Consider the following 57,671-nt stretch of genomic DNA (forward strand, 5'->3'; position numbering starts at 1 on the left):
CAGTCCTCCGACGTGACACCGGATGGCCGTGAACATACATGAAATTCCCGCACCGGCGCACCGAAACACTGCTCACCCGACCGCAACCAGACGCCTACGGTCTACTCGTCGCCGCGGCAACCGTCTTCGACGACCACGCCGCCCGCGCCACACGAAGCCTGTTGCACGCCCACGACGTACGAACCACCACCGCGACCGATCCCACCCATCGGCCTCTTCGATGGCGCCACCATCGACTGCACCGCCTACACATCCTGGTGTTCCCCGAGGACGTCCTGCGTGCCTACGAAGTCCTCAGCCGCCACACCAACTGACCACGAGCCGACAAGAACTGCTCTCGGTTGAGCCGGAACCGCTGTGCGATTGCCGGACCGGTGCAACAAGGTTCGGTCGGTGGGTGCCCGCCGGCGTTCGACGCCGAGCGGTACCAGCAGCGTCAGGCAGTCGAGTGCAGGATCGGTCGGTTGAAGGAAAACCGTGCCGTGGCAATACGATTCGACTCGCCGTCCGCTGCCAGGCCACCATCCATGTCGCCGCCGTCAACCGATGGCTCCGACCGTTGCGACAAAAAGTCTATCTAGATAGAGTTAGTACATGGTTGTTCGCCGCCCCTCAGCGCAAACGAGACTTGTTTTGGACGCCTTGATGGTTCCCGGTGATGAGTGGCGGCACGGGTACGACCTGGCGCGGGCGAGCGGGCTCGCGGCAGGCACGTTGTACCCGATCCTCGGTCGGCTCACCGATCGCGGAATCCTCGAAAGCCGATGGGAAGAGGATCCGCCGGTCGGCAGGCCGCGGCGGCATCTGTACCGGCTCACGCCGGATGGTCGGGCATTCGCCGAGCAGGTGGCCGTTGCCGCGCAGTCGACGCGACCGCGCCCTACGACCAGCTCGCCGCGACTCGCGGGCGGTCTGGCATGAATTACCCCGACCGGCTGACTCGCGCACTGTCGTTCGGCGTGCGGCTACTGCCGTCCGGGCGTCGCGACCTGGGAGCGGCCATGCTCGCAGAGGCCGCATCGATCACTGCAGGTCCCCTCCGCCGCCGCTGGTTGCTCGGCGTGGGTTGGTTCATCGCGAAGGAAGGCATCATGACCTGGCTCAAACTCATCTCCATCGCGGGCAGCGCCCTGTTCATCCTGTGGATCCTGTACAACGGCATGGATTCCGGATGGACCGGTACCGGACCCGAGATTGTCTCCTATGTCACCATCATGGCGCTGTTGGCTTTGAACATCGTGCTGATGAGCCGCGGCCTGCTGGCCCAACGAGTCGGCACCGGAGGTGGCGGCGGTGCCAACCGACGCGTGATCGATCAGTAGTGAGGAACCGGTCCGCTCCCGAGACTCCTTCTTCGGCTTGCGCGGTAGTGCAGAAATGATTGTGACGCATGGTGGACGGAGCTTTGTTGCGCTGAAAAACACGGCCCGGGTTCGGAGTTCGTCTACTTCCCGCGCACTACAGCATCCTGTCGGATTTGCTCTGACTCTGCTGTAATCCGCCGTCGCAGGCCGAATGTTTGGGCTCGGACATTGGTCGCGAGGCCGTTCTATCATGTTGTGATAAAACGGTATTCAGCCGATCTCGAGCGCATGCTGATGTGGAATTCCTTGGACCTTGACATGATCGGGTCGTTTGCGACCTCGCTCTGAATTCCCGCCTTACCTGCTGGCCTACCATCTTTGGGTACGAGACGGGCGATTGCCCAAAGAGGCCGCAAGTCTGGGACGGTTCAGTCCGTTCTGGCCTACCTAGCTCGAGCGGTGGTCGTCGACTCGGGCCTATCGCTGAAAGCGTTGCTGCCCTCGGTATCTCACGTACGATGGCGGCGAAGGGCCGACACGTGAGAAAAGGCTGGAGGTGGCCGCGATCAGCTGCCGACACATGGAGTCCGATGCCTCATGAATCGCCGCAAGTTGCGTCGAACTCTGATCGCGGTGCAGCGGCAGACAGCCCAGCTGCAGCCGTTCACGCTGACCGAATTCGGCGAGATCCTGTCGGAGGCCAGTGGTGTCCCGGTCGAGATCGCGGCCAGCGCCGCCCTGCCCAGATCGGTCATGGGCCGGTGGCTGCGCGTGGGTGGGAGTGATCTGATCGAGTACGACGCGGGCCTGCCGCTGATCGCGCGCATCAACACCGTGCTGCACGAGGCGGGTCATATTCTCCACGCGCACACCGGCATCGAGCATCGATTCACCGGAGGCGAAGCGCTGTGCACCGTGGTCAGCCCCGATGCCGTCGCACATTTCGCTCAGGTTCGATACCGCTCGGCCTACGACTTGGGTAGTGAGCGAGAAGCCGAGACGTTCGCCAGGCAAACCTGCCGCTCTATCCTCTGGAGCGATATGTACAACGGCGATGCCGCGGATATTCGTGCCGCGCTGGGGTTTCCCCGCACCCGAATCGAGTAGCGCTATGACGGTTTTCCACCTTGCGGTGGCGGTCATCATGCTGACGGGCGCCGTCGCGCTGGTATGGCAGCTCGCCCCGCAGGGAGCGCGCGGCACGCGGCTGCCGATCATCATCCTGATGCTGATCTCGGTCAGCAACGTTCTGTTGACACCCAGCTGCGTAGTCTTTATCGACCATGTGTGTGTCAACTGCGCCTATCTGGTGAGTCACCTGCTCGCGCTCCTCGCGACCACGCTGGCCGCCCTGGGCTGGGGCGACTACCTGTCCAGGACCCGGCCGACCCGGCGACGGACACTGGTCGCGGTCGTAGCCTACGGATCGGCCGGCCTGCTGCTGGTCGTCCTGTTCCTCACTTCGCCACAGCAGCCCGATGGGATCGGCTTCTCCAGGGAGTTCGCGGGCAGCGCTCGCATCCAGTGCTATTGGATCGTTCAAGCGTTCCTGATGATGTACGCGATGTCGACGCTGGCCAAGGTGGCGGCCCGAGCCCGAGTGCGAGAACGGCATTGGCGACGGGGTCTGCTCAGTGTGCTGCTGGGCGTCGCTGCCTTGTTCGCCATGTACGAGATATGGGTGATCGTCGTCGTGGTGTGCTGGCCGGCCATGCCGCCGCCGTGGGCTCAGAATCTGACCAGTGCCTTCCAGGTCGTTGCGACCATACTATTGGTCATCGGCGCCACCGGATCTGCTCTGTCGGGAGCTTGTCGCAGTGCGCTGCTCGCGCGGGCCTACATCGAAGAACTTGCCCCCCTGCATGATTGGCTGACGCGGCGTTACCCCCATGTGCGTTTCCGGTTGCGGCGGGGCTGGCGTAGTGAGACCCGGGTGACCGACATGCTGATCGAGATCAGCGATGCGCTGCGCTTGCTGCAGCGCGATACGCCGACACTGGCCGCGGACTTCGGTCTGGACCACGAAAGTATCCGCGTCGGGGCGCACGATCGCGCGCAGTACGCCGCATACGAATTGACGGCGGCGCGCCGATTCCGCTCCTGCTACGGCACCGAGGGAACGCGCCGTTTCGGTGTCGGTCGTCGGAGGTCGGCGAGACGGGTCTTGGATGGCTCGGCTCCAACTATGCTGTAGCATGCCTGTAACACGTTGTCGAGCCAATGGAAGTCAGGGGTGTGGTAGTGAGCGGCGCCGCCTTCTCTGAACGGCTCGAGTATCTGTTCCGGACGATGCCGAACCCCAAGGGGCGCCGGTACACGGCTGACGAGATCGCCCGCCGTGCAACGGAGCTTGGTTATCCAATTTCGGCGGTCTATGTCGCACAACTGCGTTCGGGGCTGAAACAGAACCCTTCGCTCAAGCATGCGGCGGGGCTGGCCGCCGCGTTCGGGGTGGACATCCGGTTCTTCACCGACGACGAGGTGTGGCAGCGCGGCCGCCAGGAGATCGAATTCCTGAGGCTGAGCTCGTCGCCCGACCTGGAGTCCATTGCCTTTCGCGCAGTGGATCTTTCGCAGCAATCCCTGGCATCGCTGACCGACTACCTGCGGTTCCTGCGGGTGCAGGAAGGCTTGCCCGCGGACCCGCCCGACCTGCCCGAATCGCTCCCGTAGTCAATCGGTTTCGCAAATCGTTGCTTTACTGCAGCATACTCATTATGCTGCAGTATGCCGGGATCGGCCTTGCGGGTCGGCGACCACGGCATGAAATCTCGTCGCGCATGCGCGCGGTACGAGCCCAGTGCATCCAGTGGGGTGGTTCGACGTGTCCGAAATCGTCCGGGGGAGAGACTGCGTGTGATCGAATTTTCAATCCTGGGTCCGCTCGATATATCCAAGGATGGAGTATCGGTCCGGATCGGCGGATACTTACACCGCGCGGTGATCGGATATCTGCTGGTCAATGCCAATAGCGTGGTGTCCATCTCGCGACTGGTGAACTCGGTGTGGATGGGAAAGCCGCCCCGTACCGCACGCAAGATGATTCACAACGCGGTCTCGGACATTCGCCGCCATCTTGAAAACCTGGATCCGGACGGCACCGTTTCGCTGGTCACCCAGCAGCCCGGTTACGCCCTGCTGGTGCCGCTGGAAACCATTGATCTGCAAACCTTCTGCACGATGGAGCGGGCGGCTCGAACGGCCTTGAACGGCGGACAAGTCGAGTTCGCTCATGAACAGCTGCGTGCTGCGCTGGCTCTGTGGCGTGGCCGGGCACTCGCCGACCTGACCGAGAACGGCGCCAAGTGGCCGGAATTGATGGCAGTCGAGAACAGACGCCTCGCAGCGTGCGAGGAGTACTTCGACATAGAACTGGCGCGCGGCTGTCACCACGACGTAGCCGCCGAATTGGAGGTACTGCTGGCCGAGGCGCCCACCCGTGAGCGCTTGGGGCAGCAGTACATGCTCGCGCTGTATCGGTCGGGCCGCCAGATCGAGGCGCTCGAGTTCTATCGGCGGACGCGGGAGCGGCTGATCGATACGCTGGGCATCGTTCCGGGTGTGGAAATGGAAAGGCAGTACGAACTGATCCTGAACCATGACCCGTGTCTGCAAATTGGCGGCGGTACGGCAGTGGCGTGACAAGCGCCGTGCGAAGCGGGGTCTCGAGTCGAAACTTGAGGCCCCGCAGGCTGTTTCATGGATGGTCTGCACGGGTACGCCGGGCTATCCCACGCCGATGGCTTCTAGAATGTCGAGGCGAGCGACCCGAACCGCCGGAGGGATCGCACCCAGCATGCACAGCGCCAGCGCCAGCATACCGAATCCCATGATGGAGCCCCCGAGCTTGTAGTCCACGTCCACATTGAGCACGTTGGCCAGGGCGGTGACGATCAGATATTGGTTGACGCATCCGGCGAGCAGCCCGAGCGCGCCGCCCACCAGCCCGATCGCAACCGCCTCGGCCACGACAGTGCCCACCGCGAGACGGATGGTCGAACCGATCGCGCGCAGCACCCCGATCTCGCGGCGCCGCTCCAGCACCGACAGCATCATGGTATTGAGCAATGCCACGCCGGCGATGACCACCACGATCCAAGCGATGGACCCGAGCAGGGCGGTCAACTGCCGGGTGCTGGCCGCGATGCTGTCCACGCCGGTCCAGCCGGTGTAGGTGTGCACGCTCTGCGGAAGTCGTTGGCGCAGTATTGAATCAACCCGCGCCACGTTGGTATTCGCCTCCACATCCACTTCGAAGCTCGTGCTGCCGGGCCGATCGAACCACGACCGCAGATCGTTGAGGTTCATGCCGACGGCCCCGGTGAGCCCGGCGAAGAACGGCACCACCGCCAGCACCGTGACCTGGTGCACTCCGGTGGGGGTGGGTAGGTCGAGCCGCTCACCCGCCGACACCGCGATACTGCGGGCGACATCTTGCGAGACGATGATGCCCTTCCCCGCGTCGACCTGGGCACGCACCGCTGCGCCTGCCGCCTCGAACAGTCCGTTCCGCATTCCCGGATCGACCGCCTGGACGAGGACCTTGGTGTCCCCGAGAGAGGCGTAGGCGCCCTGTCCGGCAAGCACTTTCCGCACACCCGGCACCGACCGCACGGTCGACTCGGTGTCTGCGGGCAGCAGCACGGTGGGGAAGACACCCGCTTCGGCCGAGCTGATGACCAGGTCTGCGCCGCGCACCGTCGCATAGGAATCGACGATCGAGTCCGTGACATTGTCGTCGGCCCCGGTGATCGCGACCGTGGTCGCCACGGCGATGAATACGGTCATCACTGTGGCCCACATCCGCCGCGGGCTGCGTTCGATGGTCGCCGCGGCGACCGCGCCGGCCGGTCCCAGCGCCCGTGCCAGTCCCGCAGTCGCCCGGATCAGCTCGGTCGAGGCCGCGAAGCACACGCCGATACAGCCGAGCAACGCCAGCCCGATCGCGAACATGGCGTATCGGCCGACATCCGCGGTGGCCAGTAGGGCGGTGGCGGCGATGAGCACCAGCGAACCCGCACCGACCAGCACGCGGCGGGAGAGCTGCGGCGAATCACCCACGTCGGCAACGGAATCGGAAAGCGCCTCGATCGGGCTCACCCGATAGACCTGCCGGGCGGCCAGACCCGCGGCCAGTACGCTCGCGGCCGTGCACGCCAGCACCGCGGCCACCCAGGACCAGGGCGCCATCACGTACTCCAACCGCGATTCCAAGGTGTCGATCACCGCCGGCGGTAGCTGGCCCATCGCGATCTCACCCATGATCACGCCGGCGACCACTCCGATCACTCCGCCGAGCAGACCGAGTCCCAGGGCCTCCACCAACAGATCGGTCACGATTGCCCGGCGTGTCGCTCCTATCGCGCGCAGCATGGAGAACGTACGCCGGCGCTGGCTGATCGACATGCTCATCACGTTGTAGATCAGGAACGCGGCAACCACCAGCGACACCGCCGCGGCGGTGAGCGAGGTGTATTGCAGCACAACGAATCCGCCGCGGGCCTGGGCGGCCCGGAAGGTGGGGTCGCCGACGATGGCGTGCCCGTTGACCACCTTGGCGATGTTCGCGCGCACAGCGGCGAGATCGGAATCCGGCTGGGCCACGATGAGAATGGAGTCCAGACTCCCGGTGCGCCCGGTAGCCTGCTGCACAACCGGCAGCGCGGCGATAGCGAACTTGCCGCCGTTGAGTCGGGCTGCGACGGCACCGTCGACCACCGCGCTCACGCCGAGTTGCCGATCGCCGACCTGCAACCGGTCACCGGCGTGCACGCCGACGCCCGAACCCACGACGACGCCGCCGGCCAGCGCGGCCGCAGAGAGTCCGCTGTCCTGCAGTGCCCGTTGCAGATCGCTGTGCAGGGCCGTCACCGTCATATCGACACCCAGCAGCAGAAGCTGATCGCTGCCCTGCCGCTGCTTGATCCGCAGCATCGGCACCGCGGCCTCGACCCGGCGACACCCGCCACCGACGACTGCAATCGCTGGTCGAATCCGCTGTCGGTGACACCGGAAATCTCCAGTTGCGCTCGGCCGCCGATACCGGAGGCCAATCTGCTCGCCGACGCGGGCACCGACGCGGCGATTCCGATCACCGCAACCAACAGCGCCGAGGCGACCGAGACCACGGTGAGCGCGGCAACCTGCCGGCCCCAGCGAGCGGCGAGCTCGCGCAACGTGAACAGGCGCAATCTGTCGACTATCACCGAGATCATTTGCCCGCCTTCGCGATCGCCGAAGCCGTCGGCTCATCGGACCCGAGCATGCCGTCGGCGAGTCTGATGATCCGGTCGGTGCTCAGTGCGGCCTCGTAGTTGTGGGTCACCATGACGACGCTGCGAGAGGTGTGTTCGTCGTGCGCGACGTCGGTGAGCAATTCCATGATCGACGTGCCGGTCTTGGAATCCAGGTTCCCGGTGGGTTCGTCGGCGAGGATGAGCCGCGGCTCCATGAGTAGTGCGCGGGCGATCGCCACCCGCTGCATCTGGCCGCCCGACAGCTCGTTCGGCCGGTGCCGCGCACGGTGACCCAGACCCACCCGGTCCAGGAGCGCCAGCGCTCGCACCTTCGCCGTACGCAGGGGGACGCCGTCGAGCATCGTGGGGATCGCGACATTCTCCCATGCCGACAGGGTCGGCATCAGGTTGAAAAACTGGAATACGAAACCCACTTCCCGACGGCGGAATCGGGCTCGGGCGTTGTCGTCGAAGTCGCCGATCTCGCGGCCGACGTATCGGATCGATCCGGAATCGGGCGTGTCGAGAGCGCCGAGGATGTGCAGCAGGCTGCTCTTGCCGGCGCCGGAGGGGCCGACGATGGAGACGAACTGTCCGCCGGTGGGTTCGAGCGAGATCCCGTCGAGGGCACGGACCTGCTCACCGCCGATCCGATAACTCTTGACCACATCGGCCAGTTGCAGCAGTGGCGCGCTCTCGCGGTCCGCCCCCGAATCTTGTAATACGGTCACAGCTGATCCCTATATGATTGTAAATTATTGCGTATCAGTAGAATTCGTTCTGATGATGCGAAGCAGCCGACCGTGTGCCGAGGGGTCGGCCAGTCGCCCGACAGCCTCGACGGCGGCCTCGGACTGCTCCGGGGTCATACAGCCGGCCAGCGCCTGGAACTGTTGCCAGTTCTCACGTTCGACCGCAAGCCGGATGACACCGGGGATGCGGTCCAATGGCGATTGCCGTACCACGTGCCGACGGACCTCCGGATCCATCAGGAACGACGACTCCAGCAGCGCGACGTCGTCGAGATCGGAGATGATCTGCGGCAGCACCTCGACCGGCACCGCGACCACGGTATTGGCCAGCGTCACCCAATCCTCACAGCGCGCCAGTTCGGCCGCGACGCGCCGAATCACCGTGGGCTGCAACCCGCCGATGAGCGTGGCTCGCTGATCCGCCGACAGATAGGCGGCGCTGGCCGCGAGGAAGTAAGGCGGCAGCTCGGCCGCGACGCGCAGGGCTTTGCCAGTCCCGATGGCGCCGGCCACCCGTGCGGCGAACAACGGGCTGTCCGTCCAGGACACGGTCCGGGTCATGACGCCGGTCGGCGCCACCGCCGCGCCGAGGGCGAACTGCTCGACCCGGGCGTGATTGGCCACGACCAAGGTGCGCGCGATTCGGTCGCGCACCTCGCGCAGCTCCGTGTCGGGCACTGCATTCAGGTAGGCCAGCCGCTCCGGCGAGACATAGAGCAGATGGGCGAGTTTCCGGATCTCCGCTAGGGTTTCGAGCTGTTCGATCGCGGGACTCATTCCTCCACCAGCCGTTCGATCGCGACCCGGATCAGCATCGGCAGCTTCTGCAGCGCCGCCTGCCGGGCGTCACGCAGTAGCGCGGTCTCCCGTACGATCGCGGAATTGATGCATTCGGCGAGATCGGTGCTCCACTGCTCGGGGAGTGCCGCGACCGCCGGCGGCAATTCCCCCAGTAATTCCGCCAATGTTTCTGCGGGCCCCTGCCGCGTGGTGGTATCTGTCATGACAAGAATCCTTCCGTAATGAACTTATGCCCACAGTCGCACGATCGGCTGAATGGCGGTGTCCACCGATCGGTGGACACCGCCGAGTCGAGAAATCGAATTCGGATCAGTACTCGAGCGGTAGCAGCCCGAGGGAAATAGCGGTCGCGACCGCCGCGGCGCGATCAGATACATTCAGTTTGCCGTACGTGCGCAGCAGATGTGTTTTCACCGTCGACTCACCGATATGCAGGATTCGGCCGATCTGGGCGTTGGTCAGCCCTTTGGAAACCTGAGTGAGCACCTCGATCTCCCGGCTGGACAACGCGCTCGCCGCCGATCGGTGGATTCCTCGAACCAAGCGGTCGGCGACGGTCCGGCCGAGCACCGATTCTCCCCGATACGCTGCCCGAACAGCATCCACGAGAACGGCCCGGGATGCGTCCTTCAGGAGAAAGCCGACGGCCCCGGCCTCGACGGCCCGGAGAATATCGGCATCGGTATTATAGGTCGTGACGACGACAATTTTCACGGTGGGTTTACGGGTAGTTATTCGCTCGATAGCGACCACTCCGTCGCCCGGCATGCGCAGATCCATGAAAATGACATCGGGCTCCTGGGAATCGGCCGCGGCAACTGCTTCGTCGGCCGTCGCAGCTTCGCCGACGACCTCGATGTCGGGCTCACTCGCAAGAATTCCCCGCAGCCCCTCTCGGACGATCGGATGGTCGTCAACCAGCAGTATTCGAATCACACACCACCCCTATTCTGACGGTTGTTCCCGACCCCGGACTGCTCAAGACCGCGACCATGCCGCCGACGCTCTCGATGCGGTCGCGCATTCCGTGCAGCCCAAAGCCGGCCTCGACCAGGTCCGGGTCGAAACCGATACCGTCATCGGCGATTTCGGCCAGGATTCCCTCGTCCAGCTGCGTCAGTGTCACGGTGATGGTTGTGCAGCGCGCGTGCTTGCGAGCATTGGTGAGTGCCTCCTGCACCGCTCGGAAGAGTGCGACCTCGCGCAGCGGATCGAGCTCTGGCAGGGAATTACCGCCGAGGATCCGCAGCGCGAGACCGCTTTGTCGTTCCATCTGCTCGGCCAGGCGGGTGATGGCATCGAGCAGCGGGCGGCCGTTGAGGGCGGTGGGCGTCAGTTCGGCGACCATGGCCCGCGCTTCGGCGAGGTTTTCGCGGGCGGTGGCTCGGACCAGTTCCAGGTGCCGCAGTGCGAGCTCGGGACGGGTGGCGAATTCCGATTCGATGGCTCCGGCCAGGGTGATGACGCTGACGAATCCCTGTGCCAATGTGTCATGTATTTCCCGGGCCAGTCGTTCGCGTTCGGCGAAAATCCCGGCCTCATGCGACAGCCGTGCTGTTTCCGCACGACTGTCGGCCAGCTCTCGAAGCAGTTCGCGCTGTCGCTCCGCCAATACCGCGGCACGCACCATGGCGATGCCGACCAGCGGTCCTAGTAGAAGCGAAATCAAAGTAATGGATATCGCGAGAGACATATATCCGGTCGGCACTCCTCCAGCGGTCAGAATGACGGCCAGAGGCACGACTCCGAGTCCTACCGAGGCTGGTAATGACAAGGTCAAAGGCATCGACATGAACAGCAGTGGGTAAATAACCGGCTCGGCCGACACCGCACTGACAGAAAAAGAAACGGCGATTGTCAGTAATGCGAAAAGGCCCGCGACGAACAGGATTTCCCGACCATCGAACCGATTGAATCTTCGGAGATGTCCCTTGGATACTCGGCGACCGAGACCGACGGCCCATACCGGAATGATCGAAATGGTGGCGATGGCGGCGGTGGGATGGCCGGGGAAATTATCGTCCAGAAGGAATACGATCGAGTCGGCGACGCCGCAGCCGGACAAGACGTAGAGTACCCATAATTGCCATTGATCCACACGAGGGTCGTCCTGCATGGCCACTCCAAACCGGAACTTCATCCTTTTACATGCGAAAAACTGCAACATGTTCGGGACTGAGTTCGTCGAGGGAAGTGGCTCCCAGCAGCTTCATCGTCCGAATTATCTGCTCCCGTAGAATCTCGACCGCGCGCTCCACGCCGGCCGCGCCGCCGGCCATCAACCCGTACAGATAGGCCCGGCCGATGAGAGTCGACGTCGCTCCCAGCGCCACTGCGGCCACCACGTCCGCACCGTGTGTGATGCCGGTATCCAGGAGCAGCTCCACCGAATCCCCGACCGCCTCACGGACCCGCGTCAGCGAATGCAGGGGTGGTCGCGCCCGATCCAGCTGGCGCCCACCGTGACCGGAGATCACGATGCCGTCCGTGCGGCAGGCGACCAACCGCCGGGCGTCCTCCGCGCCCTGCACACCCTTGATGAGCAGGCTGCCCGGCCAATGTGGTCGCAGCGCCTCGATATCGTCGAAGCTGACCGTATCGTCGAACATCCGGTCGGCCAGCGTGGCTGCCGTCCCAGGCCAGCGGTCGAGGGACGCGAAGGTGAGCGGTTCCGCGCCGCGCCGCGCCCAGCGCCAGCGCGCGTACCGAGCCAGGTCCAGCGGCCGCGTCCAACTCGCAGTCGGTGGAATCGTCATGCGGTTGCGGACATCTCGCAGTCGGGCCCCGGCGACCGGAACATCGACGGTGATCACGAGGGTGTCGTAGCCGGCCGCGGCGGCGCGTTCCATGAGGGCCCGTGAGGCCGATCGGTCCTTCCATATGTACAACTGGAACCAGCGGCGTCCGTGCGGACCCGAGGCGGCGGCGACCTGTTCGATGGAACTGGTCCCCATGGTGGCCAGGGTGTACGGAATACCGTGGCGGGCGGCTACTTCGGCGGCGGCGCACTCGCCGGCGCTGTGCATCATGCGGGTGAAGCCGGTAGGCGCTAACACGATCGGAAGTGCCGTGGGTGCGCCGAGCACGCTGCCCGCCGTGTCGATCGTGCTCACATCGCGCAGCACCGATGGCTGGAACTCCAGATCCTCGAATGCTTTTCGAGCCCGCACGGCGCCGAGTTCGGTGTCCGCGGCGCCGTCGACATAGTCGAAGATCGCCTGCGGCACGCGGCGTCGCGCCAGCGAGCGCAGATCGGCGATCGTGTGCGCGCGTTCCAGCCCGGCGTTCATGACTCGGCGCTGAAGGTGACCAGTACTTGGGAGGGTCGCAGGTTGCGGACGCCCGGTACGGATCCGAAGATCGGATTGAGGTACCCGAAGACCGGCCCGCGGCCCGCCGGCAGCTTGATGTCGGCCACCTCGGCGATGTTCCGGTCTCGTTGCAGCCGGTCGCGCAGCTCGTCGAGCCCGATGCCCCACACCATAGGGGGCAGTCGGTAGTTGTCGGCGTCGCGCCCGCGCATGAGCAGTGTGCTCAGCCAGGTGCCCTCCGGTCCGTCGCTCGTCAGCCATTTCGGCATGGCGTCGAACATGAGCTTGGCACCGGGGAATCGGGCGGCGCAGCGCACGATGGTCTCGAGCACCTGTTCGCCGGGCAGGTACATGAACAGGCCCAGCGCGGTGATGAACAGGCCGTCGGAGGCGTCCACCTCGTCCATCCAGGCGGGGTCGAGGGCAGAGCAGGAGACGCTGCGCCGACGGTCCTCGTCGGGCAGCAGCCGTCGGCGCAGCTGCACCGTCTCCGGCAGGTCGACCGACAGCCACCGCAGTCTGCCGTTGTCGACCCGCCAGAACTGGGTTTCGAGGCCCTCGCCCAGCGCGACGATCGTGGCATTCGGGTGTGTGGCGACGTAGCGCCGGATCTCGGCGTCGAAACACAGTGCGCGCAAACCGAATACCGGATGTGGGCGGCCGAAGTTGCGGTCGAACGGATAGTCGAGCATGCGCCGCACCTGCTCGGCCTTCGGGTCGGACAACAGCGCGTCCGGGCGGCACGATTCCTCGGTCCGGCAGTACAGCGGCCACAGTAGCGTCTCGGGAACTCCGTCGAGATCTACCGATATCCGCGGTTCACTCACGATGTGCTCCTGAATTCTGGTCAGAGCCTGCGCATCCCGCGCAGGATTCGGGCGAAGGGAACGGTGGAGAGCATGCCCGTCGTCAGGCTGGGCTGGAACTGGCTCAGGTTGGTGAGTACGGCGTAGCGCAGGCCCTGGTCGCGCCATTCGGCCGCCTGGTCGATGATCTCCGATGGTGTTCCGGTCAAGCAGATCTCGCGCAGCAGGGATACCGGGACCTTCTCGGCATAGGAGCGCGCGGTCGCCTCGTCCAGAAGGTGTGGCATCAGGTCCTGAAGGCCGGAGAAGTCCGGGCCCAGCGGATGTTCCACGCCGTGCCGGTTCCAGAGCTCGGCGGGAGCGCAGAGCGCGAAGGCTCGCGCTCCGAGGGAGTCCACGGCCTCGGACACGCTGGCGCGGGTATTGCCGGTGATCACGAAAAGGTTTGCGGCGGGCAGGATTTCCTGCGGTGTGCGGCCTGCGTCGGAAGCCGCGGTGTGCACCTGTGCCAGACGCCGGCCGTAATCCTCGGGGCGCTGCGGAAATCCGGGATACCAGCCATCGGCGTAGCGGCCGGTCACGCGCAGCATGCGCGGCCCGTGCGCGCCGATCCAGATGGGCGGACGGGTGCCACGGTGTGCCGGCACATCGAAGACCGCCTTGCGCAGTGGAAAGAACTCGGAGTCTCGGCTGATGGGCGTGCCCTCGTAGGACCACAGCGCGCGTATGGTCGCGACCGCCTCCTCGAAACGGCCCACCGGCCGCTGCCAATCGACACCGTAGGGCTCGTTGTTCTCGCCCTCGCCGGGCCCAGGCCCAGAATGGCGCGGCCGCCACTGAGCAGGTGCAGGGTCGCGGCCGCCTGTGCGGTCACCGCTGGATTGCGGCGGCCGGCATCGGTCACGCCGATGCCGAGGCGCAGCCGCGCCAGGCGGTTCTGTGCCGCAAGGTATCCCAGCGTGGTCCAGGGTTCGAGGCAGCCGTCGATGCTCGGCGTGAAATGCGCTGCCCCGGCAGTGCGGGTCGTCCAGATCGAGGCGGGCAGGATGCCGGTCAGATGGTCCGGCACCCACAGCGAGTCGGCCCCGCCGGCCATACCGAGCGCGCGGGTGTTGCGCAGGACGAGATCGGGCAGGACGCGGGCGTAGAGGCCGGGGTCGGCGACACCGGTGCGAAAACGGTTCATGCCGTGGTCTTTTCCCGGCGCCGGGCGCGACGGGTTCGTGCGTACCCGAGCAGATGCGGTGTCAGCTTGTCGCCGATGCGGATGCAACTGACCAGCGGCCGGGTCATGAAGACCATCGCCGCGCCGTGCGCGCGGGAACGCCGGGACGCCACCTGCCGGCCGATGACCGCGGCGGCCCCGGAGACCGCGTCCAGCGGCCGGATGAACACAATGATCTCGCTGATGCGCCCCTCGGCATTCACCCGGATGAGGTCGGCGCCCGCGGCCGCGCGGCCGTCGATCGTTGCATCCCACACGATGACCAGACCGTCGTCGCTGGTGTACTCCTCGGTCACCCGCAGACCGAGGAAGTTCTGCTGGACCGCGGCGATGCGGAGTCGCAAGCCACCCGCGCCGCGAGGAATCGTGCGCTCGACGACTCGGCCCACCGGTTCCGGATCAGCACTCGCGGTCTTCGAACCGGCGGAATCGGCCGCAGCGGCACCGGTGCTGATCTATTTCTTCGGTGGTGGCTGGACGCTGGGCACGCTGGACACCTGTGATCCGATCTGCCGCGCGCTCACCAATCGCGTCGGCTGCGTGACGGTCGCGGTCGGCTACCGGCTCGCACCCGAACATCGCTTCCCAGCCGCTGTGCTGGACTGCCGGGCCGCGGTGCGCTGGATTGGCGAGCATGCCGCGGAACTCGGTGCCGACCGGCATCGGATGGCGGTGGGCGGAGACAGCGCGGGCGGCAATCTGGCGGCGGTGATGACGTTGATGGCGCGCGACGGCGGCGGTCCCGAATTCCGTTCGCAGATCCTCATCTACATAATGGCCGGAACCGGCCCTCTCCGTGAACTCGGTTCATAACTATGGTCACGACGGCCCGTCGATGCGGGAGAACACCGATCCCGCCTTCTTCAATCGCGATTCGGTGGCCTGGTATTGGCGGCACTATCTCGCCTGCCCCGAGGACGGCCGGAATCCACTGGCTTCCCCGCTGCTGGCCCAGGATCATTCCGGCTTGCCGCCCGCGCTGGTGCTGACGGCCGAATACGATCCGCTGCGAGACGAGGGCGAGCAGTACGCCCGGACGCTCTCGGCGGCCGGCGTTCCGGTAACCCTGCACCGCTATGCGGGCATGACGCACGGCTTCTTCACCATGACGAGCGAGCTCGACGCCACACGCGCCGCCGTGGCCGAGGTGGCCGCTCGGCTGCGCGCCGACTTCGCGCTCGACGGAACGAACGGCGCGCTGGCGTGAACGATGCCCTGTCGGTCGCCGAGCTGCACGCGTCGTTGTCCGATCCGGCGCTGAGCTCGATGAACTTCCTCAACGAAATCGTGCTTCGATACCCGGATGCGATCTCCTTCGCGCCGGGTCGTCCGCGCGAGGACGATTTCGAGATCGCCGCGCTCGGCCGGTACCTGGACACCTATGTCACGCACCTGTCCGAGGCCGCGGGCTATGCGCGGCGGCGGATCATCACCGAGCTCTTCCAATATGGGCGCACCAACGGATCCATACATCCGCTCATCGCCCAGACGGTTGCCAATGATGAAGGCATCGAGGTGGATCCGGAGGCCGTGGTCGTCACTGTCGGAGCCCAGGAGGGGATGCTGCTGGTGCTGCGGGCACTGTTCCGCGATTCGGACGATGTTCTACTGGTGCCCGATCCGTGTTACGTGGGCATCACGGGTGCCGCGCGCCTGCTCGATATCGAGCTCGCGCCGATCCCCGAGGACGAGCAGGGTGTCTCGCCCGAATCGGTCGCGCGGACCGTCGCCGCGCTGCGCGAGCGCGGCAAACGGGCGCGGGCGTTGTATCTGGTCCCGGATTTCTCGAATCCCTCCGGAACCACGATGCCGGAGGCCCGCCGACAGGAGCTGCTCGCGATGACCCCGGGCCTGGGTTTGTACCTCCTCGAGGACAATCCGTATGGATTCTTCCGTAGCTCTGGGATCCCGTGCCCGACCATCAAATCGCTCGACACCGAACGTCGGGTCATCTACCTCGGGTCCTTCGCCAAAACCTGTTTTCCGGGTGCTCGCGTGGGTTATGTGCTGGCGGATCAACCGGTGCGCGACGCGGCCGGCGGGTCCGGGATGTTGGCCGGTGAACTATCGAAGATCAAGAGCATGACCACGGTCAACACCCCGGCGGTGAGCCAGGCCGTGATCGGCGGCATGCTGCTGACCCACGACTGCTGGCTACACGAGGCCAACGCCGCCTCGATCGCCCACTACCAGAACAATCTTCGTGCTCTGATCGAGGAGTTGAACCAGCGCTTCCCGGTGCCCGAGCGAGCCCGCCTGGGCGTGTCGTGGAATTCGCCCGAGGGCGGCTTCTTCGTCGTGCTGCGCGTCGCGTTCGCCGCTGACGACGGCGCACTGGAATGTGCGGCGAGGGATTTCGGTGTCCTGTGGACGCCGACGCGGCATTTCCACCATTCCGATCGAGGTGCGAACCGGCTCCGGCTGTCGTGCAGTTCGCTACGGCCGGAGGAGGTCGCCGAGGGCGTCGGGCGATTGGCGAAGTTCGTGTGGTCGCGAACGTAGGATGAGGCGGGACAACGTCATCGAGCGGGCAGGGCGCGCGGGGTGCACGATACAGCCGCCGTCCGCGGCCACCGCCAGTACCGGGCGCGCGGACCTGCGGGCGACCTCCCCTGCGAAGCTGCCCCACCATCGCGGGTGGAGGCCGGAGCGCTCGTCGGGCACGACGGTGAGCACCGGGTCGGAATTCCGCACGGCATCTCGCAGCACCCGGATCGGCGTACCCGCGCGAATCATCGACAAGCCGAGTTGCGCGCCGGAATCGGCGACGCGCACGCCGAATTCGCGGACCAGAGATTCGGCCGGCGTCCCCCCGCGCAGCAGGTACGCGTCCGGGCCGAGTAGATCGCATTCGCGATCGGGCCGAGCGGGCAGGTATGCGTATACCAGCACAAGTCGCGATTTCGTCTCCCGCGCGATGCGGGCCGCCGTATCGACGGCCATCAACCCGGTGGCCGTGTCCTCGACATACACGAGGATCGAAGAGTTGCTTCCTGTCGTGTGCCGCATAGGGAGAAATCATCGGCTCCGTTTCGCCGGTACACACCAACCGATGAGATGAACTCGGGTGTCCTCCAATCGGTGGACAACGCATAGTCCGTGTGCGTGCTCATCGCCGCGCTCTTGCCCTGCGAATTACCGCACAATTACCGCAGGGGTGCCCGCCTGTTAGTGGATTTGGACCGTCCGGTTACCAGTTGTTGGTGAAACACGCTGGGATACAACATAATTCGGCAATATATTCGGGGAATGAGCACTACAGCCAGGGCTACTCGGGCGCAGCACGACCGCACGGTAGACGCGTTGCGGACCACCTTGCGGTCGGTTGGTTCCGGCCAGGTACGCCTACAGAAAACGACCTCGAACCTGTTCCGTCCCCGTTCCACACCCACCGGCCCCACCCTCGATGTCCGGGATTTGGATCATTTCATAGACATCGATACCGCCACCGGGGTACTCGAAACCGAGGGCATGATCACCTATGAGGATCTGGTCGATGTCACCCTGTGTCAGGGCTTCATGCCGCCGGTGGTCCTGGACTTCAAGACGATCACCCTGGGCGGTGCGGCCACCGGCCTCGGTGCGGAGTCCAGCTCGTTTCGAAATGGCCTGCCACACAGCCCGATCATCGAGATGGACATTCTTACCGGAGACGGTGGGCTGGTCACCGCGACTCGGGACAACGAGTACTCCGATCTTTTCTACGGCTTCCCGCACTCCTACGGTTCGCTGGGCTACTCCCTGCGCTTGAAGCTGCAGCTGGAGCGGGTCAAACCCTATGTGCAGCTGCATCATGTGCGCTTCGGCTCGGCCGACGACTGGACGGCGGCCATGCTGCGCGTGTTCCAGGACAAGGCATTCGACGGCTTCGCTGTCGACTTCATGGACGGCATCTACTTCAAGGCCGACGAGATCTATTTGGTGTTGGGCACTTTCGTCGACGAGGCCCCGTTCGTCTCCGATTACACCGGCCAGCAGATCTACTACCGCTCGGTTCGCAGCCGCAGCGTGGACTATCTGACGGTTCGCGACTATCTGTGGCGCTACGACACCGACATGTACTGGACCTCGAAGGTCTTCGGGCTCGAGAATCCGATCATCCGGGGGCTGTGGCCGCGGCGCGCACGCAACACCAGTGTGTACCGGAAGCTGCAGATGTTCGATCGTGAGTACCGATTCTCCGACCGACTGAACATGTTGCGCGGAAAGCGTTTCGAATGGGTGCTGCAGGATGCCGACGTGCCGGCCGAGGCGACCGGCGAGTTCACGGACTTCCTCGCCACCGAGGTCGGCATCACCCCCATGTGGCTGTGCCCGTTCCGCTGTGACGACGAACTGCCGCTCTACCCGCTGGATGCCGGCCGGGCCTATGTGAGCATCGGATTCTGGTGGACCGTCCCGCTCGAGGGCGGTCAGGATTCCTACTACAACAACAAGCTCATCGAGGACAAGATCACCGAACTGGGCGGGCTGAAGCCGCTGTACTCGACCGCGCACTACTCCGAGGAAGAATTCTGGAATCTCTTCGGCGGCGAGGAATACCACAAGCTCAAGTCGAAGTACGACCCTATGGGCCGGTTTCCGAATCTCTACGAGAAGTGCGTGCTGTCCCGCTGAGGGCCGGCACCGAAAGAGTGATCTGATGGTCGCCACGCAATCGAATGGGTGCCCTGTGGCACCTGGGCCCCGCGCGCCGATAGGGATCTTCCGTTTCCGCCGCGACAGCGCCAGGATTATGGTCGATCTGCATCGGAAGTACGGCGGTGTGTCCCGCTTTCGGGTGGGCCCCTACCTCATGCATCAGGTCAGCGACCCGGTGCTCGTCCAGAGCATACTGCACGACAAGAAGGGCCGCTTCGTCCGCGGTACCTTCTACCGCGGTTTCGAATTGTTCTTCGGTAAAGGGCTGCTCACCGCGGACGGCGCGGATTGGCGCATGCGTCGCGACGCCACCGCGCCGTACTACCGTGCGGCTGAACTGAAATCGGCCATCCCAGAGATAACGGCGTGCATCGAGAAACTGGCGCGGAATTGGGAAGCGGTGGCCGACACCGGAAAGCCGATCGATATCGTGCCCGATCTCATGGGGCTGGCCATGGATGTGGTCAGTCGGGTAATCCTGGGTTCAGGCATCGACGGCCGTCGCGACGACCTCGTCGAAGCGGTACGGATCGCCCTGCCGGCCATGGTGCCCGGAGATCTCGCCCAGCATGTGCCGACCTGGCTGCCTCTTCCCTACCTGCGCCGGGTTCGCAAGGCGCGCAAGGCCATCGTCGACGCGCTGCGCGCGATCATGTCGGACCACCGCCAGGGCGACGGCGATCCGGACAGCATGGGCGCATCGCTGTTCGGCCTGACTGACCCGGAGAGCGGGCGGCCGTGGCACCACGAGCAGATCCTCGACGAGTACCGATCCCATTTCCTGGCCGGACATGAGACCACGGGTTGCGGACTGGCCTGGACGCTCTATGAACTCGGACGCAACCCCGCTATTCGGGCGCGACTGCGCACCGAGCTGGACGATGTGCTCGGCGGTGCGGCGCCCACCGCCGACGATGTCGACCGGCTGCCCTACCTGCAGCAGGTGGTGAAGGAATCACTGCGTCTCTATCCGCCCATTCCGATGTTCCCGCGCGAGCCGGCTGCCGACGTCGAGGCTGGCGGGTTCCGAATCGGCAAGGGCACAACGATATTCATTTCCCCATACGCGGTGCACCACAACCCGGAGCACTGGCCGGATCCGGACACCTTCGATCCCGATCGTTTCGCGGCCGAGCGGACGGCGCAACGCTATTCCTATCTTCCCTTCGGCGGCGGTTCACGGCGCTGCGTCGGTGCGCGGCTGGCAGAACTGGAAATCCAATTGACCGTCGCCGTGCTCACCCAGCGATTCGACCTGAGCGTCGTACCGGGTACGGCGGTCGAACCACACGCCATGGTGTCACTGCGCCCGCGCGAGGGCGTGATGATGACCGTTACGGCACGAACCGGAGTTCGTCATGAGTAAGCAAGTTCGAGATGGCGCGTCGATCGGCGGCGCGGTGGCGATCGTGGGCATGGCCTGCCGATATCCGGACGCCATCGGACCGGACGAATTGTTCGACAATGCGATCGCACAACGGCGGGCCTTCCGCCGGCTGCCCGCCGAACGCATCGCGCTGAGCGAGTATTGGTCCGCGGACAAGAACGCCCCAGATCGGTTCTACGCCACGAATGCCGGTCTGCTCGAAGGCTACGAATTCGACCGGGTGCGCTTCCGAATCGCCGGATCCACCTACCGCACTACCGATCTGACCCACTGGCTCGCACTCGAGACGGCCGCCGACGCGTTGGCCGACGCGGGGTTCGCCGACGGTGCTGCGCTGCCGAAGGAGTCGACGGCTGTCATCGTCGGCAATACCCTCACCGGCGAGTTCACCCGTGCCAACTTGCTGCGACTGCGCTGGCCCTACGTACGCCGGGTGGTGGAAACCACCGCGGCCGGATCGAATTGGTCGGCACAACAACTGCTCGACTTCGTCACCGCCATGGAACCGGTGTTCAAGCACCCGTTCCCGGGGGTGGACGAGGACACCCTGGCGGGCAGCCTGGCCAACACCATCGCGGGCCGCATCTGCAACTACTTCGATCTTGGTGGCGGCGGCTATACCGTCGACGGCGCGTGTTCGTCCTCGTTGCTGTCGGTCGCGCATGCCTGCCGCGCCTTGCTTTCGGGGGAGGCGGAGGTCGCCGTCGCGGGCGGGGTCGACCTGAGCATCGATCCTTTCGAGCTGGTCGGTTTCGCCAAGACCGGTGCCCTGGCCACCGATGATATGCGGGTCTACGACCGGCGGTCGGCGGGTTTCTGGCCCGGCGAGGGCTGCGGCATGCTGGTGCTCATGCGCGCCGAGCAGGCGCTCGCCCAGGGGCACCGGGTATATGCCGTGATCGCCGGTCACGGCATTTCCTCGGATGGGCGGGGCAGCATCACCCGGCCGGAGGCGGCGGGTCAGATGCTGGCGCTCGAACGTGCCTACGCGCGGGCGGGGTTCGATCCCGGTGCGGTCAGCTACTTCGAAGGCCACGGCACCGGTACCGCGGTCGGTGACGAAACCGAGATCCGCGCGCTGTCTGCGGTGCGACGCGCCGCTGATCCCGATGCTCCCGCCGCGGTCCTGGGCACCGTGAAGGCCAATATCGGCCACACCAAGGCCGCCGCGGGCGTAGCCGGAGTCATCAAGGCCGCCATGGCCATTCATCGTGGCGTGATCCCGCCGACCACCGGCTGCGCTGAACCGCATCCGGCACTGGCGGATTCCGGTTCGACCGTGCGAACGACAGACCGAGCCGAGGAATGGCGCGAGGGAAGACGACGCCGAGCTGCGGTGTCCTCCATGGGATTCGGCGGCATCAATACCCACGTGGTTCTCGACGAGGCGGTCACGAGTTCGTCCACCGCTGTCGCGTCGCACCAGGATTACGCGCGCTCCGCGCAAGATGCCGAGCTGTTGCTGTTCGATGCCGACACCGTCGCGGATTTGCGCGCGCACATCGCCGCGGTCGCCGACTCCGTCGGCGGACGCTCCTATGCCCAGCTCGGTGATCTGGCCGCAAAGCTGCGCACCAGGCTCACCGGCCGGCCGGTGCGCGCCTCGATAGTGGCGGCCCAGCCGACACAGGCGCAACGTCGCGCGGCCCGGCTGCTCGAACTGATCGACGGTGGTTCGACCAGCGTGATCGACGCTGATGGCGGAATCTCTTACGCCCGCTCGGTGCGTGCGCCGCGCATCGCTTACGCCTTCCCGGGCCAGGGTGTCGCCGGCAGCCGGGTGAACGCCCGTGCGCTGCGCCGCCGCTTCGCCGTCGCCGACGAGGCCTTCCGATCGGCGAATCTGACTGTCGCGGCCGCGGATACCGTCGATACGGCGATCGTCCAGCCGAGTGTCGTGGCTTCCTCCATCGTTGCCTTGCGCACGCTCGAGCATCTTGGGATCACGGCCGAGGCCGCGTTCGGTCACAGCCTCGGCGAGCTGACCGCTCTGCACTGGGCACGGGTGTGCTCGGCCGCTGATATCGTGCGCATCGCCGCGCGGCGGGGCGGGCTCATCGCCCAGGAGTGCGGGGGCGACGGAGCCATGGTCAGTGTGGCGGCCTCCGCCGACGAAACCACCGCGCTGCTTGGCCTCGGCACCGCGGTCGCCGGATTGAACGGTCCGCGGCGCACCGTCGTCGCCGGTCCGAAAGCGGCAGTTGCGCAGCTGTGCTCGCGTGCCTCGGAGCGCGGTGTCGAGACGACCATGCTCGCGGTGTCGCACGCCTTCCACTCGCCGCAGATCGAGCCCGCGGTCGCGGGCTTCACGGAATTCCTGGCGGCCGAACAGCTGTCGACTCCACGGTCGAGCGTGTACTCGACCGTCACCGGTGCCAAGCTGGCGGAGGGCACCGACCTGCGAGCGCTGCTCGCCACACAGTTGACCTCTCCGGTGCGTTTCAGTGAGGCCGTCGCGGAGGCCTGCGCCGAGGTCGACCTGGTGCTCGAGGTGGGACCGGGCCGCGCATTGTCGGGTATGGTCCGCGAGATCGCCGCGGTGCCCGCTGTTTCCGTCGACAGTGACAGTTCGTCGCTGCAGGGCTTGTTGCGGGCGGTCGGCGCGGCCTACGTCCTGGGCGCGGATGTCCGCCACGAGGAACTGTTCACCGGTCGCTTCATGAAGCCTTTGCCGGAACGACCTGTCCTGCTCGCCAATCCGTGCGAGGGGCCGCTTCCCGGGGCCGAGCTCCGCGGTGGGCTGCGCGAACTCGAGAACCCGACCGCGTCGACCCCGATGCTCACACCCGCCGAGACCTCGGGGTCGGATCATGCTGCTGCGCAATCGGATCCGTCGGGCCCGGTCGAAGATCCGATCGACCTGCTGCGGCGCCTGGCCGCCGATCGCGCGGAGCTTCCTGTCGAAGCCGTGGACGAACAGACCCGTCTCCTCGACGACCTGCACCTGAGCTCTATCACGGTGGGGCAGATCATCAATGACGCCGTGCGGGCCCTGGGCATCGCGCAGCCACGCATGCCGCTGAACCTGGCCACGGCCTCGATCGGCGAGGTGAGTGCGGCGTTGACCGAGCTCGCGGCCGCCGGTGACGGCGCGCGTGCCGCCGAATTCGTCGTCGGCATCGAGCCGTGGATCCGGGCCTTCGCCATCGAATCGGTCGAGACACCGCTGCCGCCATCGCCCGCGGCAGTCTCGGCGGGGCGTTGGGAGGTGTACGCGTCGGCCGATCACCCGCTGGGCGTATCCCTGCGCGCCGCACTGGAATCCGGCGACTCCGCCGAGGATCTCGGTGTGGTCGTCTGCCTGCCGGCGGACGCCGACGAACGTCATGCCGCCGAGCTGCTCGCCGCGGCCCGACACGCACTGACCGTCGGCGCCAAGCGATTCGCGGTCGTCGCCCACGGCGGTGTGGGCGTCGCGGCCCTGGCCAAGACCCTGCACCTCGAACACCCCGAAGTCGCGGTGCGCGTCATCACAATCCCCGCCACCGCGACCGCAGCCGCCATCGTGCGGGCGGAGCTGATGGGTATGGCCGGATTCGCCGAGGTGCACTACGACGCCGAGGGCGTGCGCCGATTGCCCATGCTGCGCCTGCAACCCGAGCACATCACCCCGCCGGACGAACAGATCGCGCTCCTCGGGAGCGACGATGTGCTGCTGGTGACCGGCGGCGGGAAGGGCATCACCGCCGAGTGCGCCCTCGCCATCGCCAAGGAGACCGGTGTCCGGGTGGCCCTGGTGGGCCGATCGGACCCCGACAGCGACCGCGAATTGGCCTCCAACCTCGACCGATTCGCCTCGGCCGGGATCGTGTACAGCTATCTGAACGTGGACGTCACAGTCCCGGAACAGGTGCATGCCGCGATCGAAGCCCTCCGCGGCACGCTGGGACCGGTCACGGCCGTCCTGCATGGGGCGGGCCGGAATGTGCCACGCGCGCTGACCGAACTAGAGGACGGGGAACTGGCCGCCACCCTGGCAGTGAAGGTCGGCGGCCTGCGGTCCGTCCTGGACGCCTTGCCGGCGGGCAGCCTGCGGGTGCTGGTGAGTTTCGGCAGCATCATCGGTCGCGGCGGGCTTCCGGGCGAGGCGCACTACGCGACCGCGAACGAGGCGGTCACCGACCTCACCGAACAGTACGCGCGGGCCCACCCGGAGTGCCGTTGCTACGCACTGGAGTGGAGTGTGTGGTCCGGCGTCGGCATGGGGGAGCGGCTCGGCGTCGTGGAATCGCTGGCCCGCGTGGGTATTACGCCCATCTCCATCGACGACGGTGTAGGTATACTGCAACGCCTGCTCAACGATCGGCACGCCCCGACCACCCTGGTGATCAGCGGCCGCGCCGACGGCATCCCCACCCTGCCGCTGTGGCGGCGGCAAACGCCACTGCTGCGGTTCGTGGACCGAGTCCTGGTCGACTACCCGGACGTGGAAATGGTTGTGGAGAGCGAACTGTCCACCTCCTCGGACCTGTATCTGGAAGACCATGTGCTGGAAGGGAATCTGATGTTCCCGGCAGTACTGGGCATGGAGGCCATGGTGCAGGTCGCTTGCGCCGCGACCGGACGTACCGAGGTGCCAGAACTCGAGAATCTGAGTTTCGACCGGCCGATCGTGGTGGAGCGGCATCAGCCGCGAACGATTCGGGTCGCGGCACTGGTGCGTCGCGCCGGGGTGGTCGACCTCAGCATTCGCAGTGCCGAAACCTCCTTCCAGATCGACCACTTCCGGGCGACCTGCCGTTTCATCGATGGTCCGCCTGCCCTCGCGGCTGATGAGCCGGCTCCGGCTCTATCGCGGATCGCGCTGGATCCGGCGGAGATGTACGGCGGTGTTTTGTTCCAGGGGCGGCGATTCCAGCGCTTGCTGGGCTACACGCGCATCGGAACCACCGGCTGCTCCGCCGAGGTGGACGCGGAGAATCGGGACGATTGGTTCGGCCGATTCCTCCCCGGGCGGCTGCTGCTCGGAAATCCCGGCGCGCGAGACGTTTTCATGCACGCTATCCAGAGCGGACGTCCCGATCAAATTCTGCTCCCGGTGGGTATCGGCCACATCAGGGCGGTCGAACTCGGCGGGGCCGCGCGCGGAGTGCTCACCATGGAGGGCATCGAACGCGAACGGGGCGACGGCTCGGTCGTGTGGGATGTGCTGGTGCGCGACGCGTCCGGGCAGCTGGTGGAGAAATGGACCGCCCTGCGCCTGCACGTCGTGCGGACGATCGATTCGCTGGGCGGGACCTGGGCTCCGGCCCTGCTCGGGCCCTACCTGGAGCGCTGCGTAGGCGAAATATCCACGGGGGACGCGCTGCGGGTAGTGGTGGAACCGCACGCGAGGACCACCGATCGGCACGAAGCCACCGCGATCGCTCTCGGTCGGGCGTTGGCCCGCCCGGTCCGGCTTTCCCATCGTGGCGATGGAAAGCCGGAAATCGATGGTCCCGAATCGATCTCGGCGGCGCACCTGGACACGCTCACCCTGACGGTGACCGGCGAGATTCCGGTGAGTTGTGATGTGGAGCGAGTAGTGCACCGCAGTGCCGACGATTGGGCCGGCCTGCTGGGCGCCGACCGCTTGAGACCGGTCGCACTGCTGGTCGCGGCGGGTGAGGACGCCGACCTGGCCGCCACTCGGCTCTGGTGCGCGACCGAATGTGCGCAGAAGGCCGGTCGGCCGCTGCAGGAGGCGCTCACTCTGGTCGGCCACCGCGAAGACGGCTGGACGGTGTTCGCCGCCGGCCGGACGACTGTCGCGACCTACGCGGCACGGATCGAAGGCGAACCGGAACCGCTGGTCTTCGCTGTACGGATCGAAAGGGGTGAAGTGTGAAGTTCTTCGATGATCACTACTACGAATGGCGACATGTCGTCGGGCTGCAGGAAACCAATATCGTCGGCAATGTCTACTTCTCGCACTATGTGAGCTGGCAGGGCCGGTGCCGGGAGATGTTCCTGCGGCAGGTGTGCCCGGAGATCCTCACCGAGATCGAGCAGGGCCTGAAGATGTTCACCCTGAAGGTCGAGTGCGAATACCTCAATGAACTGCAGGCATTCGACGAGATCGCGATCCGCCTGGGTCTCGAGGAACTCACCCAGTCCCAGATCGCCTTCGCCTTCGACTACCTCAGGATCGGCGAGGCGGGGGAGCAACTGGTCGCCAAGGGGCGTCAGCGGGTGGTATGCATGCGCATCGAGGACGGCGTTCCCGCTCCGGTACGCGTACCCGATGCGCTGCGGCTGGCCTTCGAGCGCCTCGCCGCCACCCCGCCGGGTTCCATCCTCACCAGTACCGGACCCTAGGAAATGCTCCGAGATACCTTGTCCGACATTATAATTCGAGACTCCGAGTACCACCTCGAAAGATGCCGCCCGTGCTGAACCGCGTCGCCCGATCGGCTACCGCCGGCCCCCGTGTCATACTCCTGATCGCGGCGCTGATCATGCTGGCCTGCGGTGGTCTCGGGGCCTCCACGATCGGGCATCTGAAATCGGGTGGCTACGTGCCCGACAATGCGGAATCCCAGCGCGCGGAACGCTTTCTGCACGAGCGCTTTCCGGGCGCCGAACCGAATCTGGCGCTGGTGGTCGGATCGGTCCGGGACGTCGACGATCCCGCGGTCCGGACGGCCGGTGAACAACTGGTCGAAAGGCTTTCGCGCTACGGCCAGGTCTCCGGGGTGCAGTCCTACTGGTCGATGCGCCCCGACCTGGCCGACAGTCTGCGCAGCCATGACCGCCATCGGGCGCTGATCCTGGCCGTCGTCGCCGGCGACCAGAACGAAGCCCAGCGGCGCGCCAAGGCGATTGCCGACGAACTATCGGGCAGCACAGGCGATATCACCGTCACCGCGGGCGGTGCCGCGGTATTCGTCGGCGAGATGACCGATCGGATCACCCACGATCTGATGATCGCGGAACTGGTCGCCATACCCGTCTCCGGCATCCTGCTCGCCCTGGTCTTCGGCAGTGTGGTCGCGGCCGCCCTGCCCGTGATGATCGGTCTGTTTTCGATCGCCACGACCCTGGGTATCCTGCGTGCTTTCACCCTGGTCACCGACGTCTCGGTCTTCGCCTTGAACATGTCCACCGCTCTGGGCCTGGCCCTGGCCATCGACTACGCGTTGCTGATCGTCAGCCGCTACCGGGAAGAACTCGCCAACGATCTGGAACCGCGCGCCGCGGTCATCCGCGTGGTCCGGACGGCCGGCCGCACCGTCGTCTTCTCGGCCGTCACGGTTGCGATGTCCCTCACCGCACTGCTGCTGTTCGACCAGTACTTCCTGCGCTCCTTCGCCTACGCGGGCATCGCGGTGGTCGCCGCCGCGGCCGTCGCGGCGATCGTGATCCTGCCGGCCTGTCTCATCCTGCTCGGGCCTGCGGTGAACGCATGGGATCTGCGAAAACTCGTGCGGCGTATGCGCACCGACAAGCCGCCCGGTCCTCCCGAACACAGCTGGTGGTACCGAATGGTGGTGGTCGTCATGCGGCACGCCACCCCCGTCGCCCTGGCCACCATCGCGCTGCTGCTGTTACTGGCATCGCCGATCCTGGGGCTGCGCCTGGGCTATCCCGATGACCGTGCGTTGCCCGATTCTGCCTCCAGCCGTGCGGTGGGCGATGTTCTCCGCACCGACTTCGATCCCGCCCCCGGCACCGACCTCGTCATCGCTCTGCCCGGATTCTCGGGCGGGACAGCCGATCTGGGCGCCTACGCCGCCAGATTGTCCGCGCTCACCGATATTCGCGCGGTCCTCTCCGCCGACGGTGTGTACGTCCACGGTGCGCGCGTGGCCCCGGGTCCGGACGGCTTGATCGGTTCCGCTGGCAGTTATCTCTCGCTCCAATCGGCGATCGACCCCTATTCACGCGCCGGCGCAGCACAACTGGCCGCGGTGCGCGCCGTCGCGGCGCCGGTCCCGGCGCTCTACGGCGGCACCATGCAGACCAATGCCGACACCATTCACACCATCGAGGCGAGGCTTCCCGCCGCGGCCCTGGTCATCGCCGCGACCACGCTGATCGTGCTGTTCCTGTTCACCGGTAGCGTCGTCTTGCCGCTGAAAGCCATAGTCCTGAATGTGCTGTCGTTGTCCGCCACGTTCGGAGCCATGGTGTGGATCTTTCAGGACGGCCATGTCTCCGGTGTCCTGGACTTCACTCCCACCGGATATATCAATGCCGGCATTCCGGTCCTCATGTTCTGCCTGGCCTTCGGGATGTCCATGGACTACGAAGTCTTCCTGCTGTCTCGTATCCGTGAGGAATGGCTGGCCTCCGACCGCGGCGTCACCGCGAACACTCGATCGGTGGCCCTGGGCGTCTACCGGACCGGCTGGATCTTCACCGCCGCAGCCGGTCTCATGGCCGTGGTATTCCTCGCGGTGGGGGGCTCGCACATCTCCTTCATGCAGCTTTTCGGCATCGGGCTGGCTCTGGCCGTACTGACCGACGCGACTCTCATCCGCCTTCTGCTGGTGCCCTCGCTCATGCAGCTGATGGGTAAGGCCAACTGGTGGTCTCCCAAACCACTGGCCCGCCTCCATGCCCGCATCGGCGTGGAGGAATCCCTCGCCGACCCCGCCGCCGCCCATTCCGAGACGCCGGCTCGCGGAGTTACGGCATAATTACCGCCCGGCCACCCGGGGGTGGGAGCCAGCCGACCTCACGATTACCAGTTTGATTCGATTCTGTTGGGGAACAACATAATTCGCAGATACGATTTTCATCAGGCCTGTCGATCGCGCTGTCGTCGATGCGTCGGATACCGTCCTGACATTTCCGGGCCGACGATGTTCGGATGCCGAAATCGGGATCGGTGCTGGCCGGCCGGCGGTCGACGGCGACGCGATGCTGGGCCTGTGCGGTGCGGGCCTGCTCGACGCCACGCGAATCGCGGCGGGGGACAGCGCCCTGTGGACCGATATCCTGCGCGCCAATGCGCTCGAGGTGGCCGACGCTCTGTCCGAGTTGACCGCGGAACTCGATGCGGCGGCGCGTGCTCTCCGGTCCGGCTGCGATGAGCTACCGGCGTTGCTGGAACGCGGCAATCGCGGTCGTATCGCGCTGGTTTCCGCGTTGCCCGGTCGATGATGGGGACGGCGGCGTCTGCCCGCGCGGTGCCCCGGCCGCGATGCGGCACGGGGCATCGGCTTCAGGTCGCCTTGATGGCGGCGAAAACGCCGTATCGCATCGCCCCGCTGTCGAATGCCTCTCGCATCAGGGCCTCGGCCCGGTAGAACCCGTAAACTTCGATGCCGCGTTCGCGCGCCAGGCGGGCGATGACCTTCGGATCCCTCCGGGCGCTATCGAATTGGGCGTACTCGGGTGCCCAGGAGCGTTTGACCCGATCGCTCCAGTCCGCTGTGCGCGGCTCGATGAACCCCGCGCGCCTCAGTTCCTGCGTTACCTCCGCGATCGACGCCTGGGTGGGAATCGCGGCCTGCGCGATCAGAGTCCGGCGTAGTAGGGACCGCTCCTCGACAGTGAGCTCCTCTCTGCTGCACCACATCCCGATCACCACGGTGCCACCGGGACGCAGTAGTCGGGCGGCCTCGGCGAGGAAGGGGCCGACGGGGAGATGGAGCATGCTCTCCAACGACCAGACGACATTGAAGGATTCCGCCGAGTAGTCGTTGGCGAAGTAATCGGCCTCCCGGAATCGGGTGCGATCTGCGACGCCGTCGGCAACGGCTTTCTCGGTGGCCCGGTGTACCTGGGCGGCGCTCAGAGTGATGCCCTCGACCCGGCAGTTCAGCTCTCGTGCCAGGATGATCGCCGGTCCGCCGATGCCACAGCCGACGTCGAGGACGCGGGTCTGCGGCGTCACCCCGCCGTATTCGGCGAGCACGCGGACCAGGCGATCGGCCGCGTCGGCCCGATCGTCGGCGCTCCCGGGCGGGGTTCCGGGTTCCCAGTAGCCGTGGTGGATATTGCCGCCGATGAGTCCTTCGTAGAGGTCTAGGGTCGCGTCGTAGTATCTGATGACCAGGTCGTTGGCGACCGAGCTGGAGTCGCTGTGGGACGCCGTGCTCATGAATTCCCTTTTCTACTCGAATCATCGTGTGGTCAAAGACGTTTCGCGCCAGATGGTCGGGCAGAACTCCGAGTCGGAGTAGTCCGGTCTGCCGCCGTCACGCCGCACCAGATGGTCGTGGTTGTAGTGGACGCGAGTGCCGTCGCCGAGCGTGAAGTCCCGATATCGATTGTCCCCGTCCTGCAAGTGCAGGGAGATCGCCCGCCGCGGCACGCCGCTGCGGTTCGCCCCGCTACCGTGGTAGGTACGGCAGTGGTGGAAACTCATGTGCCCCTTGGGAATGGATATGGGCACCGCCGACACCACCGCGTCGTTGTGTGCCGCGTTCTCGGCCAGCATGCGATCGAGTTCGCCGGCGTCTCGATCAGCGAAATGCTTCGTGGTGCTGTCTCGTTCGCCGATCTCGTGCCAGTGGTGGCTGCCATCGATCATGGTGATCGTGCCGTGTTCCGCCGTGCAATCGTGGAAGGGGATGAACGCCGTCAGCATCCGGGTCGATGTCGAGGTCGCCCAGTAGTGCTTGTCGAAATGCCACGGCACGAGATTGCTGCGCTCGCCGGGCACGGCGGGTTTGTAGATGAGCGTGGACTGGAAGATCCGGATGGTGTCGGCCTGCGCCAGCCGGGCCGCCACCGCCCCGATGAGCGGCTTGCGCAGGATCTCGGCGATGGCGGCGCTTTCGTAGTGGATGTAGTCGTTGTGGCGCTGGACCGGACCCTTCTCCGGTTCCCAGTACGCCAGTCGCGGCGGACGCATCGGCAACCGCCGATCGCGATGCCCGGCATAGAACCGTTCGCTCGCTTCCAGCAGGGTGTCGACCTCCGCGTCGGTGAGCAGCGGGCGGCTCAGATACCACCCGTGGCGCCGATAGAAGTCGATGTCGTCGTCGTCCGGGAGTAACGCGCGTTCTGTCGGCGTCAGCGCGAAGACCGGATCGTCGGTGAGATTCGAGGTCATGGCTTCACCGCCCGGTACCGGTCGTGAGGCGGCCGTCGTCGTCGGCTCCGGACTCGGCGGCGAGCACGGCCTCGTACAACGCGGTGATATTGCCACCGCCGAAGGTCCGCGCACCGTGTCGGTCGATCAGCTCGACGAAATAGGTGTCGCGTACGTGCATGGACCGGGTGAAGATCTGGAAGAGCTCGCCCCAGTGGTCGCGGTCGACGAGGACATTGTTCGAGCGCAGGAGTTCGACGTCGGCGTCCAGACCGGTCAGGCGGGTAGCGAGGCGGTCGTAGTAGGAGTCGCGGGTTTTCAGGAACTGCAGGCCACGTGCAGTGAGCCTGGCGACCGCGTCGACGATGTCCGTGGTGAGGAAGGCCAGGTGCTGTACGCCGGCGCCGCCGTGCGCGGTCAGGAACCTGTCGATCTGACCCGGTTCCCGGGCTGGATCGGGTTCAAGCAGGGTCAGCGTGACCTGTCCCGAAGTGCTTTGAACCACACTGGAATTCATTGCCTGGTCGCCGACCTCGATGCGCTCCTGGAAGATCGTCTCGAAGCCGAAGACGCGCTCGTAGAGCGTCACCGTCGCCGCCAGTGCGCCGGCGGGTACGCAGACTGCGACATGGTCCACCGTGGTCAGCAGTTCCTCGCCGGCCTCGGGGTCACCCGCGAACTCGTCGATCGCGCCCGGCAGGAACCCACGGCTACCGGGACGGCGTTCGACGAAGCGATGCCGGACGTCGCCGAAGCCGTAAACCTCGGCAGCGGTGACGATTTCGTCCTGCGACCGGAAGCGCTGCGGCTCCGCGGCGGACCTCGCGCCGCGTGCGATCGCGGCCGCATACGCCGCCCGCGCGTCCGCCGTCTCCACAGCGATGCATGCGACGCCATCGCCGTGCGCGGCCACATAACTCGCGGCGGGATGTTCGGCGGTCAGGGCGGAGGTGAGCAGCAGGCGAATGTCGCCCTGCCGCACCAGCAACGAGCGCTGCCCAGCCATCCCGGTCTCGGGGCCGCCCTGTCCGACAATCCGGAAGCCGAATGCGGTGCACAGATAGTAGGCGTGGTGCTGGGCATCGCCGACGAAGAATTCGACGTGATCGATTCCTCTGATATCCATAGCTTTCGACCTCATTGGTTGCTCGGTTGACGGCGGCGACGGGTGCTGGGCGCGCCGATCACCAGGCTGGTGTTGTGCCCGCCGAAACCGAAGGAGTTCGACAGGGCGGCCTCGATGGCGGCGGTCCGCGGGCTTCCGGTGACGTGATCGAGTTCGCAACCCGCGCCGACGGTTTCGAGGTTCGCGGTGGGCGGCAGTCGATCCGAACCGAGCGCGAGGGCGGTCACCGCGGCCTCGACGGCACCGGAGGCGCCGAGCGTGTGGCCCGTGATCGATTTGGTGGCGCTCACCGGAGGCGGTGTGGCGGAACCGAACACCTCCCGAATCGCCAGCGCCTCTGCATTGTCGCCCGCCGCGGTGCCGGTCCCGTGCGCATTGATGTAGCCGAGATCCGCAGGCGTCAAGCCCGCGTCTGCTATCGCGCGCCGCATGCAGGCGGCTGCGCTGGACCCGTCCGGTCGTGGCGTCGCAATGTGGTACCCGTCGGTGCTGACGCCCCAGCCGAGCAGGTCCGCATAGCCGTAGGCGCCACGGGCGTCCGCGTGCTCGGTCCGTTCCAGCACCACTACACACGCGCCCTCACCGAGCACGAAGCCGTTGCGGCGGGCATCGAAAGGGCGGCTGGACTGCCCCGGCTCGGCCCAGCCCCGAGCCAGTGCCTTGGCATTGGTGAAGGTGGCCGCGATGGTGGGATGCAGCGGTGCGTCCGCGCCACCGCACACCACCACGTCGGCGAGGCCGTCGCGAATCAGCCGCAGCCCCTCGGCGATCGACTGACCGCCCGCCGCACAGGCGGTCGCGACCACGGCGCTGTAGCCGCGCAACCCGTACTTGATGGCGATCCGCGAGGTCGCGTTATTCGGCAGCATGCCGGCGGCCAGATACGGGCTGACGCCGGCCCGGCCTCGCTCACGTCGGCTCTCGGCTTGGCGCTCATAGGTTTTCAGCGCACCGCCGCCGCTGGAAACGATGAGTCCCACCCGTTCGGGATCGACGGTGTCACCGGGTCTCAGTGCCGCGTCGGTGATCGCGTCCTCGGCCGCGGCGAGCGCGAGCAGCACGTAGCGGTCGGTGCAGTTATCGAGCGGCGGAGCCAGGACTTCCCGAGGATCGATGGGTGCGGCGATTCCCGCAGACTCCAGCCAGCCATATGCGTCGTGGTCGGGTCCGGGGCTCGTGATTGCGGAGCGTCCTGCGCATTGCGCCTCGAAGACCGCCGCCGCTCCGCGTCCGGCGGGGGAAACCACGCCGATGCCGGTAACGGTGGCGGTGCGCGCGAGTTTCGTCATCGCCGCACCGGTTCTGCCGCCATTGCCTGGCGCAGCAGGCATTTTCGCACCTTGCCGGTGGGGCCGTGCGGAATCGTGTCGTCCTCGATGAGGCGAATGTCGGTCACCGTCTCGGCGATTGCGGACGGCAGCGCCGCCAGGACCGCCGAGCGAATGTCGGATTTCGGTTCGATCCAGGGCAGCGTGGTGAGCAACACCACGGTGCGCGCCGCATTGTCATCTCGGCGTGCAACCACTGTGCGGTTGTCGCGGCCGTCGAACCGCCCACCTTCGACCCTTACTCGACCTACGACCCGGAGGTGATCGTCGTGGACTCGGATGGCGTCGATGCCGGTTATCTGGCGGTCGTCGCGTCGTTCCCGTCCGCCGATCCGGAGGCCCGGCCGGATCATATCACCGTCACATCGAAACAGATTGTTCCGCAGCAAGATTCAGAACCAACCTCGGCGATCGTAAGGTCATCGCGCGTCTCGGCGGCGGCGGGGCGGGTCACCGAGATGGCCACCGCGGTCGCCGCGGCGCACATCGCGGCCCTGGATGCCCAGCACGCATTGCTGGGGCTAGCGCTTGCCGATCTGGAACGTGATCGCGCATCTGGCCGTGTGGTGGTCGATGCCCCACCGGCCGCGCCGGTGTGCACGTCTGTCGTACCCGCCGATCCGTTCGCGCCATTCGCGTTCGTGCAGGACACCCTCGTCGATGACCGGACCCGGAGCCTCATCGCCGAGTTCCGGTGGCCCCACGATGATCGCGCGGCCGTGAACGGTCGGGTATCCCCGCTGATGATCCTCGAATCCAGTCTCCGCACCATCGATTCCGTTCGGGAGTGGATGATCGGCGACCCGGAGGCCGCACTGAGGTGGGATGCCCGGCCGGTCGAGTTCGAGAGCCGATTCCGGGATCGAATGCCGCTCGCGGGCGCGACTCTCCGGTTCGAGCTCCGGATCGCCCGGGGTACGCGCGACAACCGCCACGCCACCGCCGAATTCAGCGGACGCTGGCTCTCGGGCAACGCGCCCTTCCTCGAAATATCCTCGGGGCGAATGCAATACGGAGAATCCGGCGTGGTGCCACCGCCGACTGTGCCGGTATCGCAACCGCGGTCGCCGCGAGGCCGGCGCGGCAAGGGATTCAAACCCCTGGAACACACCGAGATCCGGACCCTTTCACATCACGCCTTGCATCGGCTCGCCCACGGCGACATCGTCGACGTCTACGGTGGCCGGTGGGATCAGCGGATGCCCGGCGCCAATCCCGGCATCCGAATCGCGCCGGCCGAGTCACTGCTGATCACCGGCGTCTCCACCATCGACCCGCGTGCGGGCGTGTGCGGATTCGGCACTCTGACCGGCACCCAGATCATTCCGGATCGGGCCTGGTACTGCACTTCCGACGATTCCGGTGTACCGATGGTGGATCGGGGACTGCTCGTGGAAGCCGGCTATCAGCTATTGCGCACCTACGCCGTTCATCTCGGCCTGCACCTGGCCTTCCCGGATGCCGAATTCCAGCCCGCGCCCGAGATACCCGCCTCGATCCAGCTCATCCGTCCGTTGTCGGTGCGCGATGAATCGGCCCGCTACCGGGTCGAAGTCACCGAGATCACGATGGTGCCGCGGCCCACCGTGGTGGCCGATGTCCAGGTGCGAACCGGCGGCGAGCCGGTGGCGATCTTGCGAAATCTCGCGATCGAGATCCGCGAGCAGCCGGGCGCCGCGTTCCGTCCGGAACTGCGCGCGGACGGACCGGTTTTCCTGGGCCGTTACGGCAGTCAGGGGGATCCGGCCTGGCTCAACGAATTCCATCTCGGGCACATGGAGAACGGTGAGCCCGCCATCGCGCTGGGTCAGGTGCTCGACGGCTATTCCGGCCGGACGATGCTCTACATTCCCAACGGGGAATTCCGCTTCGTGGATCGCATCCAGTCGCTGGTGCCGGCCGGTCCGCAGATGCGCGACGGCCGGACGGTCACCGAATACGATGTGCCGCCGCGCTCGTGGTACTACGAGGACAACGCGTTCGAGGGTCTGCCCGGTTCCATCCTGATGGAGTCGTCGCTGCAGGCGGCAGCCTTGTCCGGCGCCTGCATGGGCACGACTGCCATGGTGGCGCCGGAGGTCAAGCTGTCGGTGCGCAATCTCGACGGCACGGCCACGGTACTGGCCGACCTCGACGTGCGAGGCGCGACCCTCCGACAGGAGACCACCCTGGTGTCCACCATGCAGATCGCGGGACAGGTGCTGCAGCGCTTCCAATACACGGTGACAGCCGATGGGGTGCCCTACTACGAGGGGAATTCGCTGTTCGGGTACTTCACGCCGGAGGCGCTGGCCTCCCAGATCGGTCTCGACGGCGGTGCTTCGGTGCCGCGCTGGATCGACACCGTCGACCGCGCCGATCTCGCCGATGTCATCGACATCGACTACCACGATCGTCCGTCCTGGTCCGATCCGCGGCCGGACGACGGATTACACATCGGTTCAGGGCATTTCGCGCTCATCGATCGGGCTACCATCGTCAAGTCGGGCGGCCTGCACGGGCTCGGCTATCTGGCGGGGACTCGCCGTGTGGATCCGGCGGACTGGTACTTCGAATGCCACTTCCACACCGATCCGGTGATGCCGGGTTCGCTGGGCGTCGAAGCCGTGATGCAGGGGCTGCAAACCTTTGTCATCGTCGCCGATCTCGCGGCCGGCATGGGCCCGGTGCGCTTCGCCCTCGCCACCGATGTCCCGTTCACGTGGACCTATCGGGGGCAGATCCTGCGCACCGAGAAGCAGATGGATTTCGAGCTGCACATCACCGATATCCGCTGCACCGGGAACGGGCTGCGAGTGATAGCGGATGCGAACGTATTCAAGCCGGGCATGCGAATTTACGCGTTCCGCGATATCGCGGTGGACGTGCGCCCGGAACGACAGCTGGAGGGCAAACCGTGACCATCAGCGCAGACTCTGTTCGAAATGGCTCGGCCGCAACGGTGTTCACCGATGTCGCCGGTATCCGCCAAGCGCTGTTCGACCTGGAACGGCCGTGCTTCGTGATCCGCGACGGCAAGAGCATCGGGATGTCCAACCAACCGGTAGCGGGTGATCGGGAATTGCTGGCCGTCGCCCCGCCGTGTCCGCCCCGGCTGCTCGGCTCGTCCGGATTCCGGGCCTCATACAGGTTGCGCGCGGCCTACATGGCCGGTGCGATGGCGGGCGGAATCGCCTCCGTGCCACTGGTGATCGCTCTGGCGAAGGCCGGATATCTGGGTTCGTTCGGCACGGGTGGACTGGGGCTGGATCGGATCGAATCCGCCCTGGGGCAGCTCGCGGCGAGCATCCCGGACGCCTATCTGGTGAATCTGCTGCATTCGCCACAGGATCGTGGACGGGAAGCGGGCACCGTCGATCTGTTCCTGCGCCACCGGGTGACCGCGGTGGAGGCGTCGGCGTTCCTCGGGCTCACTCCCGAACTGGTCAGGTACCGGGTCTCGGGTCTGTCTCGGCGCGACGGACGGGTCAACGTGGGCCATCGGATCATGGCCAAGGTTTCTCGCGTGGAGGTCGGGCGGAAATTCCTCTCACCCGCACCGGAATCGATGGTGGCGGAGTTGCTGCGGCGCGGGCAGGTCGACGCCGAACAGGCCGAACTCGCCAAGCTGGTGCCGATGGCGGACGACATCACCGTCGAGGCCGATTCGGGCGGCCACACCGACGGACGCCCGCTCGTAGCTCTGTTACCGCACTTCTTGCGCGAGCGCGAGTCGGTACGCGTGGGTTTCCAGCCCGCCGGCGCGGTGCGAATTGGCGCGGCCGGTGGAATCGGTACTCCGGAAGCCATCGCCGCCGCCTACATGCTCGGCGCCGAATACGTGGTCACCGGTTCGGTCAACCAGATCTGTATCGAGGCCGACGTGAGCGCGCCGGCCAAGGCATTGCTCGCGGCCGCCGACATCACCGACTTCGGCTCGGCTCCTGCGGCCGACATGTTCGAAATCGGTGCGCAGGTACAGGTTCTCAAGAAAGGAACACTCTTCGCACAGCGGGGACAACGTCTGCGCGAACTCTATGATCGGTACGAATCGCTGGAGGAACTGCCCGACGCGGAACGGAATTGGCTCGAGCAAAAGGTACTGCGCGGGCCGATCGATACGGTGTGGCATCAGATCCGCGAATACCTGACGGCCACCAACCCGGGCGAACTCGCTGCGGCGGACCAAGATCCACGGCTGCGTATGTCCCTGCTGTTCCGGTGGTATCTGGGCCTCTCGTCCCGCTGGGCCCGCGAGGGAGAGGCGACGCGCTTGGTCGACTTTCAATTGTGGGCCGGCCCCAGCCTGGGCTCGTTCAACCGCTGGACCATGGGCACTCCGCTGGCGGACGCCGACCAACGAACCGTCGCACGAGTTGCGGACCACCTCATGCTCGGTGCCGCCGTCACCACCCGCGTCCACCACCTGCGCACCCTCGGTATCCGATTGCCCGCGGCGGTGGCCGACTATCGACCCGAATTGTTCTGAGCCGACGAAGTGCCGGTCCGGTGGGGGTGGTACGCACGGGACCGAGGATCGATGTGCCGACGATCGAGCAGTGCGGTATCTGGGACATGCCGGTCCGTCGGCCGCACAATCACTCCCGAGGGCGTACGTCGCGTCGATAGATCCGCGGAATGTGGGGTGGATTATCGATCCCATTCTTGCCGGAGCATTCACCCATGGCGGCAAGCTCCGCTGCGGGCCGAAGACTTCGATGACCCGGACACGGGGCAGCGACTTGGCGTTTCGGAGTTGTCCGCACCCGGATGAGGGTGTGTTGCTGGAGAGATGCTCAGGTGTTCGAGTGGGTTCGACCACGCTTTTCCGCCGCAGGTGAAGGAAAAGCGTGGTCGAGTAATGCGCGAGGCGGGACTCGAACCCCTGTGCGTGGCATCCGTTCCGGCCCGCCCGTGAAACCCGGGGCTTGTCCGGGAACGGCCCGCGATGGTGTCGTGGTCTTGCGCGGGAGGACGGGTTGACGTGCTCGCCGCGAGAGGACGGTGAGAGGGAGTGTTGGTGGAGGATCTGGCGCGGGTCGTGCGGCATCGGGCGGAGCTGACGCAGGAGTTGCTGGCCTACTTCGGGTCGATGGCCGAGATCGAATTGGCGCCGGATGACGACATTTTCGCGCTCGGACTGGTGAATTCACTACGGGCGCTGGAGATTGTCGTGCACGTGGAGAACACCTACGGGATCTTGGTCGATGTCGATGATCTCGAGCTCGACAACTTTCGGAGTGCCGCGCGTGCGGCGGCCTTCGTTGTCCGCAAGCAGGGCGGGGACGGCCACTCGTGATCGACGTGGACGACCTCGTGCAGGCTGCGGCCCGCGATGCGGCACGGTGGGATCGAGACGGTCTGCCCGACGAGATGATCGAGCTTGCGGCTCGGAATGGGCTGCTGGGCGCGGATCGGCCCGCGTGCTTCGGTGGTGCCGAACTCGATGCGCGGGAGCTCGGGCGATTGGCCGCGACGCTCGGGCACGCGTGCACCAGCCTGCGTTCGCTGGTGACTGTGCACGGCATGGTGGCCGCCGCGGTGGATCGGTGGGGTACGGCCGCGCAGCGGGAGGCATGGCTGCCCCGGCTCACCACCGGTGAGATCATCGCCGCGCTGGCGGCGACCGAAGCCGGAGCCGGAACCGAGTTGTCGGCTGTCGCTGCGGCTTTCGAGCCCGACGGCACGGATATCCTGGTGTCCGGTACCAAGCTGTGGGTGACCTTCGGTCAGCGTGCGGACGTCTACCTCGTGCTCGGTAGAGCGCCCGGTGGACTGTGTGCAGCACTGGTGGATCGGGACCGGCCCGGTGTCGGTGTGGAACCCGCCGAGAGCGGTCTCGGGTTTCGCGGTGCGCGGCTGGCGACCGTCCGGTTCGACCGCGTGCGCATACCCGCCACCCAGCTGATCGCACCACCGGGGTTCGGTCTGTCCCATGTCCTCGGCACCGCATTGGATCACGGTCGCTACACCGTCGCCTGGGGTGGTGTCGGGCTGGCCCGCGCCTGCCTCGGCGATGCGGCCGCCCATGCGGTCACCCGCGTCCAGGGCGGCACCGCGCTGGCCGAACATCAGCTGATCCGCGCCACGCTCGGCCGCTGCTGGGCGGATGTGGAAGGTGCGCAAGCCCTCTGCGAACGCGCGGCCGATGCGCGGATAACGGGATCGCCCCAGGCGCTGATCTTCACGATTGCCGCCAAATACGCCGCCGCCGGTGTCGCGGCGACGGTCAGCGAACGGGCCGTGCAGGTACTCGGCGCGGCGGGCTGCGCACCGGACAGCCGGATCGGCCGCTTCTATCGCGACGCCAAAGTCATGCAGATCATCGAGGGAGCACAGGAGGTCGCCGAGGTGGCCATGGGCGAGCACGTCATGCGGGGTGCGCGATCATGAACGAACGCGTGCTACTGGGTCCGGTCGCGACCTGGTTCCCGGACCAGACCGCCGCGGTCGCCACGCTGGCGGAATTGGCCGGTCTGCCTGCGAACCGCCGGGAACACGCCCTGGCCCTGGGCATCGACACGGTGCGCACCGCTGACGGCATGACCGAGGTCGATCTCGCCGCCGAGGCGGCCCGCGCGGCGCTGGACGAGGCCGATCTCGCGGCCGCCGATCTGGACGCGCTGATTCTGGTCACCGGCCGCGCGCCGCAGTACCTGCTCGCCTCGGAGGCGACCCGGCTGCAACACCGGATCGGCGCGGCCCGCGCCTTCACCACGGCGGCCGGGGACCTCGGCTGCGTATCCGTCTCCGCCGCACTGACTCTCGCCGCGAGCCTGGTTCGCGCGGATGCCCACTGCCGCAATGTCCTGGTGGTCACAGCCGCCAAGACGCCCACCCGGAATCGCTACCGCGCTCCCATGACATTGCTCGGTGACGGTGCGGCCGCACTGCTGGTCACCACCTCCGGCCCCGGCCGCTGGGAGTTCGTCGACCAGATCGTGCGCAGCGAAGGCAAATACGCGGACCTGTTCCGCATCGACTACCGCGATATCGGCTCCGGCGACTGGGCCGAGGTGTGCGCGGACGAGTCCACCTACTCGTTCCGGCTCGCGGTCGAGAGCAAGAAGCGATTCGACGCCATTGTTCCGGAACTGCTGCGACGCAATGGCATTCGAGACGGAGAGGTGGGACAGATCCTCATGCAGAACCTGTCGGCCGGCGCCTTCGCCTTCTGGGAGGAGGCCCTGGATCGCCCGGTCGACAAGGTCTGCCGAACCAATCTCGCGGCCTACGGCCACCTGGGCTCGATGGACATGCTGGTCAATCTGGAGGCCGCCGCGGCCACCCGCGCGACCGGTGCGTACGCGCTGCTGTTGAACAGCAGCCCGGTTGCCGCGTGGAGCGCCGGCCTGCTGCGGAGGGTGTAATGGCGGCGACAGTGAAATGCCTGGTCTGGGATCTCGACGATACGGTGTGGCCCGGCGTTGTGCTGGAGTCGGACGGCGGTGCGCCGAAACCGGAAGTGCTGCGGACGATCCGGACACTGGATGAACGCGGCATCCTGCACGCCGTCGCAAGTCGTGGCGAACCAGAGGTTGCCACAGCGCATTTGCGCATGCACGGTATCGAGGACATGTTCTCGGTCGTCGAGATCGGCTGGGGTCCCAAGTCGGAGGCCATTCGCCGGATCGCGGAATCCCTCGATATCGGCCGGGACACGATGGCATTCGTCGACAATGATCCGGTCGAGCTGGCGGAGGTGGCCGCCGCCCTCCCGGAAGTCCGGTGCTATTCCGTCGACCGGATCGCCGAACTCCCGGACCTTTCCGAATTCATGTCGGCCACAACGACATCCGAGGCACGGCAGCGCCGGTTGCTATATCGCGCGGAACGGGAGCGCAAAGCATCCGAAGCCGAATTCAGCGGCTCGGACGCGGATTTCCTGGCCTCGCTGGATCTGGTCATGACCGTCGGCGAGGCGACCGAGGCGGATCTGGCTCGCGCACACGAGCTGACCGAACGCACCCACCAGCTCAATACCACCGGCGTCACCTTCGACATGGACGAACTGCGGGCATTGTGCGCGTCCCCGCGTCACCAGGTGCTCGTCGCTTCCCTGACCGACCGTTTCGGCGGCTACGGCACGATCGGGCTGGCGGTGACCGAACAGCGAGGCCCCGATGCGGTTCTGCTCCTGCTGCTCATGTCCTGTCGTGTCATGTCGCGCGGCGTCGGCACGACTCTCATCGCCGAGGTGGTGCGGCGTGCCCACGCGGCCGGTTTGCGGCCCGCGGCGGAATTCGTTGCCACACCACGGAATCGGGTCATGCTCGTGACCTTGCGCTTCGCCGGCTTCGAAGTGGCCGAGAAGGACGGAGATCGCATCCTGCTCGTCTGCACCGTGCCAGCCGAAAACATCGGCGGCACCGGCCATGTCGAGGTGGTTCGATGAGCGTGGATCTGCTCGGCGGCCTGATGTGCCAGTTCGAGCGGGTGCCCGATCGTCTCGCGGTCGTGGTCGGGGACCGGTCTCTCACCTACCGCGAACTGGACACCGCGACAATGGCTCTCGCACGCCGGCTGCTCGTGGCCGGGGTGCGGCCCGGGCAGACGGTCGTCGTCTACCAGCGGCAGAACCTGGACACCGTGATCGGCATGATCGCAGCCCTGCGCGTCGCCGCGGCCTGGTGTGTCATCGAACCCGGCCACGGCGGCGAGTCGTCGCTCGGCGCGGTGCTGGAGGCGCTGGACTGTGCCGCGGTGATCATCGACGGGCGGGATCCGCTCACTCCGGGCGATGCGGCGACGGCGCTGGCGGACGCGACGAATGGTCCAGCGGTGATCGACATCGCGGCGCGGGTGGATCCACCCGAGATCCCGCTGCCCGGCCCGCCGCCGCGGCTCGCCCCGGCCTACGCCATCACCACCTCCGGCTCCACCGGTGCTCCGAAGGCGGTGGTCGTGTCCCGCGCGAACCTCGCCACCCAGATCGGGTCCCGGAACAATGCGCACACCGACGGTGCGCTGGTCACCTTCTCGGCCCTGCGGCTGATCTGGGACGGTTCCCTGCTGGGTGTGGTCTGGCCGCTCGCGGTCGGCGGCATCAGCGTGTTTCCCGACTTCCGGATGGTGCGCGATATCGACGCCGTCGCCGAACTCGCTCGGAGCCGGGGTGTTTCGCATTTCATCGCGACGCCGTCGTTCTATCGGCTGGCGCTGCCGCGGCTGGCCGAGCTGAGGCCGACGCTGCGGACGGTGGTCCTGATGGGAGAGGCGGTCCCGCCGCGCCTGGTGGACGAGCACCGCGAAGTTCTGCCCGCCGTGGCGCTGCACAACGAATACGGCCCCACCGAGGCGACGATCACCTGTATCGGCCCGTACGTCGCGGACACGCCGCGGCCGGTCGTCCCGATGGGAAAGCCCGCCGCGGGCACGACAGCTCATCTCCTGGACGACAAGCTGCGCCCCGTGAGCCGCGGCACTCGCGGCGACCTGTACCTGGGCGGCGGGCAGATCGCCGACGGCTATGCGGCCCGTCCCGGACTGACCGCGACTCGATTCGTGGCCGACCCCTTCGCCACCGAACCGGGTGCTCGCATGTACTTCACCGGCGACCTCGCCCTTTCGGACGCGAACGGCGACATCGAATTCCACGGCCGGGCCGACGATCAGGTGAAGGTTCGCGGCGTGCGGATCGAACGCGGCGCGGTGGAGGCGGTGCTGGAAGACCATCCCGCCGTGCGTGAAGCGGTCGTGCTGCCCGTCGCCGATGTCGACGACTCGGTGTACCTGGCCGCCTTCTGGGTGCCTCTGGGCACCGCGGCGACCACGCCCGCATCGAGCGCGCTGGCCCGATTCTGCGCTGAACACCTGGTGTCGGAAGCGGTTCCGGCACGGTTCGTGACCGTCGATGCCCTTCCCATCACGCCGGGCAGCAGCAAGCTCGACGAGGCGGCGCTGCGCGCGCTGCTGACCGGTTCGACGGTCCGGCAGGCGGTGTCGCGGGACGACTGGACCGAGACCGAGCGTGCCCTCGGCGAGATCTGGTCGGAGGTGCTGCTGCACGACGAATTCGATCGCGCGGACCGCTTTCTCGACGTGGGCGGCAACTCCCATCGCGTGGTCGCCTTGCATGTGCGCCTGCAGGCGCGCTGGCCGGGCACCATCTCGGTGGGCCTGCTGTTCGATCTGGACACCGTGGCCGCGCAGGCGGCCGCACTGCCCGCGGATCCGCTACACCCCGCCACACCGGCGGACGTTCCCCTGGCATTCGAAGTGTGAAGGACATCGTGACCGCACTCGCACCACGCGACGGCGACATCGCCGTCATCGGTATCGGCGCGCGTTTCCCGGACGCGGCGAACCTCGACGAGTTTCGCGAGAACCTCGCCGCCGGAAGGGATTCGATCGGCCCGATGCCGGAGTCTCGTGCCTCGGCGACCGCCCTGGACCGCCGCGTCCGGTACCTGCCCATGGGGCACCTCACCGATATCCACACCTTCGACTACGCGTTCTTCGGCCTGTCCAAACGCGAAGCGGCCCTGATGGATCCGCAGCAGCGGATCGCCCTGGAGCTGGCGCACCGCGCCATCGAGGATGCCGGCTACGCACCCGCCACCCTGCGCGCGGCCACCACCGCGGTGGTGTTCAGCGCGCCCATGCCCAGTTATCACGCCATGGCCGTCGACCCGGGCCCCCTCGCCATGCTGGGCAATCTGCCCTTCGGCGTCCCCGCCCGTATCGCGCACCTGCTCGGCTTCGACGGCCCCTGCTACGCCGTCGACAGCGGCTGCAACGCCTCCCTCATCGCCGTCCACCACGCCTGCCGCGAATTGCGCGGCGGCGACGCCGACTACGCGCTGGCCGGCGGAGTCAGTGTTCGCGCGCACGGCGCTCCGGCCTGGGCCGTGCAAACCATGACCGAGATCGCCTCGCCGGGCAGCCGGGTCCGAGCCTTCGACGCCGACGCCGACGGCACAGTCCCCGGCGAAGGCGGTGCGGCGCTGCTGCTGACCACGCTCGAGCGTGCCCGCGCCGACCGCGCTCCGGTCTACGCGGTCATCCGGGGCAGCGCCGTCCTGCACAACGGTCATTCCGCCGCAACCATCAGCACCCCCAGCGCCGCCGCGCAGGCCCGGGTCATCGCGCGCGCCTGGCGCAAGGCCGGTGCCGATCCCCGTGATGCCGGATACCTCGAAGCCCACGGCTCCGCCACCCGGCTGGGCGACGCCGTCGAACTGGAGGGCCTGCGCACCGCGTTCGCCGAGCGCGCCACCGCCCTCCCGATCGGATCGGTGAAGACCAATATCGGCCACCTCGATCACGCCGCCGGTGTGGCCGGCCTGGTGAAGGCCGTCCTGTCGGTCGCCGACGGACAACTCTTCCCATCTCTCCACTTCCACCGTCCCACTGGCGATCTCGACTTGGCCGCGGCCGGCCTCGAGGTGGTCACGCAACCGAGGCCGTGGCGGAGCGACGGCCCGCGCCTGGCGGGTGTCAGCTCCTACAGCCTCGGCGGCGCCAACGCCCACTGTGTCGTGCAGCAGGCCCCCGATGCGGTACCGCAGCCGGAAGCAGAACCGGCCGAGGCGAGTCGCGAGCCGGTGCCCCGGCTGATCGGGGTTTCGGCGCGGACCGCGACGGCGCTCGCGGACCTGTGCGGCTCGTTGGCGGGGCGTATGCGGGACGAGACGATCGATCTCGCGGATGTGGCGTTCACGCTCGGCCGGGGCCGTGCGCACTTCGGCCATCGCATCGCGGTATATGCGAGCAGCACCACGGAATTGGCCGATCTGCTCGAAACGCGCGGCGCTGCCGTCGATTCGGACGGTGTGCAGCCGGTCGCGCCGCGAGTGGCGCTGTTGCTCTCGCCGGGTGCGCTGCCGACCGGGCAAGACCGCATCGCACTGCCGGAACAGCTGCCCGCGACCGGGGAGACGGCCGAAGTGCTCGCGGCACAGCTCGCGGTGCACGATCGATTGCGTGCCTGTGGGATTCAGTTCGTGGCCGTGCTCAGCGGGGGCGCGTCGAAGTTCGCGGCACGCTATCTGCTCGGGTCGCGAGAGCCTGTCGACCCGGGCGAATTGGCTGTCGCCGCGGAGACGCCCGCGGTGGACCGGTCGCGTCTGCTCGCGGCGGCGGACATGCTGTTGCGGGATGGGCCGGTCGTCTTCGTCGATCCCAGCCGGGACGGCATGCTCGGGCGGTACCTCACCGAGGATCTCGCGGGTCGCGCGGATGCCGAGATCCTGTTCGGCTCGGCCGATTCCGCGGGGGCGCTCGGCATCCTGGGGCGGCTCTACGAGCGTGGAGTGGATCTCGACTGGGCGCGGGTGCAGGACGGGGACGGTCGCAGGATGCGGTTGCCCGGGCACCCGCTGCGCGGCACCCGGTGCTGGGTTGAACTGCCCACTGCGGCGCAGCATGCCGAGATCGCGTCCGAGCCCCTCGAAGCTGTCGCCGCGCCCGAGCGTCCGGTGGTCGCCGTGCCGTCGGACGCGGCGGAGTGGTTGCGCGCAGTGCTGCGCGAACTGTTGCACGCGGAGAACGAAATCGGGCTGGATGACGACTATTTCGATGTGGGCGGCAATTCGATCATTGCCGTGCAGTTGGTCGAGCGGGTGGAGGAGGCATTCGGATTTCGGCCGAAACTGCTCGATGTATACGAGCGGCCCAAGGTGGCCGAGTTCGCGGACCTGCTGCGGGAAGGGGCGCGCCCGGCGCCCGAGGTGATGTCGGGAGCGCGCGGGCTGCCGGCCATTACGCGCACCGACGAGCTGGTCATGTCGCCCGGGCAGGAACGGATGTGGTTCCACCATCAGCTTGTTCCGGACACCACGCTCTACAACTATCCGGTGGTCAACGTTCTGCGCGGGCCGATCGACGTCGACGCGGTCAAGGGAACATTCGAGGATTTCGCGGAGCGACACGAACCGCTGCGCTACAACCTCGTCGAGGTCGACGGTGCGCCGGCGGTGCGAGTGCGGCCCGCTCTCGGCGAGTTCTTCAGGGTCGTCGATGTGTCTGGTGCAGCCGATTCGGTCGCCCGGGCGCGCGAGCTGATCCGGGAGGCCGCGGTCCGGCCGTTCGATCTGGGCCGCGACCCCATGGTGCGGGTGCTGGTGGTCGAGCTCGCTCCGGAAATGCATGTGCTGCAGGTGGTGTGCCATCACTGCGTCACCGACGGTCAGACGCCGGGGATCCTCGCGCGGGAGATTCCGGTGCTCTACGCCGCCCGGCGGGAGGGGCGCACGGCCGAGCTGGAACCGCTGCCGATCCGCTACCGCGACTACGCGCGCTGGCACCGGGAGCTGCTCGACTCGGGCGCGCTCGACAATGAGCTCGAATACTGGATGCATATGCTGCGTGGCGCGCCGAAACTGCGGCTGCCCACCGACTTCCCGCGGCCGGCGCGCAAGACGTTCGCCGGTGAGCTGGAGCCGTTCACGGTGCCGGCGACACTGCTCGCCGCCGCGCGCACGGTCGCGAAGCGGGAGTCGGTGTCGCTGTTCGTGGTGCTGCTGTCCGCCTTCTATCTGCTGCTCGCCCGGCGCAGTGGTCAGCGCGACCTCGTCGTCGGCACGCCGACCACCGGCCGCACCCGCCGCGAGCTGGAAGGGCTCATCGGCTTCTTCAACAGCACCGTCGCGCTGCGCGCCAACCTCTCCGGTCCCGCGACGCTGGGCGATCTGCTCGAACGAGTGCGTGGAATCGTGCTGGGCGCGTTGGAGAATCAGGAGATCCCGTTCGAGCGGGTGGTCAATGCCCTCGACGATCAGCGCGACATGTCCCGCACCCCGATCTTCGATGTGCTCTACGTCCACCAGGACCTCACCGGCGCCGGATCGGTCAACCCGCTCGGCGGCGGGGCGACGGAGTTCTTCGATTCGGAGCACACCATTCACAATGCCTTCGGCGGATTGCCGCCCGGCACAGCGAAATTCGACCTCAGCCTGATCACCTACGATCGTAGCGACGACCTCGACATGCTGGCCTGCTTCGAGTACAGCACCGAGCTGTTCACGCAGCGCACCGCCGCGGGGTTGGCCGCGGCCTACCTCGAGATCCTCACCGAGGTCGTGGAGTCGGCTCCGGATCGGTCGATCGAGGAGCTGCTTGTCACCGTGCCTCCGTCTGCCGGCGTGGGTGCGGCCGAACAGGCTGTGGTACTGGATATTCCGACAGACCGGCCGCGCGGATCCGGCTCGGCCCGATACACGCCGGGGACGGTGCGCGAGCGGCTCGATGCCGCGCCGGGCGATGCGGACCTGCTCGCCGCCTGGGCGGCACTGCTGAGCTGGTACTCCGGCTCCGATGACGTAGTGGTCGGCTCGGCGACCGGCACCGCCCGAATGAACTTCGCCGACGAACCCACCGGGGCCGAACTGCTCGAACGAACCGCCGCGGAGTTGGCCGCGTCGGCGCAGGGTGACAGCCCTGCCGAGGCCATCTGGTTCGGCTCTACCCCGCCGGACACTGCGGAACTGGCGCTCGACCGCGAGTCCGGTGACCGCGCAGTCCTGGAACTGGTCTACGCCACAGAACTTTTCGACGAATCGACCGCACAGCAGATGCTCTCGGATCTGACCCGGCTGCTGCACGGCCTGGTGGAGACACCGAACGATCCGGTGCCGGACATCGCGTTGCGCTGCATCGCGGAAGCGGAGGTGATCCGATGACCGGAGTCGTAGCAGTGATCGGCGCGGGCACCATGGGTGCCGGCATCGCACAGTGCCTCGCGCAGGCGGGACGCGATGTCATCGTGGTCGAACCCGATCCGGCCGCCGTGGAGCGAGCGCGCCGTGGCCTGAACGAAGCGGTGCGCCTGGCGCTGCTGCTGGGCCGCGGTGACCGGCGGACGGCGCTCGAGGCTGCCGGCCGGGTGCGCTGGACCGACCGTCTCGATGACCTCGACGCGGTCGAGTTCGTCATCGAGTGCGCGGTCGAGCGGATCGAATTGAAGGAGACACTCTTCGCCGAACTGGACCGCGCCTGCCCGGCCGACGCCGTGCTCGCCTCCGCGACGTCGGCTATCCCCATCGCCCGGCTGGCCGCCGCGACCGGTCGCCCGGATCGCGTGCTGGGTCTGCACTTCATGAACCCGGCCCCACTGACCGATGCGGTGGAAGTCGTTCGCGGGGCACAGACCTCGGCCGACACCATGGCGCGCGCCACCGAACTGCTCACCGCTCTCGGCAAGGAATCGCTCGTCGTCGACGACCGCCCCGGGTTCGTCATCAACCGCCTGCTCATGCTGAGCATCGCGCAAGCCGCCGCCACCCTCGAGACCGGCACCGACGCCGCGACGGTGGACGCCCTCTTCGAACGCTGCCTCGGCCACCGCATGGGTCCGCTGCGCACCGCCGACCTGATCGGCCTGGACAACGTGGCCGACACCATCGAGGTGCTGCGGCGCGAGACCGGCGAGGACCACTACCGCATTCCGCCCGCGCTCGCGACGCTCGTCGCCGCAGGACATTTCGGCCGCAAGACCGGACAAGGATTCCATGACTACCGTTGAGACCACCCGCACCGCGACGGCCGAACCGCAGGTTCCGAGCGATGCGCAACGCGCCGCCCTCGCGGCCGGTGATCACTATGTCGACCTGTACATCGAACTGACCGGCTGGGTGGACGCGGAGCTCCTGCGCCGGGCGGTCGACACCGTCGTGACGGAATGCCCGGTGCTGCACAGTGTGTTCCGTGCCGACGCCGGCGCGATCCAGGTGTGCGAGAACCCGCCCGTATCGACCGCCGTGCTCAGCGTCGACGGGGCTGGTCCGGGAGATTTCGTCGCCGAGTGGATCGCCGAAGAACGTGCGTGCCGAATGGATATCGCGCATGGGCCGCTGTACCGGCAGGTCGTCTTCCGATTCCCGGATGGCCGGCTCGGCTGGTACCAGCGCTATCACCGTCTGGTCAACGACTACCCGGGAGCGCTCGCGATTCTCGCCCGAGTGCGTGATCTACTGGACGGCGCGCCCACAACCCCCGGCGCGAATCCGCCGTTCGGTACGACAGCCGACCAGCTGGAAAATGAACGCCGATATCGCGAATCGGGAGCGTGGTCCGCCGACCGGGACTACTGGGAGCAAACTCTCGCCGACGCCGCCCGGCCCGTCCCTCCCGCCGCGGGTATCGCGGGTCCTACCAGCGGTACTCCGGATGAGGCGGTCTGGGCAGCGGTGGGAGCATCGGCGGAACTCACCAGGGCCGCGCGTGTGTGCGGGGCCGGTGCGCCCGCGGTGGTGCTGGCCGCGTTGGCCGTCTACGCGTCTCGCATGGCGTCCTCGGGGGAGTGCGTGGTCGCACTCGATACCGGGGAAACCACTGTGCCGCTGCGGATTCTGGTCACGGCCCAGGCCGGGTTCTACTCGATCGCCAAACAGGTGGGGCGGGAGCTGCGCAAGGCACGGAGACTCAGGTTCATTCCCGATATCGATGAGCCGTGGGTGGATTCGCCGGTGCACGGGCAGTGGCCGCTCGCGGTACGCATGCTCGGCGGTGCGGCGATCGACGGTCTCGGCACGGCATCGGTGACCGAGTGTTTCGGGAGCGGCGACGAGTTCACCGTGTGCGTCGATGATCAGGCGACCGGTGGATGGCGGATCGCCGTTGCCGGAGCGCATCGTTCGCACCGGGACCGGCTGGTTCGGCTGTTGGAGCAGTTGGTCCGCACGCCGCATACGCCCATTGCCCGGATCGATATCGCCGCACCGGGGGAGATCGAGCGTCTCATCGGCAGTCCCCCCGCCGATGTGGTCGCAGCGTCCACGACACTCGCGGCTCTGTTCGCCGAGCAGGCGGACCGGTCGCCGGAGGCGTCGGCGATCGTCGGACGCGATACCCGCATGACCTACGCGGACCTGCACTGTGACTCGAATCGCCTGGCGCGCAGGCTGATTACCCTCGGCGTCGGGCCGGAACAAGTGGTGGCGCTCGCTTTCGGGCCATCGGGCGAACAGATCCTCGCGGTGCACGCGGTGCTGGCAACCGGCGCCGCATACCTGCCGCTGGACCCGGAGCATCCGCGTTCGCGTCATGCTCAGGTGCTCGATATCGCACAGCCGGTGTGTGTCCTCACCACGCGGCGGGACGGATTCGACGCTCCCGATGGAGTCCGGGTGATCCACATCGACGAACTCGACCTGGCCGCCGAGTCGGGCGCCACGGTCACCGATGAGGATCGCATCGCCCCGCTGCGTCCGGAAAACCTGGCGTACGTGCTGTTCACGTCGGGCTCCACCGGGCAGCCGAAGGGCGTGGGCGTCACCCACGCGGCCGTGTGCACTCATCTCGCCTGGATGCAGCACCTGCACCGCCTCGACGACAGCGACACAGTCGTGCGCAAGACCGCCCTGACGTTCGATGTCTCGGCCTGGGAAGTGTTGTGGCCGTTCACGGTCGGTGCTCGGGTCGTGGTCGCCGGGCCGGGTGCGCACGGCGATCCCAGCGAGCTGGCGCGAGCGATCATCGAACACGATGCCACCACGGTGCAGTTCACGCCGTCCACGCTCGCGGCACACCGGCAGGCGGTGGCCGCGCCGATGGCGCCGAGTGTGCGTCGCATACTGCTTGCCGGCGAGGCGCTCACGCCCGCACTCGCCGCAGCTCTGCCGACCGTCGCTCCGGGCGCCCGCTACGACAATCTCTACGGTCCGACCGAGGCGACAGTTGCCGTCACCCGGCACGCGATCGGCGAGAACGGCATTGCCGCAGTGCCCATCGGTGCACCCGCGTGGCATGTCCGTGCCCACGTGCTGGACGCATTTCTGCGGCCCGTTCCGGCGGGCGTGCCGGGCGAGCTCTATCTCGGTGGCGCGACGCTCGCGCGCGGCTACGTGCGCCGGGCGGGGCACACCGCCACACGTTTCGTCGCCGACCCGTTCGGTGATTCCGGGCAGCGGCTCTACCGCACCGGTGACATCGTGCGGTCCACCGGTCACGGAGAACTGGAGTACCTCGGCCGTAGCGACTTCCAGGTGAAGCTTCGCGGTGTGCGCATCGAACTCGGTGAGCTCGAATCGGTGCTCGCCGCACAGGAATCCGTGGCCCAGGCGGTTGCCATCGTTCATGACGGCAACCATGCCGACGGGGCCGGTGGTCGCCTGATCGCCTATGTCACCCCGGCCGCCGGGCACAGCATCGATCCGGACGCTCTGGACCAGCGGTTGCGTGCGGTACTGCCCAGGCACCTGGTGCCCGCCGTGATCATCGGTCTACCCGCGCTGCCGGTGAACCGTTCCGGCAAGGTGGATCGAAAGGCCCTGCCCGCACCCGATGTCGAGACGGTGGCCTTCCGGGCCCCGCGCACCGACACCGAAACCGCGCTCGCCGCCGCCTACGCCGAGGTGCTCGGCCGAGACGGCATCGGTGTGGACGAATCCTTCTTCGCGCTCGGCGGCGACAGCATCATGTCGATCCTGCTGGTGTCGCGGGCACGGTCGCGCGGCATCGCGGTGACCGCGCAACAGGTCTACGAGCACCGCACCGTCGCCCGCCTGGCGGCCATTGCCGAAACCGCGGGCGGAGAGGAGATTCCGCCGTTCGCCGAACTGCCGGGCGGCGGTGTCGGCGAATTGCCGCTCAACCCGGTCCTCCGGTTCCTGGTCGAGCGTGGTGGCAGCTTCGACCGTTTCTGCCAGTCCATGACACTGGACCTGCCGACCGGAATCGACCGTGGCGCACTGATTTCCACCATCACCGCAGTCGTCGATCACCACGACATGCTGCGCTCGCGGCTCTACCGCGACGGCTCGGGGGACTGGCATGCACGGGTCACGCCGCCGGGCAGCGTCGATGTGGACTCCCTCATCCACCAGGTTGCCTACGACGCCGACCTCACCGGTGATGAACTCCGGGCACTCGCCGAAGCCGAACTGAACTCGGCCATCGATCGGATCGACCCGTCCGTCGGCGCGGTACTGCGGTTCGTCTGGCTGACACCGGATTCGGGCACCGCCCCCGGAATGCTCGTCATCGCCGCCCACCACATCGCCGTCGACGGCGTCTCCTGGCGAATCCTGTTGCCCGACTTCATTGCCGCATGGGCGGCGGTCGCGGCGGGGAACACCCCGCGGCTGCCCGCGGTCGGAACATCGATGCGCCGATGGGCGCACGCGCTCGTCGACACCGCGCACACCGAGGCGCTCACCGCCGAGCTGCCGCTCTGGCGCGAGATCGTCGAGGGCCCGGCGCCGTTCTTCGGCGAGCGGCCCTTCGATCCGCACCGCGATATGGCAGCCGACGTAGCGCACACCTCCGTCGAACTCGACGAACACGATACCGCCGCCATCCTCACCGCCATTCCGGAGCGCTACCGGGCCCGCGTCGCGGACGCGCTGCTGACGGCACTCGCGCTGGCGGTGACGCGCTGGCGGTCGCGACGCGGCGAGGACGAGCGGTCGGTGCTGCTGCGCCTGGAAGGCCATGGCCGCGAACAGGATGCGGTGCCCGGGACGGAACTGTCTCGCACCGTCGGCTGGTTCACCTCCATCGTCCCGGCACGGCTGGACCTGACCGGAGTGGATCTCGACGACGCCTTCGGCGGCGGCCCGGCCATGGGAGTCGCGATCAAGGCCGTCAAGGAACAGCTGCGGGCAGCGCCGCACAATGGCTTCGGCTACGGCCTGCTCAGATACCTGAACGAGGACACCGCCGCCGCACTGCCGCCGGGCGAACCGGGGGAGATCTCGTTCAACTACTTCGGGCACATCACCGGCCTCGACATTCCGGAGGAGCTCGCCGGAATCGGCTTCCTGCCCTCCACCGACTTCGGCATGCTGGCCATTCGTCCCGACGCCGGCCGTGGCGCGCTGGGTGCCGTGGAAGTGGATTCCATCGTCCTCGGCCACCGTCTGGTGACCGGCTTCGGTTATGCGCGTGGCATATTCGGCGAGGCCGCAGGCGAGGAACTGGTCGAGCTGTGGCGTGCGGCGCTCGGCGCCGTGGCGCGGCACGCGCGCGATCCCCGTACCAGCGGCGGATACACCCCGTCCGACTTCCCCCTGGTGTCCGTCACACAGGGCGACATCGACGTCTGGGAACAGCGGTACCCGACGCTGAGCGAGGTGTGGCCGGCCACGCCGCTGCAGTCCGGCATGATGTTCCACGCCCTGTTCGATCCGGACGCGGTCGACGTGTACACGGTGCAGCTGGTGCTGGGCCTGGAGGGCGTGGTCGACGCGTCGCGGCTGCGATCGGCCGCGGCGGCCGTGCTGGAGCGACATGCCAACCTGCGCACCGCCTTCGCGGTGGATGCCGCCGGGACGCCCGTCCAGATCGTCACCGATGATGTGGTCCTGCCCTGGCGCGAGGTCGACCTGTCCGGGGCGACCGGCGCCGGCGAGCGCCTGCTCACCGCCGAACGTACGATGCCGTTCGACCTCACCGCCCCGCCGCTGCTGCGCTTCCTACTGCTCCGCCTCGGCGACGGGCGGACCCGGTTCGCCGTGACCTGCCACCACGTGCTCCTCGACGGTTGGTCCATCCCGCTGCTGCTGCGCGAGATCATGGCCGGTTACGCCGGTTTCGCGGTCGAACCCCCGCCTCCTTACCGCCGCTATGTGGAATGGCTCGCCCGGCAGGACGACTCACTTTCCCGGCGGGTATGGGCCAAGGCGCTGGCCGGGGTCACGGAGCCGACACTGCTCGCGGACACCGCCGCGGTGCACGCCCCCACCGGGCTGCCCCGGGAGCGGGCGTTCGACCTGGACGAGGCGCAGACCCGGGCGCTGATCCGCCTGGCGGCCGAGTTCGAGGTGACGATCAATACCGTCGTGCAGGCGGCCTGGGCAATCCTGCTTGCGCGCACCACCGATCGCGACGACATCCTCTTCGGCACCACGGTCTCCGGCCGCCCCGCCGACCTGGCGGGCGTCGAGAACATCGTCGGATTGTTCATCAATACCATCCCGGTGCGCATTCGGCTGCCCCGGGGCGAGTCCGCGGGCGCGCTGCTGCGTCGCGTACAGCGTGAGCAGTTCGAACTCACGGCCCACCACCACCTGGGCCTGCCGGATATCGGCGCGCAGACCGGTGTCGGTGAGCGGAACCTGTTCGACACGCTGCTGGTCGTCGAGTCCTATCCCGTCGACGAGGCGAAACTGCGGTCGGATGCCCTCGCATTCGCCGGATTGGAGATCGGCGGATTCCAGTCCAGGGAGGCGACGCACTACGCGCTGACACTGACTGTCCGCCAAACCGATCGCCTGCACCTGCTGGCCGCCTGGTGGCCCGAGCTGCTCGACGCGGAGACCGTGTCTCTCTTGGGCGAACGGCTGACCCGGGTGCTGGCGGCGCTCGCCGCGAACCCGAATACCGCTGTGGCGGACATCGATCCGATCGGCGAGGCGGAACAGCGCCGGGTGCGGGACTGGCAGCGCCCCGCCGCGCCGGTGCCGGACGTGACGCTCGTGGACCTGTTCCGCGCCCGGGCCGCGGTGCGCGCGGATGCCGTCGCGGTGCGATTCGGCGACCGAGTATTGACCTATCGGGACCTCGACGAGGCATCCGATGACCTGGCCTGCGCTCTCACGGCGCGCGGCGTCGGCGTGGAATCACTGGTCGCCGTGGGTGTTTCACGCTCGGCGGAGCTGATCGTGGCGCTGCTGGGAGTGCTGAAATCGGGGGCGGGCTACGTCCCGCTCGACCTCGGTAATCCGGCGCAGCGGCTCGAATTCATTCTCGCTGAAACGAACCCGGTCTGCGTTGTGACCACCGCCGCCGACCGTGCGGCACTGCCCGCGGGTGACCAGCCGTACCTGGTGCTCGACAGTGTCGACCGCAGCGGCGCCGAAGTCGCCTCGGTCGCCTCGGGTCCGGACAATGTCGCCTACGTGCTGTACACGTCGGGTTCCACGGGCTATCCCAAGGGCGTGAGCGTGACGCATCGGAATGTCGTCGGCATGCTCGCCGCGACGCGGGATCTGGTCGATACCGACCACACCGATGTGTGGACCATGTTCCACTCGCCCGCCTTCGACTTCTCGGTATGGGAGATGTGGGGAGCGCTCGCGAGTGGTGGCACGCTCGTCATCGCGGACGCCGACGTGACACGTTCACCGGACGAGTTCGCCGAACTCATGGCCCGTGAGGGTATTACGGTGCTGAGCCAGACACCCTCGGCCTTCGGCGCACTGCTCGACACCGGCCTGTGCCGCGCCGTCGTGCCCGCGCTACGGCATATCGTGCTCGGTGGCGAAGCGCTGGATCCGCGTCTCCCGCGGGCGTGGTACGACACGGATCCGGCCGGGGAGGTCCGGATCTCGAATCTGTACGGCATCACCGAGGCGACGGTGCACGCCACGCACTTCGCGGTGGACCGTGCCCACGCCGGGTCGTCACCTGCCAGCGTTGTCGGTCGTGGCTTACCGGGAATGACGGTGCGCGTGCTGGATTCGTGGCTGCGGCCTACGCCTGTCGGCTCGCGCGGCGAGATCTATCTCACGGGAGCCCAGCTCGCCCGTGGTTATCGCGCCCGCCCCGCGACCACCGCGGAGCGCTACGTGGCGGATCCGTTCGGTCCACCCGGCACTCGCATGTATCGCACCGGCGATCTGGCGCGTTGGAATGGCGACGGGCAGCTGGAATACCTCGGCCGTAGCGACCAGCAGGTGAAGATTCGCGGCTACCGCATCGAACCGGGGGAGATCGAGGCCGCGCTGCTCGAACACGAGTCGGTGGCCCGGGCGGTCGTCGTGCCCCGGACCGGGGATTCCGGATCGGCGCGCCTGATCGCCTATGTGGTACCCGGCACTCATGATGCTCTCGCGGTCGAGACACTGGAAACGCATATCGCACAGCGTGTTCCCGTCTACATGCGACCGGCCGCCATCGTGCCGGTCGATACGCTGCCGCTGACCGGCAACGGCAAGCTCGACGTGGCCGCACTGCCCGACCCCGTCCTGGTGTCGCGCTCGGATCGGGCGCCGCGCACCCCCGCCGAACAGGTGGTGGCCGAGCTCTTCACCGAGGTGCTCGGCGTCGATCGGCCGGGTGTGGACGACTCGTTCTTCGCGCTCGGCGGGGACAGCATCATCTCCATTCAGCTGGCCTCCCGGGCGCGGGCTCGCGGCCTGCACTTCACGCCGCGCGAGGTGTTCGAGCGCCGGACCGTGGCCGGGATCGCCTCTGTGGCAAGGACACCGGAGGCGGCCGCGGACGCGCCTCGCCTGCTGCCGGAATTGCCCGGCGGCGGGATCGGTGAAATGCCGCTGACGCCCGTGGTCCGGTGGCTGACCGAACGTGGCGGCGGCTTCCGCCGGGTCGATCAGACCGTCACCGTCGAACTGCCCGCTCGGACCGGGCACGACGCTCTGATCCAGGCCGTCTCGGCGCTGATCGACCGCCATGACATGTTGCGCAGCAAGCTGTTCCGCGACGACTCCGGCGAATGGCGACTCGAAACCATGCCGACGGATGCGCTGGACGCGTCGGAACTGGTACACCGCTGCATCTTCGAGGATGCCGCGGACGCCGATACCCTGCGAGAGCTCATTGCCGCGGAACTCGACGCCGCGCTGGATCGCCTCGATCCGGCCGCCGGGGTGATGGCGCAGTTCGTCCGGCTCGATGCCGAGCGGGGGAGCGTGCCGGGCCGACTGATTATTTCCGTGCACCATCTCGCCGTCGACGGCGTGTCCTGGCGCATCCTGCTGCCCGACCTGTTCGCGGCCCTCGCGAATGCCGCGAATGGCGTCGTGCCGCGGCTGGATCCGGTCGGAACCTCCATGCGCCGCTGGGCGCACAGCCTGGTCGACGCCGCGCACGCACCGGATCGGGTCGCCGAGCTCGATTTCTGGCAGCAGGTCTGCGCGACACCGGATCCCCTGCTGGGCTCCCGGGCGCTGGACCCCGCCGTCGATAC

General features: G+C 67.2%; 43 protein-coding genes and 1 pseudogene (2 of these 44 running past the window's edge). 27 read left to right on the top strand and 17 right to left on the bottom strand.

Annotated elements, in window-relative coordinates; all coding sequences use genetic code 11:
* The 8 genes from ACIRRA_RS05730 to ACIRRA_RS05765 form a co-directional block, all read left to right on the top strand.
* Positions 1-42 carry the 3' end of a cytochrome bc complex cytochrome b subunit gene (locus ACIRRA_RS05730; RefSeq protein ID WP_402763544.1) on the top strand. It extends 1,626 nt beyond the left edge of the window, so the window shows 42 of its 1,668 coding nt (coding positions 1,627-1,668); its start codon lies off the left edge, out of view; its stop codon occupies positions 40-42.
* Positions 39-314 (top strand): hypothetical protein, encoded by a 276-nt coding sequence (locus tag ACIRRA_RS05735; RefSeq protein WP_402763546.1) that lies wholly within the window; start codon positions 39-41, stop codon positions 312-314. The genes ACIRRA_RS05730 and ACIRRA_RS05735 overlap by 4 nt, the downstream gene beginning before the upstream one ends.
* A gap of 331 nt (positions 315-645) precedes the next feature.
* On the top strand, positions 646-921 hold the full coding sequence (locus ACIRRA_RS05740; protein WP_402763549.1) for a PadR family transcriptional regulator: 276 nt from the start codon (positions 646-648) through the stop codon (positions 919-921).
* Positions 918-1,322, top strand: a complete 405-nt coding sequence (locus ACIRRA_RS05745; RefSeq protein ID WP_402763552.1) for a hypothetical protein — start codon at positions 918-920, stop codon at positions 1,320-1,322. The genes ACIRRA_RS05740 and ACIRRA_RS05745 overlap by 4 nt, the downstream gene beginning before the upstream one ends.
* Before the next feature lie 579 nt (positions 1,323-1,901).
* Entirely contained in the window at positions 1,902-2,411 is a 510-nt protein-coding gene (locus ACIRRA_RS05750) for a hypothetical protein (RefSeq protein WP_402763555.1), read from the top strand.
* Between the two features lie 4 nt (positions 2,412-2,415).
* Positions 2,416-3,498: a hypothetical protein gene (locus ACIRRA_RS05755; protein WP_402763558.1), complete on the top strand. Its 1,083-nt coding sequence runs from the start codon at positions 2,416-2,418 to the stop codon at positions 3,496-3,498.
* A 47-nt stretch (positions 3,499-3,545) separates the two neighbouring features.
* Positions 3,546-3,977, top strand: a complete 432-nt coding sequence (locus ACIRRA_RS05760; RefSeq protein WP_402763561.1) for an XRE family transcriptional regulator — start codon at positions 3,546-3,548, stop codon at positions 3,975-3,977.
* Between the two features lie 183 nt (positions 3,978-4,160).
* On the top strand, positions 4,161-4,946 hold the full coding sequence (locus tag ACIRRA_RS05765; RefSeq protein WP_402763564.1) for a BTAD domain-containing putative transcriptional regulator: 786 nt from the start codon (positions 4,161-4,163) through the stop codon (positions 4,944-4,946).
* 84 nt (positions 4,947-5,030) lie between these two features.
* On the opposite strand, the gene ACIRRA_RS05770 is transcribed toward ACIRRA_RS05765, so the two are convergent.
* The 11 genes and pseudogenes from ACIRRA_RS05770 to ACIRRA_RS05820 all read right to left on the bottom strand — a co-directional run bounded on the left by ACIRRA_RS05770 (position 5,031) and on the right by ACIRRA_RS05820 (position 14,779).
* Positions 5,031-7,238, bottom strand: coding sequence for an ABC transporter permease (locus tag ACIRRA_RS05770; protein WP_402763722.1), 2,208 nt, complete (start codon positions 7,236-7,238; stop codon positions 5,031-5,033).
* Positions 7,178-7,519: a hypothetical protein gene (locus tag ACIRRA_RS05775; RefSeq protein WP_402763566.1), complete on the bottom strand. Its 342-nt coding sequence runs from the start codon at positions 7,517-7,519 to the stop codon at positions 7,178-7,180. The genes ACIRRA_RS05770 and ACIRRA_RS05775 overlap by 61 nt, the downstream gene beginning before the upstream one ends.
* Positions 7,516-8,271 (bottom strand): ABC transporter ATP-binding protein, encoded by a 756-nt coding sequence (locus tag ACIRRA_RS05780; RefSeq protein WP_402763569.1) that lies wholly within the window; start codon positions 8,269-8,271, stop codon positions 7,516-7,518. Before ACIRRA_RS05780 ends, ACIRRA_RS05775 begins: the two co-directional genes overlap by 4 nt.
* A gap of 24 nt (positions 8,272-8,295) precedes the next feature.
* Positions 8,296-9,069, bottom strand: coding sequence for a hypothetical protein (locus ACIRRA_RS05785; RefSeq protein ID WP_402763572.1), 774 nt, complete (start codon positions 9,067-9,069; stop codon positions 8,296-8,298).
* Positions 9,066-9,296, bottom strand: a complete 231-nt coding sequence (locus ACIRRA_RS05790) for a hypothetical protein (RefSeq protein WP_402763574.1) — start codon at positions 9,294-9,296, stop codon at positions 9,066-9,068. The genes ACIRRA_RS05785 and ACIRRA_RS05790 overlap by 4 nt, the downstream gene beginning before the upstream one ends.
* Before the next feature lie 106 nt (positions 9,297-9,402).
* Complete coding sequence (locus tag ACIRRA_RS05795) at positions 9,403-10,029, bottom strand: response regulator (protein ID WP_402763576.1); 627 nt, start codon at positions 10,027-10,029, stop codon at positions 9,403-9,405.
* Complete coding sequence (locus tag ACIRRA_RS05800) at positions 10,007-11,209, bottom strand: sensor histidine kinase (protein WP_402763579.1); 1,203 nt, start codon at positions 11,207-11,209, stop codon at positions 10,007-10,009. The genes ACIRRA_RS05795 and ACIRRA_RS05800 overlap by 23 nt, the downstream gene beginning before the upstream one ends.
* Before the next feature lie 28 nt (positions 11,210-11,237).
* A complete protein-coding gene (locus ACIRRA_RS05805) occupies positions 11,238-12,383 on the bottom strand; it encodes an alpha-hydroxy-acid oxidizing protein (RefSeq protein ID WP_402763582.1) in 1,146 nt (381 codons plus the stop codon).
* Positions 12,380-13,231, bottom strand: coding sequence for a class I SAM-dependent methyltransferase (locus tag ACIRRA_RS05810; RefSeq protein WP_402763585.1), 852 nt, complete (start codon positions 13,229-13,231; stop codon positions 12,380-12,382). Before ACIRRA_RS05810 ends, ACIRRA_RS05805 begins: the two co-directional genes overlap by 4 nt.
* 20 nt (positions 13,232-13,251) lie before the next feature.
* Positions 13,252-14,396, bottom strand: a pseudogene (locus ACIRRA_RS05815) (LLM class flavin-dependent oxidoreductase).
* Positions 14,393-14,779, bottom strand: a complete 387-nt coding sequence (locus ACIRRA_RS05820; RefSeq protein WP_402763588.1) for a hypothetical protein — start codon at positions 14,777-14,779, stop codon at positions 14,393-14,395. The pseudogene ACIRRA_RS05815 and the gene ACIRRA_RS05820 overlap by 4 nt, the downstream one beginning before the upstream one ends.
* Before the next feature lie 22 nt (positions 14,780-14,801).
* On the opposite strand from ACIRRA_RS05820, the gene ACIRRA_RS05825 reads away from it, so the two are divergent.
* Genes ACIRRA_RS05825 through ACIRRA_RS05835 form a run of 3 tightly spaced genes read left to right on the top strand, consistent with a single transcriptional unit; the run spans position 14,802 to position 16,937 of the window.
* A complete protein-coding gene (locus ACIRRA_RS05825; RefSeq protein WP_402763591.1) occupies positions 14,802-15,248 on the top strand; it encodes an alpha/beta hydrolase in 447 nt (148 codons plus the stop codon).
* Positions 15,232-15,642 carry an alpha/beta hydrolase fold domain-containing protein gene (locus ACIRRA_RS05830; protein ID WP_402763594.1) on the top strand — a complete coding sequence of 137 codons (411 nt, stop codon included), beginning with the start codon at positions 15,232-15,234 and terminating at the stop codon, positions 15,640-15,642. The genes ACIRRA_RS05825 and ACIRRA_RS05830 overlap by 17 nt, the downstream gene beginning before the upstream one ends.
* Positions 15,639-16,937 (top strand): PLP-dependent aminotransferase family protein, encoded by a 1,299-nt coding sequence (locus tag ACIRRA_RS05835; protein ID WP_402763597.1) that lies wholly within the window; start codon positions 15,639-15,641, stop codon positions 16,935-16,937. The genes ACIRRA_RS05830 and ACIRRA_RS05835 overlap by 4 nt, the downstream gene beginning before the upstream one ends.
* On the opposite strand, the gene ACIRRA_RS05840 is transcribed toward ACIRRA_RS05835, so the two are convergent.
* On the bottom strand, positions 16,872-17,444 hold the full coding sequence (locus ACIRRA_RS05840) for a universal stress protein (RefSeq protein ID WP_402763599.1): 573 nt from the start codon (positions 17,442-17,444) through the stop codon (positions 16,872-16,874). The two genes, ACIRRA_RS05835 and ACIRRA_RS05840, sit on opposite strands and share 66 nt — an antisense overlap.
* A gap of 240 nt (positions 17,445-17,684) precedes the next feature.
* Here ACIRRA_RS05840 and ACIRRA_RS05845 point away from each other — a divergent pair, with 240 nt between their 5' ends.
* From ACIRRA_RS05845 to ACIRRA_RS05870, 6 genes are all read left to right on the top strand, one after another.
* Positions 17,685-19,052, top strand: coding sequence for an FAD-binding protein (locus tag ACIRRA_RS05845; RefSeq protein ID WP_402763601.1), 1,368 nt, complete (start codon positions 17,685-17,687; stop codon positions 19,050-19,052).
* 118 nt (positions 19,053-19,170) lie between these two features.
* A complete protein-coding gene (locus tag ACIRRA_RS05850; protein WP_402763603.1) occupies positions 19,171-20,442 on the top strand; it encodes a cytochrome P450 in 1,272 nt (423 codons plus the stop codon).
* Positions 20,435-26,290 (top strand): type I polyketide synthase, encoded by a 5,856-nt coding sequence (locus ACIRRA_RS05855; RefSeq protein WP_402763606.1) that lies wholly within the window; start codon positions 20,435-20,437, stop codon positions 26,288-26,290. Before ACIRRA_RS05850 ends, ACIRRA_RS05855 begins: the two co-directional genes overlap by 8 nt.
* On the top strand, positions 26,287-26,760 hold the full coding sequence (locus tag ACIRRA_RS05860) for an acyl-CoA thioesterase (RefSeq protein WP_402763609.1): 474 nt from the start codon (positions 26,287-26,289) through the stop codon (positions 26,758-26,760). Before ACIRRA_RS05855 ends, ACIRRA_RS05860 begins: the two co-directional genes overlap by 4 nt.
* Before the next feature lie 71 nt (positions 26,761-26,831).
* Positions 26,832-29,084, top strand: a complete 2,253-nt coding sequence (locus ACIRRA_RS05865) for an MMPL family transporter (RefSeq protein ID WP_402763610.1) — start codon at positions 26,832-26,834, stop codon at positions 29,082-29,084.
* A 223-nt stretch (positions 29,085-29,307) separates the two neighbouring features.
* Complete coding sequence (locus ACIRRA_RS05870) at positions 29,308-29,550, top strand: prephenate dehydrogenase dimerization domain-containing protein (RefSeq protein ID WP_402763613.1); 243 nt, start codon at positions 29,308-29,310, stop codon at positions 29,548-29,550.
* Between the two features lie 61 nt (positions 29,551-29,611).
* Here ACIRRA_RS05870 and ACIRRA_RS05875 read toward each other — a convergent pair whose 3' ends face one another.
* The 5 genes from ACIRRA_RS05875 to ACIRRA_RS05895 are packed head-to-tail and all read right to left on the bottom strand — an operon-like array spanning position 29,612 to position 34,080.
* The gene (locus ACIRRA_RS05875; RefSeq protein WP_402763614.1) at positions 29,612-30,493 is read right to left on the bottom strand and encodes a methyltransferase domain-containing protein; all 882 of its coding nucleotides are present in this window, start codon (positions 30,491-30,493) and stop codon (positions 29,612-29,614) included.
* A gap of 21 nt (positions 30,494-30,514) precedes the next feature.
* Positions 30,515-31,450 (bottom strand): phytanoyl-CoA dioxygenase family protein, encoded by a 936-nt coding sequence (locus ACIRRA_RS05880; RefSeq protein WP_402763616.1) that lies wholly within the window; start codon positions 31,448-31,450, stop codon positions 30,515-30,517.
* A gap of 4 nt (positions 31,451-31,454) precedes the next feature.
* Positions 31,455-32,555, bottom strand: a complete 1,101-nt coding sequence (gene hppD, locus ACIRRA_RS05885) for a 4-hydroxyphenylpyruvate dioxygenase (protein WP_402763617.1) — start codon at positions 32,553-32,555, stop codon at positions 31,455-31,457.
* 11 nt (positions 32,556-32,566) lie between these two features.
* Positions 32,567-33,886 (bottom strand): beta-ketoacyl-[acyl-carrier-protein] synthase family protein, encoded by a 1,320-nt coding sequence (locus ACIRRA_RS05890; protein ID WP_402763620.1) that lies wholly within the window; start codon positions 33,884-33,886, stop codon positions 32,567-32,569.
* Positions 33,841-34,080, bottom strand: a complete 240-nt coding sequence (locus tag ACIRRA_RS05895; protein WP_402763622.1) for a hypothetical protein — start codon at positions 34,078-34,080, stop codon at positions 33,841-33,843. Before ACIRRA_RS05895 ends, ACIRRA_RS05890 begins: the two co-directional genes overlap by 46 nt.
* 63 nt (positions 34,081-34,143) lie before the next feature.
* Between ACIRRA_RS05895 and ACIRRA_RS05900 the strand changes: the two genes are divergently transcribed.
* The 10 genes from ACIRRA_RS05900 to ACIRRA_RS05945 all read left to right on the top strand — a co-directional run.
* Positions 34,144-36,783 carry a hypothetical protein gene (locus ACIRRA_RS05900; protein ID WP_402763625.1) on the top strand — a complete coding sequence of 880 codons (2,640 nt, stop codon included), beginning with the start codon at positions 34,144-34,146 and terminating at the stop codon, positions 36,781-36,783.
* Positions 36,780-38,351, top strand: a complete 1,572-nt coding sequence (locus ACIRRA_RS05905) for a PfaD family polyunsaturated fatty acid/polyketide biosynthesis protein (RefSeq protein ID WP_402763627.1) — start codon at positions 36,780-36,782, stop codon at positions 38,349-38,351. The genes ACIRRA_RS05900 and ACIRRA_RS05905 overlap by 4 nt, the downstream gene beginning before the upstream one ends.
* 531 nt (positions 38,352-38,882) lie before the next feature.
* Positions 38,883-39,161, top strand: coding sequence for an acyl carrier protein (locus ACIRRA_RS05910; RefSeq protein ID WP_402763630.1), 279 nt, complete (start codon positions 38,883-38,885; stop codon positions 39,159-39,161).
* Positions 39,158-40,255: an acyl-CoA dehydrogenase family protein gene (locus tag ACIRRA_RS05915; protein ID WP_402763633.1), complete on the top strand. Its 1,098-nt coding sequence runs from the start codon at positions 39,158-39,160 to the stop codon at positions 40,253-40,255. The genes ACIRRA_RS05910 and ACIRRA_RS05915 overlap by 4 nt, the downstream gene beginning before the upstream one ends.
* On the top strand, positions 40,252-41,232 hold the full coding sequence (locus ACIRRA_RS05920) for a 3-oxoacyl-ACP synthase (protein ID WP_402763635.1): 981 nt from the start codon (positions 40,252-40,254) through the stop codon (positions 41,230-41,232). Before ACIRRA_RS05915 ends, ACIRRA_RS05920 begins: the two co-directional genes overlap by 4 nt.
* Positions 41,232-42,257, top strand: a complete 1,026-nt coding sequence (locus tag ACIRRA_RS05925; protein ID WP_402763637.1) for an HAD-IIIC family phosphatase — start codon at positions 41,232-41,234, stop codon at positions 42,255-42,257. The genes ACIRRA_RS05920 and ACIRRA_RS05925 overlap by 1 nt, the downstream gene beginning before the upstream one ends.
* Positions 42,254-44,086, top strand: coding sequence for an AMP-binding protein (locus tag ACIRRA_RS05930; RefSeq protein ID WP_402763639.1), 1,833 nt, complete (start codon positions 42,254-42,256; stop codon positions 44,084-44,086). Before ACIRRA_RS05925 ends, ACIRRA_RS05930 begins: the two co-directional genes overlap by 4 nt.
* Positions 44,083-48,483 carry a condensation domain-containing protein gene (locus ACIRRA_RS05935; RefSeq protein ID WP_402763640.1) on the top strand — a complete coding sequence of 1,467 codons (4,401 nt, stop codon included), beginning with the start codon at positions 44,083-44,085 and terminating at the stop codon, positions 48,481-48,483. The genes ACIRRA_RS05930 and ACIRRA_RS05935 overlap by 4 nt, the downstream gene beginning before the upstream one ends.
* Positions 48,480-49,325 (top strand): 3-hydroxyacyl-CoA dehydrogenase family protein, encoded by an 846-nt coding sequence (locus ACIRRA_RS05940; protein WP_402763643.1) that lies wholly within the window; start codon positions 48,480-48,482, stop codon positions 49,323-49,325. The genes ACIRRA_RS05935 and ACIRRA_RS05940 overlap by 4 nt, the downstream gene beginning before the upstream one ends.
* A protein-coding gene (locus ACIRRA_RS05945) for an amino acid adenylation domain-containing protein (protein ID WP_402763646.1) crosses the window boundary here: on the top strand, positions 49,312-57,671 show its 5' portion. The gene runs 2,068 nt beyond the window's last position; 8,360 of the gene's 10,428 nt are visible here — the first part of the coding sequence; its start codon is at positions 49,312-49,314; its stop codon lies off the right edge, out of view. Before ACIRRA_RS05940 ends, ACIRRA_RS05945 begins: the two co-directional genes overlap by 14 nt.

It is taken from the genome of Nocardia sp. NPDC101769 (genome assembly GCF_044766925.1).
Classification (GTDB): domain Bacteria; phylum Actinomycetota; class Actinomycetes; order Mycobacteriales; family Mycobacteriaceae; genus Nocardia.

What these genes read in the sequence shown, in the direction of transcription:
- ACIRRA_RS05735 (WP_402763546.1), top strand. Translation starts at nt 39, where the DNA reads ATGAAATTCCCGCACCGGCGCACCGAAACACTGCTCACCCGACCGCAA.
- ACIRRA_RS05740 (WP_402763549.1), top strand. Translation starts at nt 646, where the DNA reads ATGGTTCCCGGTGATGAGTGGCGGCACGGGTACGACCTGGCGCGGGCG.
- ACIRRA_RS05745 (WP_402763552.1), top strand. Translation starts at nt 918, where the DNA reads ATGAATTACCCCGACCGGCTGACTCGCGCACTGTCGTTCGGCGTGCGG.
- ACIRRA_RS05750 (WP_402763555.1), top strand. Translation starts at nt 1,902, where the DNA reads ATGAATCGCCGCAAGTTGCGTCGAACTCTGATCGCGGTGCAGCGGCAG.
- ACIRRA_RS05755 (WP_402763558.1), top strand. Translation starts at nt 2,416, where the DNA reads ATGACGGTTTTCCACCTTGCGGTGGCGGTCATCATGCTGACGGGCGCC.
- ACIRRA_RS05770 (WP_402763722.1), bottom strand. Translation starts at nt 7,238, where the DNA reads ATGCTGCGGATCAAGCAGCGGCAGGGCAGCGATCAGCTTCTGCTGCTG.
- ACIRRA_RS05775 (WP_402763566.1), bottom strand. Translation starts at nt 7,519, where the DNA reads ATGATCTCGGTGATAGTCGACAGATTGCGCCTGTTCACGTTGCGCGAG.
- ACIRRA_RS05785 (WP_402763572.1), bottom strand. Translation starts at nt 9,069, where the DNA reads ATGAGTCCCGCGATCGAACAGCTCGAAACCCTAGCGGAGATCCGGAAA.
- ACIRRA_RS05790 (WP_402763574.1), bottom strand. Translation starts at nt 9,296, where the DNA reads ATGACAGATACCACCACGCGGCAGGGGCCCGCAGAAACATTGGCGGAA.
- ACIRRA_RS05800 (WP_402763579.1), bottom strand. Translation starts at nt 11,209, where the DNA reads ATGCAGGACGACCCTCGTGTGGATCAATGGCAATTATGGGTACTCTAC.
- ACIRRA_RS05805 (WP_402763582.1), bottom strand. Translation starts at nt 12,383, where the DNA reads ATGAACGCCGGGCTGGAACGCGCGCACACGATCGCCGATCTGCGCTCG.
- ACIRRA_RS05840 (WP_402763599.1), bottom strand. Translation starts at nt 17,444, where the DNA reads ATGCGGCACACGACAGGAAGCAACTCTTCGATCCTCGTGTATGTCGAG.
- ACIRRA_RS05845 (WP_402763601.1), top strand. Translation starts at nt 17,685, where the DNA reads ATGAGCACTACAGCCAGGGCTACTCGGGCGCAGCACGACCGCACGGTA.
- ACIRRA_RS05850 (WP_402763603.1), top strand. Translation starts at nt 19,171, where the DNA reads ATGGTCGATCTGCATCGGAAGTACGGCGGTGTGTCCCGCTTTCGGGTG.
- ACIRRA_RS05855 (WP_402763606.1), top strand. Translation starts at nt 20,435, where the DNA reads ATGAGTAAGCAAGTTCGAGATGGCGCGTCGATCGGCGGCGCGGTGGCG.
- ACIRRA_RS05870 (WP_402763613.1), top strand. Translation starts at nt 29,308, where the DNA reads ATGCTGGGCCTGTGCGGTGCGGGCCTGCTCGACGCCACGCGAATCGCG.
- ACIRRA_RS05875 (WP_402763614.1), bottom strand. Translation starts at nt 30,493, where the DNA reads ATGAGCACGGCGTCCCACAGCGACTCCAGCTCGGTCGCCAACGACCTG.
- ACIRRA_RS05880 (WP_402763616.1), bottom strand. Translation starts at nt 31,450, where the DNA reads ATGACCTCGAATCTCACCGACGATCCGGTCTTCGCGCTGACGCCGACA.
- hppD (WP_402763617.1), bottom strand. Translation starts at nt 32,555, where the DNA reads ATGGATATCAGAGGAATCGATCACGTCGAATTCTTCGTCGGCGATGCC.
- ACIRRA_RS05890 (WP_402763620.1), bottom strand. Translation starts at nt 33,886, where the DNA reads ATGCCTGCTGCGCCAGGCAATGGCGGCAGAACCGGTGCGGCGATGACG.
- ACIRRA_RS05920 (WP_402763635.1), top strand. Translation starts at nt 40,252, where the DNA reads ATGAACGAACGCGTGCTACTGGGTCCGGTCGCGACCTGGTTCCCGGAC.
- ACIRRA_RS05925 (WP_402763637.1), top strand. Translation starts at nt 41,232, where the DNA reads ATGGCGGCGACAGTGAAATGCCTGGTCTGGGATCTCGACGATACGGTG.
- ACIRRA_RS05930 (WP_402763639.1), top strand. Translation starts at nt 42,254, where the DNA reads ATGAGCGTGGATCTGCTCGGCGGCCTGATGTGCCAGTTCGAGCGGGTG.
- ACIRRA_RS05940 (WP_402763643.1), top strand. Translation starts at nt 48,480, where the DNA reads ATGACCGGAGTCGTAGCAGTGATCGGCGCGGGCACCATGGGTGCCGGC.